This is a genomic window from Sulfuricurvum sp. (assembly GCF_028713855.1).
Taxonomy (GTDB): domain Bacteria; phylum Campylobacterota; class Campylobacteria; order Campylobacterales; family Sulfurimonadaceae; genus Sulfuricurvum.
Window position 1 is genome coordinate 114,506 of sequence record NZ_JAQTNN010000006.1, and the last position, 57,671, is coordinate 172,176.

Annotated in this window: 59 protein-coding genes (2 of these 59 running past the window's edge); 29 read left to right on the forward strand and 30 right to left on the reverse strand. The window is 44.8% G+C overall.

Annotation, left to right across the window (positions count from 1 at the left end; translation table 11 throughout):
• On the forward strand, positions 1-199 hold the end of the coding sequence (locus tag PHI47_RS07415) for a hypothetical protein (RefSeq protein WP_299935626.1). 635 nt of this gene lie to the left of the window's left edge; only the last 199 of its 834 coding nucleotides appear in the window; its start codon lies off the left edge, out of view; its stop codon occupies positions 197-199.
• On the opposite strand, the gene PHI47_RS07420 is transcribed toward PHI47_RS07415, so the two are convergent.
• Complete coding sequence (locus PHI47_RS07420; protein ID WP_299935628.1) at positions 183-1,508, reverse strand: OmpA family protein; 1,326 nt, start codon at positions 1,506-1,508, stop codon at positions 183-185. The two genes, PHI47_RS07415 and PHI47_RS07420, sit on opposite strands and share 17 nt — an antisense overlap.
• A 66-nt stretch (positions 1,509-1,574) precedes the next feature.
• On the opposite strand from PHI47_RS07420, the gene PHI47_RS07425 reads away from it, so the two are divergent.
• From PHI47_RS07425 to PHI47_RS07435, 3 genes are all read left to right on the forward strand, one after another.
• Positions 1,575-2,342, forward strand: coding sequence for an RMD1 family protein (locus tag PHI47_RS07425; protein ID WP_299935630.1), 768 nt, complete (start codon positions 1,575-1,577; stop codon positions 2,340-2,342).
• Positions 2,343-2,381: 39 nt separating this feature from the next.
• Positions 2,382-2,669: a c-type cytochrome gene (locus tag PHI47_RS07430; RefSeq protein WP_299935633.1), complete on the forward strand. Its 288-nt coding sequence runs from the start codon at positions 2,382-2,384 to the stop codon at positions 2,667-2,669.
• Positions 2,670-2,775: 106 nt separating this feature from the next.
• Positions 2,776-4,056 carry a sensor domain-containing diguanylate cyclase gene (locus tag PHI47_RS07435; protein WP_299935635.1) on the forward strand — a complete coding sequence of 427 codons (1,281 nt, stop codon included), beginning with the start codon at positions 2,776-2,778 and terminating at the stop codon, positions 4,054-4,056.
• A gap of 9 nt (positions 4,057-4,065) precedes the next feature.
• Here the strand turns inward: PHI47_RS07435 and PHI47_RS07440 are convergent, their stop codons facing one another.
• On the reverse strand, positions 4,066-6,990 hold the full coding sequence (locus PHI47_RS07440) for an EAL domain-containing protein (protein ID WP_299935637.1): 2,925 nt from the start codon (positions 6,988-6,990) through the stop codon (positions 4,066-4,068).
• Positions 6,990-8,324, reverse strand: a complete 1,335-nt coding sequence (locus PHI47_RS07445; RefSeq protein WP_299935639.1) for a diguanylate cyclase — start codon at positions 8,322-8,324, stop codon at positions 6,990-6,992. Before PHI47_RS07445 ends, PHI47_RS07440 begins: the two co-directional genes overlap by 1 nt.
• 226 nt (positions 8,325-8,550) lie before the next feature.
• Here PHI47_RS07445 and PHI47_RS07450 point away from each other — a divergent pair, with 226 nt between their 5' ends.
• Positions 8,551-9,879: a diguanylate cyclase gene (locus tag PHI47_RS07450; protein WP_299935642.1), complete on the forward strand. Its 1,329-nt coding sequence runs from the start codon at positions 8,551-8,553 to the stop codon at positions 9,877-9,879.
• Here the strand turns inward: PHI47_RS07450 and PHI47_RS07455 are convergent.
• Positions 9,833-10,189, reverse strand: a complete 357-nt coding sequence (locus PHI47_RS07455) for a hypothetical protein (RefSeq protein WP_299935646.1) — start codon at positions 10,187-10,189, stop codon at positions 9,833-9,835. The genes PHI47_RS07450 and PHI47_RS07455 overlap by 47 nt on opposite strands.
• A 122-nt stretch (positions 10,190-10,311) precedes the next feature.
• On the opposite strand from PHI47_RS07455, the gene PHI47_RS07460 reads away from it, so the two are divergent.
• The 3 genes from PHI47_RS07460 to PHI47_RS07470 all read left to right on the forward strand — a co-directional run bounded on the left by PHI47_RS07460 (position 10,312) and on the right by PHI47_RS07470 (position 13,246).
• Complete coding sequence (locus tag PHI47_RS07460; protein WP_299935649.1) at positions 10,312-11,076, forward strand: M15 family metallopeptidase; 765 nt, start codon at positions 10,312-10,314, stop codon at positions 11,074-11,076.
• Positions 11,076-11,534, forward strand: a complete 459-nt coding sequence (locus PHI47_RS07465) for a nucleoside deaminase (RefSeq protein ID WP_299935652.1) — start codon at positions 11,076-11,078, stop codon at positions 11,532-11,534. Before PHI47_RS07460 ends, PHI47_RS07465 begins: the two co-directional genes overlap by 1 nt.
• 68 nt (positions 11,535-11,602) lie before the next feature.
• Positions 11,603-13,246, forward strand: coding sequence for a methyl-accepting chemotaxis protein (locus PHI47_RS07470; protein WP_299935655.1), 1,644 nt, complete (start codon positions 11,603-11,605; stop codon positions 13,244-13,246).
• Here the strand turns inward: PHI47_RS07470 and arsC are convergent.
• Entirely contained in the window at positions 13,243-13,584 is a 342-nt protein-coding gene (arsC, locus tag PHI47_RS07475; protein ID WP_299935658.1) for an arsenate reductase (glutaredoxin), read from the reverse strand. The two genes, PHI47_RS07470 and arsC, sit on opposite strands and share 4 nt — an antisense overlap.
• Before the next feature lie 35 nt (positions 13,585-13,619).
• Between arsC and PHI47_RS07480 the strand changes: the two genes are divergently transcribed.
• From PHI47_RS07480 to PHI47_RS07490, 3 genes are all read left to right on the forward strand, one after another.
• Positions 13,620-14,051, forward strand: a complete 432-nt coding sequence (locus PHI47_RS07480; RefSeq protein ID WP_299935661.1) for a hypothetical protein — start codon at positions 13,620-13,622, stop codon at positions 14,049-14,051.
• 335 nt (positions 14,052-14,386) lie between these two features.
• The gene (locus tag PHI47_RS07485) at positions 14,387-15,727 is read left to right on the forward strand and encodes a cytochrome c (protein ID WP_299935664.1); all 1,341 of its coding nucleotides are present in this window, start codon (positions 14,387-14,389) and stop codon (positions 15,725-15,727) included.
• Between the two features lie 12 nt (positions 15,728-15,739).
• Positions 15,740-16,933 carry a hypothetical protein gene (locus PHI47_RS07490; RefSeq protein WP_299935667.1) on the forward strand — a complete coding sequence of 398 codons (1,194 nt, stop codon included), beginning with the start codon at positions 15,740-15,742 and terminating at the stop codon, positions 16,931-16,933.
• A gap of 122 nt (positions 16,934-17,055) precedes the next feature.
• On the opposite strand, the gene PHI47_RS07495 is transcribed toward PHI47_RS07490, so the two are convergent.
• The 6 genes from PHI47_RS07495 to PHI47_RS07520 are packed head-to-tail and all read right to left on the reverse strand — an operon-like array spanning position 17,056 to position 25,190.
• Positions 17,056-19,131, reverse strand: a complete 2,076-nt coding sequence (locus PHI47_RS07495; protein WP_299935670.1) for a TonB-dependent receptor — start codon at positions 19,129-19,131, stop codon at positions 17,056-17,058.
• 1 nt (position 19,132) lies between these two features.
• Positions 19,133-19,951, reverse strand: a complete 819-nt coding sequence (locus PHI47_RS07500; RefSeq protein ID WP_299935673.1) for an acyl-CoA dehydratase activase — start codon at positions 19,949-19,951, stop codon at positions 19,133-19,135.
• Positions 19,948-21,219 carry a 2-hydroxyacyl-CoA dehydratase family protein gene (locus tag PHI47_RS07505; protein ID WP_299935676.1) on the reverse strand — a complete coding sequence of 424 codons (1,272 nt, stop codon included), beginning with the start codon at positions 21,217-21,219 and terminating at the stop codon, positions 19,948-19,950. Before PHI47_RS07505 ends, PHI47_RS07500 begins: the two co-directional genes overlap by 4 nt.
• A complete protein-coding gene (locus PHI47_RS07510; protein ID WP_299935679.1) occupies positions 21,209-22,222 on the reverse strand; it encodes a 4Fe-4S binding protein in 1,014 nt (337 codons plus the stop codon). The genes PHI47_RS07505 and PHI47_RS07510 overlap by 11 nt, the downstream gene beginning before the upstream one ends.
• A complete protein-coding gene (locus PHI47_RS07515) occupies positions 22,209-23,156 on the reverse strand; it encodes a hypothetical protein (RefSeq protein WP_299935681.1) in 948 nt (315 codons plus the stop codon). Before PHI47_RS07515 ends, PHI47_RS07510 begins: the two co-directional genes overlap by 14 nt.
• Before the next feature lie 24 nt (positions 23,157-23,180).
• Positions 23,181-25,190 (reverse strand): TonB-dependent receptor, encoded by a 2,010-nt coding sequence (locus tag PHI47_RS07520; protein WP_299935683.1) that lies wholly within the window; start codon positions 25,188-25,190, stop codon positions 23,181-23,183.
• A 142-nt stretch (positions 25,191-25,332) separates the two neighbouring features.
• Here PHI47_RS07520 and PHI47_RS07525 point away from each other — a divergent pair, with 142 nt between their 5' ends.
• The 9 genes from PHI47_RS07525 to PHI47_RS07565 all read left to right on the forward strand — a co-directional run bounded on the left by PHI47_RS07525 (position 25,333) and on the right by PHI47_RS07565 (position 33,661).
• Positions 25,333-27,168, forward strand: a complete 1,836-nt coding sequence (locus PHI47_RS07525) for a TonB-dependent receptor (RefSeq protein ID WP_299935685.1) — start codon at positions 25,333-25,335, stop codon at positions 27,166-27,168.
• A 137-nt stretch (positions 27,169-27,305) separates the two neighbouring features.
• Positions 27,306-27,533, forward strand: coding sequence for a TonB-dependent receptor (locus tag PHI47_RS07530; protein ID WP_299935687.1), 228 nt, complete (start codon positions 27,306-27,308; stop codon positions 27,531-27,533).
• Positions 27,534-27,542: 9 nt separating this feature from the next.
• On the forward strand, positions 27,543-28,361 hold the full coding sequence (locus PHI47_RS07535) for a hypothetical protein (RefSeq protein WP_299935689.1): 819 nt from the start codon (positions 27,543-27,545) through the stop codon (positions 28,359-28,361).
• Positions 28,354-29,355, forward strand: coding sequence for a 4Fe-4S binding protein (locus PHI47_RS07540; protein ID WP_299935691.1), 1,002 nt, complete (start codon positions 28,354-28,356; stop codon positions 29,353-29,355). Before PHI47_RS07535 ends, PHI47_RS07540 begins: the two co-directional genes overlap by 8 nt.
• A gap of 4 nt (positions 29,356-29,359) precedes the next feature.
• A complete protein-coding gene (locus PHI47_RS07545; RefSeq protein WP_299935693.1) occupies positions 29,360-30,007 on the forward strand; it encodes a sulfite exporter TauE/SafE family protein in 648 nt (215 codons plus the stop codon).
• Positions 30,004-30,687, forward strand: coding sequence for a TonB family protein (locus PHI47_RS07550; RefSeq protein ID WP_299935696.1), 684 nt, complete (start codon positions 30,004-30,006; stop codon positions 30,685-30,687). The genes PHI47_RS07545 and PHI47_RS07550 overlap by 4 nt, the downstream gene beginning before the upstream one ends.
• A gap of 76 nt (positions 30,688-30,763) precedes the next feature.
• Positions 30,764-31,756, forward strand: a complete 993-nt coding sequence (locus PHI47_RS07555; protein ID WP_299935698.1) for a hypothetical protein — start codon at positions 30,764-30,766, stop codon at positions 31,754-31,756.
• Positions 31,756-32,157: a hypothetical protein gene (locus PHI47_RS07560; protein WP_299935701.1), complete on the forward strand. Its 402-nt coding sequence runs from the start codon at positions 31,756-31,758 to the stop codon at positions 32,155-32,157. Before PHI47_RS07555 ends, PHI47_RS07560 begins: the two co-directional genes overlap by 1 nt.
• Positions 32,147-33,661, forward strand: coding sequence for an HD domain-containing phosphohydrolase (locus PHI47_RS07565; protein ID WP_299935704.1), 1,515 nt, complete (start codon positions 32,147-32,149; stop codon positions 33,659-33,661). Before PHI47_RS07560 ends, PHI47_RS07565 begins: the two co-directional genes overlap by 11 nt.
• Before the next feature lie 7 nt (positions 33,662-33,668).
• Here PHI47_RS07565 and PHI47_RS07570 read toward each other — a convergent pair whose 3' ends face one another.
• Positions 33,669-34,214: a cytochrome b/b6 domain-containing protein gene (locus tag PHI47_RS07570; RefSeq protein WP_299935706.1), complete on the reverse strand. Its 546-nt coding sequence runs from the start codon at positions 34,212-34,214 to the stop codon at positions 33,669-33,671.
• Positions 34,215-34,362: 148 nt separating this feature from the next.
• Between PHI47_RS07570 and PHI47_RS07575 the strand changes: the two genes are divergently transcribed.
• Positions 34,363-35,631, forward strand: coding sequence for a 3-isopropylmalate dehydratase large subunit (locus tag PHI47_RS07575; RefSeq protein WP_299935709.1), 1,269 nt, complete (start codon positions 34,363-34,365; stop codon positions 35,629-35,631).
• 15 nt (positions 35,632-35,646) lie between these two features.
• On the opposite strand, the gene PHI47_RS07580 is transcribed toward PHI47_RS07575, so the two are convergent.
• The 3 genes from PHI47_RS07580 to PHI47_RS07590 form a co-directional block, all read right to left on the reverse strand.
• Positions 35,647-36,009 carry a HepT-like ribonuclease domain-containing protein gene (locus PHI47_RS07580; RefSeq protein WP_299935711.1) on the reverse strand — a complete coding sequence of 121 codons (363 nt, stop codon included), beginning with the start codon at positions 36,007-36,009 and terminating at the stop codon, positions 35,647-35,649.
• Positions 35,999-36,316, reverse strand: a complete 318-nt coding sequence (locus tag PHI47_RS07585) for a nucleotidyltransferase domain-containing protein (RefSeq protein ID WP_299935714.1) — start codon at positions 36,314-36,316, stop codon at positions 35,999-36,001. Before PHI47_RS07585 ends, PHI47_RS07580 begins: the two co-directional genes overlap by 11 nt.
• Positions 36,317-36,429: 113 nt before the next feature.
• Positions 36,430-37,317 carry a neutral zinc metallopeptidase gene (locus PHI47_RS07590; RefSeq protein WP_299935717.1) on the reverse strand — a complete coding sequence of 296 codons (888 nt, stop codon included), beginning with the start codon at positions 37,315-37,317 and terminating at the stop codon, positions 36,430-36,432.
• Positions 37,318-37,509: 192 nt separating this feature from the next.
• Here PHI47_RS07590 and PHI47_RS07595 point away from each other — a divergent pair, with 192 nt between their 5' ends.
• Both PHI47_RS07595 and PHI47_RS07600 read left to right on the forward strand, forming a co-directional pair.
• Positions 37,510-38,739: a YjgN family protein gene (locus tag PHI47_RS07595; protein WP_299935720.1), complete on the forward strand. Its 1,230-nt coding sequence runs from the start codon at positions 37,510-37,512 to the stop codon at positions 38,737-38,739.
• Positions 38,739-39,749 carry a M48 family metallopeptidase gene (locus PHI47_RS07600; protein WP_299935723.1) on the forward strand — a complete coding sequence of 337 codons (1,011 nt, stop codon included), beginning with the start codon at positions 38,739-38,741 and terminating at the stop codon, positions 39,747-39,749. Before PHI47_RS07595 ends, PHI47_RS07600 begins: the two co-directional genes overlap by 1 nt.
• A gap of 21 nt (positions 39,750-39,770) precedes the next feature.
• On the opposite strand, the gene PHI47_RS07605 is transcribed toward PHI47_RS07600, so the two are convergent.
• The 9 genes from PHI47_RS07605 to PHI47_RS07645 are packed head-to-tail and all read right to left on the reverse strand — an operon-like array spanning position 39,771 to position 48,532.
• The gene (locus PHI47_RS07605; protein WP_299935726.1) at positions 39,771-41,243 is read right to left on the reverse strand and encodes a YiiX/YebB-like N1pC/P60 family cysteine hydrolase; all 1,473 of its coding nucleotides are present in this window, start codon (positions 41,241-41,243) and stop codon (positions 39,771-39,773) included.
• A complete protein-coding gene (locus PHI47_RS07610; RefSeq protein WP_299935729.1) occupies positions 41,233-42,507 on the reverse strand; it encodes an MFS transporter in 1,275 nt (424 codons plus the stop codon). The genes PHI47_RS07605 and PHI47_RS07610 overlap by 11 nt, the downstream gene beginning before the upstream one ends.
• Positions 42,504-44,633: a bifunctional acyl-ACP--phospholipid O-acyltransferase/long-chain-fatty-acid--ACP ligase gene (aas, locus tag PHI47_RS07615; RefSeq protein WP_299935731.1), complete on the reverse strand. Its 2,130-nt coding sequence runs from the start codon at positions 44,631-44,633 to the stop codon at positions 42,504-42,506. The genes PHI47_RS07610 and aas overlap by 4 nt, the downstream gene beginning before the upstream one ends.
• Complete coding sequence (locus tag PHI47_RS07620; protein WP_299935734.1) at positions 44,626-44,943, reverse strand: metalloregulator ArsR/SmtB family transcription factor; 318 nt, start codon at positions 44,941-44,943, stop codon at positions 44,626-44,628. The genes aas and PHI47_RS07620 overlap by 8 nt, the downstream gene beginning before the upstream one ends.
• The gene (locus tag PHI47_RS07625; protein ID WP_299935736.1) at positions 44,940-45,929 is read right to left on the reverse strand and encodes an amidohydrolase family protein; all 990 of its coding nucleotides are present in this window, start codon (positions 45,927-45,929) and stop codon (positions 44,940-44,942) included. The genes PHI47_RS07620 and PHI47_RS07625 overlap by 4 nt, the downstream gene beginning before the upstream one ends.
• A 55-nt stretch (positions 45,930-45,984) precedes the next feature.
• On the reverse strand, positions 45,985-46,371 hold the full coding sequence (locus PHI47_RS07630; protein WP_299935738.1) for a hypothetical protein: 387 nt from the start codon (positions 46,369-46,371) through the stop codon (positions 45,985-45,987).
• A complete protein-coding gene (locus PHI47_RS07635) occupies positions 46,368-46,988 on the reverse strand; it encodes a lysophospholipid acyltransferase family protein (protein ID WP_299935740.1) in 621 nt (206 codons plus the stop codon). The genes PHI47_RS07630 and PHI47_RS07635 overlap by 4 nt, the downstream gene beginning before the upstream one ends.
• 9 nt (positions 46,989-46,997) lie before the next feature.
• Positions 46,998-47,936, reverse strand: coding sequence for a phosphatidate cytidylyltransferase (locus tag PHI47_RS07640; RefSeq protein ID WP_299935742.1), 939 nt, complete (start codon positions 47,934-47,936; stop codon positions 46,998-47,000).
• Positions 47,933-48,532, reverse strand: coding sequence for a CDP-alcohol phosphatidyltransferase family protein (locus PHI47_RS07645; protein ID WP_299935745.1), 600 nt, complete (start codon positions 48,530-48,532; stop codon positions 47,933-47,935). The genes PHI47_RS07640 and PHI47_RS07645 overlap by 4 nt, the downstream gene beginning before the upstream one ends.
• 200 nt (positions 48,533-48,732) lie before the next feature.
• Here PHI47_RS07645 and PHI47_RS07650 point away from each other — a divergent pair, with 200 nt between their 5' ends.
• The 3 genes from PHI47_RS07650 to PHI47_RS07660 are packed head-to-tail and all read left to right on the forward strand — an operon-like array spanning position 48,733 to position 50,933.
• Entirely contained in the window at positions 48,733-49,200 is a 468-nt protein-coding gene (locus PHI47_RS07650; RefSeq protein ID WP_299935747.1) for a DUF2780 domain-containing protein, read from the forward strand.
• Positions 49,200-49,784: a molybdenum cofactor guanylyltransferase MobA gene (mobA, locus tag PHI47_RS07655; protein ID WP_299935749.1), complete on the forward strand. Its 585-nt coding sequence runs from the start codon at positions 49,200-49,202 to the stop codon at positions 49,782-49,784. The genes PHI47_RS07650 and mobA overlap by 1 nt, the downstream gene beginning before the upstream one ends.
• A gap of 30 nt (positions 49,785-49,814) precedes the next feature.
• On the forward strand, positions 49,815-50,933 hold the full coding sequence (locus PHI47_RS07660) for a metallophosphoesterase (protein WP_299935752.1): 1,119 nt from the start codon (positions 49,815-49,817) through the stop codon (positions 50,931-50,933).
• Here the strand turns inward: PHI47_RS07660 and PHI47_RS07665 are convergent.
• Positions 50,928-51,818 carry a hypothetical protein gene (locus PHI47_RS07665; protein WP_299935755.1) on the reverse strand — a complete coding sequence of 297 codons (891 nt, stop codon included), beginning with the start codon at positions 51,816-51,818 and terminating at the stop codon, positions 50,928-50,930. The genes PHI47_RS07660 and PHI47_RS07665 overlap by 6 nt on opposite strands.
• Before the next feature lie 263 nt (positions 51,819-52,081).
• On the opposite strand from PHI47_RS07665, the gene moaC reads away from it, so the two are divergent.
• Genes moaC through PHI47_RS07680 form a run of 3 tightly spaced genes read left to right on the forward strand, consistent with a single transcriptional unit; the run spans position 52,082 to position 53,861 of the window.
• Complete coding sequence (moaC, locus tag PHI47_RS07670; RefSeq protein ID WP_299935757.1) at positions 52,082-52,567, forward strand: cyclic pyranopterin monophosphate synthase MoaC; 486 nt, start codon at positions 52,082-52,084, stop codon at positions 52,565-52,567.
• Positions 52,533-52,802 carry a DUF493 domain-containing protein gene (locus PHI47_RS07675; protein WP_299935759.1) on the forward strand — a complete coding sequence of 90 codons (270 nt, stop codon included), beginning with the start codon at positions 52,533-52,535 and terminating at the stop codon, positions 52,800-52,802. Before moaC ends, PHI47_RS07675 begins: the two co-directional genes overlap by 35 nt.
• Before the next feature lie 9 nt (positions 52,803-52,811).
• Positions 52,812-53,861, forward strand: a complete 1,050-nt coding sequence (locus PHI47_RS07680) for a DUF6781 family protein (protein WP_299935760.1) — start codon at positions 52,812-52,814, stop codon at positions 53,859-53,861.
• On the opposite strand, the gene PHI47_RS07685 is transcribed toward PHI47_RS07680, so the two are convergent.
• The 5 genes from PHI47_RS07685 to PHI47_RS07705 form a co-directional block, all read right to left on the reverse strand.
• Entirely contained in the window at positions 53,862-54,947 is a 1,086-nt protein-coding gene (locus PHI47_RS07685) for a 4Fe-4S dicluster domain-containing protein (RefSeq protein WP_299935761.1), read from the reverse strand. It lies immediately after the preceding gene.
• Entirely contained in the window at positions 54,940-55,509 is a 570-nt protein-coding gene (locus tag PHI47_RS07690) for a molecular chaperone TorD family protein (RefSeq protein WP_299935762.1), read from the reverse strand. The genes PHI47_RS07685 and PHI47_RS07690 overlap by 8 nt, the downstream gene beginning before the upstream one ends.
• A 102-nt stretch (positions 55,510-55,611) precedes the next feature.
• Positions 55,612-56,016: a hypothetical protein gene (locus PHI47_RS07695; RefSeq protein WP_299935763.1), complete on the reverse strand. Its 405-nt coding sequence runs from the start codon at positions 56,014-56,016 to the stop codon at positions 55,612-55,614.
• Positions 56,016-57,200 (reverse strand): ethylbenzene dehydrogenase-related protein, encoded by a 1,185-nt coding sequence (locus tag PHI47_RS07700; protein WP_299935764.1) that lies wholly within the window; start codon positions 57,198-57,200, stop codon positions 56,016-56,018. The genes PHI47_RS07695 and PHI47_RS07700 overlap by 1 nt, the downstream gene beginning before the upstream one ends.
• A protein-coding gene (locus PHI47_RS07705; RefSeq protein ID WP_299935766.1) for a 4Fe-4S dicluster domain-containing protein crosses the window boundary here: on the reverse strand, positions 57,200-57,671 show its final stretch. The gene runs 638 nt beyond the window's last position; 472 of the gene's 1,110 nt are visible here — the last part of the coding sequence; its start codon lies off the right edge, out of view; its stop codon occupies positions 57,200-57,202. Before PHI47_RS07705 ends, PHI47_RS07700 begins: the two co-directional genes overlap by 1 nt.

Consider the following 57,671-nt stretch of genomic DNA (forward strand, 5'->3'; position numbering starts at 1 on the left):
ATACACTCTGCTTGATGTCAAGGCGGTTATTGACTGGCTATTCAGTGCCAAAGGGGATTGGTTCCGTCCGAATGTTCCCGATGCCTACCATCTGCGTAAACATTTCAAGCGGCTTATATCCAATACCCGTTCCTTCCGTGACAGCAAACCCCGTCTGCCTGAGGGTGTTAATATCTTCGATATTATCGGGCGAGAATAAACTCTACACGGCGGTTTTTTGATCGTCCCTCTTCGGTCTCGTTCGGAGCAATCGGATCGGCATCTCCCATCCCGTTGACCGTAATAATTTTTGGGTCAATTCCCTGAGTCACCAAGAACTCCGCCACCATTTTACCCCGCGCTTCTGAGAGAATCTCATTTGTTGCATATAGAGCTTTTAACCGTTGCGGCGGAATATTATCGGTATACGAGTTAATAATGATTGTTTTATATCCGCTTGATTTAAAGAGCTTCGCCCATTCGCGCAAACGATCTTTCCCATCCTCGTTCAACGCTACGATACGACTCTGAAAGAGCTGAAAATTTCGGAAATACGGTGCAAGCTCAGGGGTGGAAGGTCTTTCAACCACAGGCTTAGGAGCAACCGCCGATTGAGCCGGTAAATCAATTTTAGGGGCAATCAGTTTTGTCACCGGTGCAGCAGAGGCAATCGGTTTTAAAACAGGAGCTGCCGGTGCTTTCGCTATCGGAGTTGCAAACACTGAAGTCTCGGCTTCAGGGGATTTAACCATTGGAGCAGTTGCTACAACAATATCCGCTGCTGCTGCTTTGACTATCGGAGCCGTTACGGCAGGAACCGGCGCCTCAGCCATTACAACGGTTACAGGTTCCGGTACATTCACGATCGGCGAGGGATCAGGCACTTTTAACACAGCGACCGCAGCAGAGGGCTGAGGAATGATCGGATTGGTAACGGCAACCGGAGTAACAACCTGCCCCGGCTTAAGTTTTTCAAGCTCCATCATCACACACGCCCCTTTGACATCGCGTGCGGTCATAGTGAATACATTCCCTTTAATTTGCCATTTAGAATTTTTAAGCGGCTTGAGATCCTGATCCAGCCCTTCGTATTTGCGGACTCCAAACCCTTTTGGAACATTCACGGTGAGAATATTCTCCGCCGTAACACAATCCGGACTCCCCTTGCAATCACCGCCGCTGAGGAGAATTTTATAGACACCGTTATTTTCGGAAACCAAAAAATCGTCTTTGAATGCCCGTTGGATATACGAATAGCGGTCGGTATTGGCAAAAGAGAGCTTGACCGTTCCATCTTTCAGCTTTTCAATCGTATTATTATCAGGACGGACATAAACGAGCCGTGTAGGATCAAATCCACGGTCAAACATGAATCCGTAATTTTTATTTTTGCTACCTTGATAGTTAAAATGGAGTATGCCTTCCGAAAAATCGGATTGGGGATAAAAAATCATCTCTGATACATCTGCGAAAAGAGAACCCCAGCCTAACACTATACTGATCAATCCTATAACTATTTTTCGTTGCATTATCACCTCTTTGTAATCAACGAATGATACACTATGGGAAACAAAACTTCGGTTAAAAGGAGATATATGAACCTGTTATCCCTCAATCTAAACCGCAATTTGACCAAAACAACCATCGAGTATTCTTTGGATGCTGTAATGAATAAAGGGGTTGAGAACGGCTATTTCGGGCAAAACAATACTCTACATATCGCGTTATCCCCGTTTGGAGTCCTTACCCTTATTGCCGAAGAGAAAAAAACGATTCTAAATGCGCTCTCGGTGCTGGGTATTTCGATGGAAGATGATGAACTCATTACCCAAGATTATCCGATACACATTGACCCATCATCAGCAGAATCTTTTGTTGTCACGAACGAAGCGATCATTTTACGTGAAGTTTCGACCTTAAATCTGAACGTCATTGCACTTGCTGTCTCCCAAAGTGTCGGATTAGAGCGTTATGAAAAACGGCTCGATACCCTCTTTAGCCAAAGTCGCCGAATCGTTGAATCCATCCGCACGTTTTCGATCATGCGCAGAGGTCATCTGATGCAATTTGCCAAACGCCTCGCCCTTACCCGTCATGATATGGTAAGCAACCTGCTGCTTCTCGACAAACCCAATATTCTTTGGGACAATGAAGAAGCCGAATCGCTCTACAACCGTCTGGCTTTTATCCTTGAACTCTATGATCGGCATGAAATCGCCCTCTCTAAACTCGCCCAGATCAAAGAAGACGTCATGCTGGTCATGGATTTGATCAATCATAAAAAAAGCGAGTTTTTAGAGTGGATTATTATTGTTTTGATCGGGGTCGAGATTGTAATGGGGATTATGCAGATGGTAAAGTAAATGTGTTACAATAAACAAATATGACCCGAAGGATATAACATGAAAAAAGCGTTTGTTCTCTTAGTACTCGGTATATCAGCCATTATGGCGGCAGACAGTGCCAAACTTTACGGTGCCAAATGCGCGGAATGTCATGGTATGGACGGCAAAGACACCTCCGTCGCCGGCAAAGCGATCGCAGGCGGCAGCGGAGCATTGGCAAAACTAACCGGTTATAAAAATGGAACCTTCGGCGGCGATCAAAAAGTGATCATGGAAGGCAATGTTGCCACTCTCAGCGATGCGGACATGAAAGCCATTGCCAGCTATGTTGACACGCTAAAATAACCTTTATCCTAGGAGTTTTTAAAACTCCTTTTTCAAACAATTATTAAATTTCATAATTTATTGTTATACTTTCTGCATAACTGTTATATGAGAAGGGTAGATTAAGATGCATATAATCTCTCAGTATTTTCCTGATATTCAAAAATGTGTAGACGATTTTAGTATCAATGTGGAGAGTATACAATTTAACCCCGCAAACGATTTTCTCTACACCCATGTAATCGCCGAACAGAAAAAACTCCTTTTGGCACTCCTCCTTTCGAACTCGAAAGAGGAAATCGATCAAAATACCAAAATACTCGTATATTATACGATCGAAAACGACATCTCTTATCTGTTTCTCTACAGTGAACTTATTACGATCGTCCGTAAGCTCCTCGGTATTCTTGTCGAAAAACAAAAGTTGCAACACATTGATTCAATCAATCGCTATTTTTCGGAGCATGAAGATCGGATTACCTCGTTGTATCTACAGAGATTTTTAAATCAGCTCACCCTTAAAAATACTCTTCGCCTCTCCCATATCGCCCTGATGCCGGAAAAGAAGTTCATGGTTCATTATGAAAGTCACATCCAATGGATACTTAATCTCATTATCTATATACAAAAAAACGAATTTAATAACCCTCCTCCTGAACTCAATCCAAACCTCTGTGAATTCGGACGATGGATGAACAGTTCGACAACCTCATACCTTCTCTCAACCTCCCATTTCAAAGTGATCGAACAGCTCCATGTCAATCTTCATGATTTGGCTGCGAATGTTATCAATTACTGCAAGAATAAATTGGCACGTCCGGCAACCCTTATCCATCTGATGCAGCGGATTGATTATTATTCACTCGAAATAGGAAATGAAATTGCCTTTCTCAATGAAATCGAAGAGAGCGCCAAAGATCCTCTTACCCATTTATTGACCCGTCGGCTATTCAATAAAATCATGCTGAATAAGTTGGATATCTCCAAAGCAACGGGAAGAGAATTTACGCTCATGATGTGTGACTTGGACCATTTCAAAGCGATCAATGATACCTATGGTCATGCGGTAGGGGATATAGTGCTCAAACATTTTTCAGGTATTTTGGAACAAACGCTTCGAAAATCCGACTATATTTTCCGCTTTGGCGGAGAAGAGTTTATGATTTTACTTCCCACAACAAACAAAGAAGATGCTATTGCTCTGGCTAAAAAAGTGTGTGATGCAACGGCGTCTAGCGACCTTATTGTTGAGAATCTATCCCTCCGATATACCGTCAGTATCGGAACAGTTGTGGTTTTAATAGATAATACCATACCCATAAATCAGGCAACAATTGATCAGTATATTGCTCAAGTTGACGAAAAACTCTATCTGGCTAAAGAGAGAGGCCGAAACCGCGTCGAGTAGCACTCCCTTTTATCCAAGGAGTTTCTCAAACTCCTCAGCACGTACCGGCGGGCTTTTGAAATACCCTTGGTACATCGTACACCCTTTCTCTTTGAGAAAGTCAATTTGCTCAATTCGCTCCGTCCCCTCAGCCAATACCTGAAATCCTAACGCCTGTCCCATCGCAATAATTGCCGTAACAATCGCCATATCATCGGTTTCAAACGGGATATCATCCACGAAACTTTTATCAATTTTTAACACATCGATAGGGAACCGCTTCAAATACGCAAGAGAGGAATACCCCGTACCAAAATCATCGATAGCGAGCCGTATTCCGTACGCCCGAAGTGCATGAAGCATTGCCACCGCTTCCTCTTCACGCTGCATCAATGCGCTCTCTGTGAGTTCCAGTTCCAACCGATCGGCTGGATAGCCGCTTTTTTCAAGTGCAGCCTCAACCATTTCCGGAATATTTTGATGACGCACCTGATGAGCCGAAAGATTCACCGCCAATGTCAACCTATGCCCCTCATCGAGCCAGATTTTTCCCTGTCTGCACGTCTCATTCAACACCCATTCGCCTATCTCGCCGATCAGTCCCGTTTCCTCGGCAATCGGGATAAATTCCAACGGAGAAATCAATCCTCTCAACGGATCATTCCACCGTATCAGCGCTTCGGCTCCCACAATCCGCCCGGTTGCAATATGAACCTGAGGCTGATAATAGACTTCAAACTCCTGATTGATGATAGCTCGGCGAAGACGTGTCTCACACTCGATCCGCTTGCGTGCCGAATCGGTTAGCTCATCCGTGTAATACCGGTAAACTCCGCGCCCCTCCGATTTGGCTTTATACAACGCCGCATCCGCATTCTGAAGAAGGCTAGCCGAATCCTTTCCGTTATCCGGGAAAACGGCAATACCGACACTTGAGCCGATATGGATTACTTCCCCTCCTGAAAGCCGATATTCCTGTGCCAATGCACCGATCATCTCCTCAGCCAGCTTTCCGGCATCTTCAGGACGGACGGTATTTTCAATAACTACCGCAAATTCATCTCCGCCTAAACGGGAAATCATATCCCCCTCACGAAGCCTTTCCAAAAAACGTTGTGAGACCATCTGAAGCAACTCGTCTCCCGCACCATGACCATAACTGTCATTGATATCTTTGAATCGGTCCAAATCGAACATCAATAATGAAATCTCACTCTGATGCCGTTTCGCTTTTTCGATCGAATTATGCAGATGAGACTGAAAGAGAGCACGATTTGCAAGACCGGTCAGAGGATCATAATTAGCCAATGTCTCGAGACGCTCTTCATAAAGTTTACGCTCAGTAATATTGCGTGCTATTCCTAGCAACCCGTTTATAGCACCTGAAGCATCTCGTATCGGGGCTTTTGTTACCTCGAACGTCCCCTCATAACTCCCATCGGCAAACTTCAAATACTCTTCATTATTTCGAGGCCTCCCTGCACTGATTGTCGCTTTATCATTGTCACGAAAAAACTCTGCTAATGCCGAATCAACAAAATCAAAATCGGTTTTACCGATAATTTCAGACTCTTTTGCTCCAAAAAATCGCTCAAACGTAGTATTACAGGCCATATAAACACCGTCTAGATCTTTCGAAAAAATAAGATCCGGAATATTGTCTAAAAGGGTACGCAAAAACGTCTTTTGTTGTGATAGTGCAATCTGCTGATCCCGCAGATCCTGTTCCGCTCGCTTTTGATCGGAAATGTCTCGATACACGGCAATCATATGCGGAATATCCGAAAGACTAATCGCAACGACATTCACCCTTACATCATACAAACTTCCATCTTTTCTGCGATGGATGGTCTCAAAGCTGTCTCGTCCATCACGTGCTATGGCCGCAATATGGCTACGTGTTTCTTCCGGTGTTTCAATTGCACAGTAATCAGGTATATACAATTCAGCAAACTCATCAGCCGTATATCCCAATTGGGTGTAAGCCGCTTCATTAAACTCTATCGCCTCCATCGTAACGTTGTCCAAAAGAACGATACCATCTGGAAGTGCTTCCAACAGTTTACGCAGTTTCAATGCATTTTTTTCAATAGACTTTTTTTCATCCTGAAGCTGATGCTTGCGTTCATCCATCTGGCTAATCGTATTATTCTTTTGATCGATCACCCGCATCAAAAATTCAAAATAAGCACCGTGAACGGCATGCAGTACATCATGGCGACTCAACAATCCGACAAGATTTCCCCTCTCATCCTCTACGATCAGTTCATGAACACCGTGTTCTTCCATCAGCGCCGCAGCTTCCGGCAAAGGGATATCTTTTCGTATAATCTGAAAATCACGATGAATGAGTTTTGCAACGGTTACATCGCACGATTCTTTTTCGTGAGCGCACCAATGGGCAATATCACGCTCGGTTATAAGCCCTACCGGATGATTCCCGTCCAATACCACCGCATAATCGCATTTACGTTCTTTCATCGATCCCGCTGCTTCGACAAGTGAAGTATCAAGCCGAACCATAAGCGGCGATTCGCTCATTGCTTCAGAAACCGTTTTAAACTTACTCAGCTGTTCAAATCCAATATGGCGGAGGAAATCCCCCTCACTTACAACCCCGGTAAATCTACCGTTGGAATCAATAACAACCAAATGACGATATTTTTTTTCTTCCATCATCGTATAAGCATCATGCAAATAGAGGCTCTCATCGACGCATAAAGGCTTCGCTGTCATTACCGCAAACAAAGGACTCTGCAAATCGATTGCCTCGGCAACCACACGAAGCGCATCATGTTCGGTAAAAATTCCGATCGGACAGTTTTCATCATTGACGATGACAATGGAGCTGATTGCGTGTTCTGCCATAATCTCGAGCGCTTTGGCAATGGTTTGGGTGGATTGTAACGTAAACGCTGTATCCGATACAATCGATTTTAGAGTAATAAACTTCATTAGCGCGCTTCACACGCTATCGTACAATTTCGTCCCGCATCTTTGGCCGCATACATCGCACTATCCGCCCGTTCAATGGCGCTTTGAATCGTATCGTCTGCAGCCACTTCGGTGATGCCGATACTGCACGTCACCCGCCCGGCGCCATCAAACGCTTGCGTCTCAATAAGTGAGCGAATTTTTTCACCGACGCCGAATGCTTCATCGCACCCTGCATTTCGTAACAACAAAACAAACTCCTCGCCGCCCCAGCGAGCGAACATATCAGCTTCACGTACCGTAGAGCTGACCAAAGCGGCAAAATGCTTAAGGACAAAATCGCCGATATTGTGACCGTAGGTATCATTAACCTGTTTAAAATGATCCAAATCTATCATCACCAATGCGAGTTTTGTCGCATGACGTTTCACCATAGAGATCTCTTTCACAAATAATTCGGTAAACATATGGCGATTATGGACATCGGTAAGAGAATCTTTGGTCGCAAGTTCGGACAAATGACGATTGCGCTGTTGAAGAATCTGAGTAATCTCTTCAAACTGCCGAAAATGGTCCTGCATCAACTGCGACCATCGGAGATAGGTACGTGAGATCAAATCTTGCTGGGTCACAATTCCAACCACATGCTGATCGTCATTGGTGACAACAATCCGTTTAAAAGAGCGCTTGCGCAGGTATTCAAGCCCTTCGTTGATGGAAGATTTATCGCTGAGGGTCTCAACCGGAGAAGACATCACTTCCGATACACGCATCTCTTCATTTTTGGCTTCTCCGATAAATTTCAGAATATCTTTGGAAGTGAGAATTCCGACCGCATTGTTCCCTTCCTGAATAATCACGCAATCGCTGAGAGCGTCTTTCATGTAATCCAATATTTCCGCCATCGATGCATCGGGAGTGAAACTTTTAAACCCATATTTTTTCTCGAATATGGTCGAAAGCTGGAGTGAATCCAAAATAACTTGAGGATCAACACTCGCGACAATATCGCTGTTGGTAACCAGTCCGTAAAGACTCCCGTCTTGGTTGCACACACAAATATGTTCGTCAACATCATCGGTGAGATTAAGGGCGTTGATGATATTACTATCTTTCTCAATCACGGGAAGAGAGCGTAACGGTACTTGAGACAGAGGGGTTGAGAAAGGAGTTCCATCCCGTTTTAACCGAATAATATCTTTCGTTGAAAGGATATAATAAACCGTTTTATTTACCACCACGATACTGCGATGATTATGTTCATGCATTTTATTCAGGGCATCTTGAATGGTGTTTTGAATCGTTACCGTTATGACATTCGTGCTTGCAATTAGCCCAAGTGTGGGGAAAAACATCCTCTCTCCTCTTCTTTAATCTCTTTATTATACCGCTTGATATCTCAAAAGTTAGCGAAAATATCAAAAGTCGCTTAATGTCCAAATAATATACAACGTAATATAATCCATAAAATTAATCAAGGATATCGCCTGTTCCCATGAGTTCCCGCATGTTCTTTGCCCTTTATATCGGTTGCATTGTCCCATTGCCGTACCCCGGTTCTCATTCCAATACCCCTGTTTGATGGAATTTTTAGCAATCCCGTCTCTCGTTTTTGTTTTAGCCCTATGGGTTGCCCACTCACTTATTCTCAATCGCCGTCTCATTCAAAATCAAAAACGGTATCATCAATTTTTCAATGACTCTCCCGTAGCGCTTATCGTCATTGATCAAGAGTATCGTATTATCGAATGGAATCAGACTGCCGAAGCAATTTTCGGTTGGGAAAGCGGCGAAGGATTAGGGGAAGAGATTCTGGAGCTTATCGTCCCCAATTTTGATAAAGCCCATGTTACAAATATCCTCCAAAAAGCTGCTTCCGAGGGGATCAGTTACTCCAAAAATTACAATATTACCAAACACGGCAATGAAATTTTTTGCGAATGGCGCAACCGGCTGCTCGAAGGAGGACAAGGGGAAATTCTATGTATGGCTCAAGATATCACCGTCTCCCAAAAAACCCTTGATGAGCTTAATAAACGCTCCACTGCATTAGAGAGTGCCGGGGATGCGATCTTCTATACCGACGATAAAGGGCTTATTGAATTTGCCAACCGGAGCTTTTTCGCCCTCGCGCTTAACGATCAAAATCAATTATACGGAACCCACATCGGTAAATATCTCTTCAAAGAGCGGCTCGCGTTTAACACTATCCTCTCTTCCTTCGATCCCGACCATACATGGAGAGGTACCCTCTCTAAACCTTCCGGTTCCGACGATAAAATACTAAGTGTCACTATCACCGCGATCTACCATCGCAATCGTCTTGTCAGCTATGTTGCTAACCTCCATGATATTACCAAAATCACTTCTCATCTGGATGTACTGAACCATCGTGTACAACACGATCCCCTTACGGGTGCAGTAAACCGCTCCGCGATGAACGATCGGCTTCACCATGCCATTTCACGTGCCCGACGGACGCAGCAAAAAATAGCCCTCTTTTTTGTCGACATGAATGATTTCAAACGGGTCAATGACTGTTACGGTCACGAAGCAGGAGACCGGTTATTACAAAATGTCTCGAAAAATCTCCTCTCCTGCCTGCGCAACAGTGATACGGTGTGCCGCTATGGAGGGGATGAGTTTATCGTTATGATCGAAGAGATTAAAAGCGAGGAGCATTTGCAAACGATCCGGGACACGATCAATGCAGCTATTAGCGAACCGATTCTTCTGGATGCATCAACAACGCTCCGGGCACGTGCCAGTATCGGAATGGCACTCTATCCGGATCATGCTACTGACAGCGACACACTGATCAAAGCTGCGGATATGGCGATGTATGAAGAAAAAAAGAAGAAAATCAGCGAACAGGCACCAATACTTTGCGCTGACAATCACAATCACTAAAATAGACCCATCGTTCCTCATAAACCGGTTGTGGAGCATAAATTACGGGAGCCGGAGTCGAAACGCTCTGAACATAAGTCACATTCTCTCGGTTTGGCTCAGAAAGCACGTACCCTAACATCCCTCCGATCACGAGGGGGACAACCCAGTTCCCACCGTTGTGATGGTAATTTCCACGATTGTCATGACTATAATGCTGGATTGGAACATACCGTCCTCCTCGGTCATTATCATGACGATCAGCATATGCCGAAACCGATAAAATCATAACCGCACTTAAAACAGCGCTGATAGAACGTAATGCTTTCATAGGATACTCCTATTGTTTAGATAGCGTTATCATGACATATAAGTGTGAATCGATTGTGAAGATACAAAAATAGAGTGATTTGTTTATTATTCGATAAAATATGATCCATAATAGGAGTATATATGCGATCTTTTACTATTCTAACCGCTTCGGCTTTGCTTTTTTCTCTCTCTTGGGCTAATCCGCAATGTTACCTCGAAGGTTACCCCAACCTTGTCGCATCAGCAGATGAGAATGCGATTGTTCTCAAAGACGGAACCCGTTTTTCCTACCATACAAAAGATTCAAAATCATCATGGGATGAAAAAATAAACCATGCTGACCTTGCGACACAAGTAGAGCAACACTACGATGCAGGTGGTTATGATACACCGCCGTCATACCTTTTTGATCCGGGACGTCTGCGCTACCAACCTTTTTTTCAAGCACTCTACGGCAAAGATCAAAAAGCCATTGAAAAGAATCTTGTCCACATTAACTGGCCGACATTAAAAGGAACCCTCAACCTCCCCGTGAACAAAGTGGGCGGAGTGGATAAAAAACTCTATGCAATCGGTCAAGAGATCTCAAAACTCCCTAAAAGTGACCGTATCTGGGCAGAAGGAGCAACAACCTACTGTTATCGGGTGATCCAAGATACCGATCGGCTCTCTATGCACAGCTACGGTATCGCCATCGACCTCGCCCCGACCAAAACCCAATACTGGAAGGACGAAGCTCCATCAGAGACTGCTCACATCGGCTATCGCAACACAATGCCCGTATCTATCGTACGCATTTTTGAAAAATACGGTTTCATCTGGGGCGGACGATGGTATCACTATGATACGATGCATTTCGAGTATCGTCCTGAGCTCCTAGCACCGTCATGTGTAGCCAAAAATTGATGAATCACGGGATGCAAATCGCTTACGATGAAGCGATCAACGGTATGCACAACAATGACGGAGGTCCTTTCGGAGCTGCCATTATCCACAACGGAGAAGTTGTCGCTTCCGCCCACAACGAAGTGCTACGAACCAACGATCCTACTGCCCATGCGGAGATCAATGCTATCCGCAAAGCCTCTCAGATTTTAGGACGCTTTGATCTTTCCGACTGTATCCTCTACACCACCTGCTATCCCTGTCCCATGTGTATGGGCGCAATTCTCTGGGCACGGATTCCCGCTGTATACTATGGAGCTTCGAAGGCCGATGCCGCACGAGGCGGATTCGACGATAATCAGTTTTATACTCTTTTACAGCATCCGGATACCGCTCTCGATCTTCATCCTGTTGATACGGAAAAGACAAAAAAACTCTTCGATCTTTGGCTGGCTAAAAAGGATCGGATTCTCTACTGATCGTTAATGTGACCTTATTGTAACCATAAGGTTTTACACTTCCGCACTTTTTAAAAAAGGTGCACCCTATGGTTGCTAGGACCTCATTATCCTTATTTTCACGTCTCTCCATACGACAAAAAATCACCCTTATTGTCGTTATGGCTCAACTCTTTGCCCTTTTAGCTATTAGTATCGGGGTCATCGGCATATTTTTATCCAACACCTCTTTAAAGACCATTCACACACAAAGTCTCCAACCGCTGCAAAATCTCCGTTCTTGTAAAAATGCCCTCGACAAAGAGATACTGCAAAGTGCGACAAACCTCTCAGAAGGGGTCGGAGATTTCGAATCAACTCTAATCTCTGTTCAAAAATCGCATCAACATTTCAATGAACAATGGAGTGCCTATAGCAAAGGTTCCAAAACTCCCGAAGAAATAAAACAGCTTCCAAAGGCAAAAGAGACCATCGATCGGGCAGATCGTTCGATCGTTTTGCTCGAAAAAGCGATAAAAGCAAAAGAGCTTATGAGTATTCTCGACCTCCTCCAAAGTGATTTTCCCTACAGTATCACTCCCGCGAGTGCAGAGCTTGATGGCCTGATTGAACTCCAAATCACGAATGCAAACAATCTCTATCTTGTTGCACAGGAAGAGTTCAAAAACATCCTGATCCTCATTGCCGTCATTTTTCCGCTCGGAATGGTGATTGTCTATTTTGTACTCCATTTTATCACCAAATATTTGCTCAAGAAAATTGCTAATTTGACTAAAATTGCCCAACATCTTCGATCAGGGGATTTACTGGAACGGATTGATTCTAACGGAGATGATGAACTCTCAACTGCGGCAAAAGATATGAACGATTCAATGGAAGAGCTTCAAAAAATGGTTAACGGGATAAAATCTTCTTCCCAAAATAGCATCTCTTCCTCCGAAGAACTGAATAAAGTATGCACAATTATCAAAGGGCGACTCGAAGCGAGCGCAACGGACATATCTCAGACCCACACACAAATCGTCACCCTGCAAGATATTGTGCAGCGCACTTCAAGTGCATCGGATGACACAAATATCAAAATTGATGAGGCCTCAACTCACCTCTCAAAAGCCAGCGGACAGATTTCACAGATGAATAATGATATTCAAGCCGTTGCCCAAACGCAACAAACCCTCTCTGAGGATCTTAAAACTCTCTCGACACAGGCTCAAGAGGTCAAAGGGGTTCTTGAAATCATAGGTGACATTGCCGATCAAACCAATCTTTTGGCCCTCAATGCCGCGATTGAAGCAGCACGGGCAGGTGAACACGGGCGTGGATTTGCCGTTGTCGCGGATGAAGTGCGTAAACTGGCGGAACGGACTCAAGAGAGTCTATCAAAAATCAATCACACCATCCGTACAATTGTAGAAGCCATTGTTAATACCAGCCAAAAAATGGACAAATCTGCCGAAGCAATTCTCATCGTCTCCAAAGACTCAAGTTCCGTTCAAATCATGATTAAAACCTCATCTTCTTTGATGAATATTGCAACCACAAGCGTTCATACTTCCAACATAGGACTCGCAAATATCAAAGAGGGGATGAATTTAATTTCATCGAAAATAGATTCGATTAATGCAATCGCCTGCTCCAATACCACGAGTATCAGTTCCATAACCACGGTAGCCAACGGTATCGGAGAAAATACGGCGGAACTTAGTCATAAGCTTCAAAAATTTAGAACCTAAGCTAAAAAATCGATCACTTTTTCCACAGGACGACCGATCACAGCTTGGTTTCCATCGATCAGAATCGGACGTTCGATCAGTTTTGGATGCTCTGCCAATGCATCGATCAGTTTTGCTTCATCCGTAATTTTTGCAAGTCCCAACTCTTTGTACAAATCCTCTTTAGTACGCATTAGCTCTCGTGCAGAAATCCCCAATTTTTGCAAAAGATCAACAATCTCTTCCCGTGATGGCGGAGTATCGAGATATTTGAACACTTCGGCACTCCCACCTTTTTCTTCTAATAATTTTAATGCTTCACGCGATTTTGAACATTTCGGGTTATGCCAAATAATCATAGAATCTCTCCGATTTTTTTTGCTATTATACCCTTATGACATACACTAAATGGTTCCACAGCCACGCTGACAAACACAAAAATATAGTCGCTAAACTCTCAGCACGTAACTATACTCCTGAACAAATCATCAACTATTTTGAGTTTGACAACATGGTGCGCACTGAAAACGATTTTTGTCTTCTCTACGCGATGAAGACCAAATGCCACGATATTCCCCATCTCAACTGCTACTGGTGTGCCTGTCCCTATTTCCGCTTTAACGATAATGCCACAGCCGATAATGAGGGGAACACTCTATTTAGCTACTGCGCGATCAATGCACCTCAGGGAAAATCTTTTCAGCATGAAAACAAAGTTCATCATGACTGCTCTGATTGCACGGTTTCTCATGACACCAAAACCATTCTCAAAAACTTTTCGACGGATTGGAAAGAGACGATGAAAGCGTGTAATTTAACCTTCTAATTTTTTTAAAAAAAAATTCTAATTGCTTAACACAAAATTAACACTAACTGTTCATAATCTTATCTACGGAAATTACTATTTAGGAGAAACGAAGGAGAAAAACAGAAAAAAGCCAACCAACGATCCGTCTGCTCTATGAATTGCAGCTCTCAAGCAGACGGAAAAACGTATTGCATTGCAACGCCCAAATTATAGCGTTTTTTTCTGCTATTTCTCCGACGTTGTCGTGCGTACAGACCTATTTAAAAACAGGAAATGTATGTTCGATATTCTCTCGCAACACCTACATCCCCTCTTTTAAATACCTAAACACTTAAATCTCACAGGAGGATTTTATGGATATGTTAGGATTGTATCCCTTATTTTATGTTCCCCATTTTGGCTCGGCATGGCTAATGGGGCTGACAGGTGCTATTCATATTATGGCATCTCACACATCTGTAGGTGCAGCGCTTTTGTTCGCATTTTTGGCTCACAAGGCGCAAAAAGAGAACCGCACCGATTTGTATGATTATATGAAACGCTATGGAATGTTTTTGCTGATCTTCTCATACGTTATCGGCTCCATCACAGGACCGGGTATTTGGTATACGGCAACGGCGGCAAGTCCCAGAGGAATCAGTGCCCTCATCCACAACTTTGTATGGGTATGGGCTACGGAATGGGTATTTTTCGTCTACGAAGTACTTGGTGTTTTTGCTCTCATCTATTTTATGGATAAAGTAGATCGAAAAACCCACCTGAAACTCACCTATACTTTTGCGATTGCTTCGGTCGGAACCCTCGCATTGATCATCGGTATTATCAGCTTTATGATGTGGCCGGGGACAGAAGCGTATTACACGACAGGTTCTGCCAGCGATGCGTTTTTCGGTATTAACACCTTCCCTCATATGTTTTTACGTATCGGATTCATGATTATGATGTCAGGGATCATCGGGATGATTATCTCTTCCGCCATGCGCAAAGAGAATAAAGCTCTTTCTGAAGAATTGACGCAAAAGATGGGATGGGTCAGCTTACTGGGTGGTTTCGTCACCGTCTTTTTCTTTATGTGGTATGTTAATACCCTTCCACTTAATGCGCACACATTGCTCGGAATGCAAAAAGATGCGATCGTTATGAACCGTATTATTCTTGCTGTTTTGTTCTCGATCTATTTCTCTATCGCGATTATCAAACCGCAATGGGTCACTCGCACACTTGCCATCACGATGATGTTTGTGATCGGTATTGTGGGCGTATGGCCGGGTGAAAAATTGCGTGAAAGTATGCGTAAACCATGGGTAGCGGGGCAATACGTCTACAGTGATCAAATCATCGGAAGAGATGTCCCCGGCAAAGGGATCAAAGATGAAACAGGGCGATTGTCCGAAAAAGGGTTGTTAAAACTTGACCTTTGGATTCCTGAACGTCTGCGCACTATTACCCCTGAAAACAAACTCGAAGTGGGAAAACTGCTAACGCGTATTGCCTGTTCAAACTGTCACTCTCTCGAAAAAGATGGTGTTTACCGACCACTTATACCATTAGCAGGGCCTATGGGTGAAGCAGGGATTAAAGACTACATGAAGAATGTCATCGGTACGGGCTCAGTCGCCTATATGCCAAAAATTTCTCTTCCGGACGAAGAGTATGATGCGATGGCCGCCTATATTGCCTCGCAAGCCAAATAAAGGAGAAAAATTATGGATGCAACATTCATAAATACAATGAAGGATGCTGCCGGCGTACCGTTTTACCCGGTAGTATTCCAAGGACTTTATGTCTTAACATGGGCTCTGCACGCGGCTTTTGTATTATTGGCGCTTGGCTCTATGGGACTTTCGATCTATGGAAGTACTCAACAAAAAAGTGATCCCTATTGGAAAATACTGACACCACATCTCATTATGACCGGCAAAATCAGTATCTCGATTCTAATCGTTTTGGGAGTTGCCCCGCTGTTGTTCACTCAGGTCATTTATGATTCGGGTTGGTATGTAGCAAATACCCTCTCAGGAGCATGGGTCTTTATCTTTATTTATGCGCTTGTCATCGGATATACAATGTACTATTGGTATCAATACTCCAATAAAAAGGGCTCATCGAGTAACACCCTGATCGGAATCGTCTCGTTTGCCATCTTGGTATTTTGCGGTGTCTTGATGCACAACTTCGCGGTTGAAGCGATCTCACCGACAAAATGGATGGATTGGTATGCACCTAATGGTGTAGTCGATAACTCCGGATGGAATATGCATCTCGATCCTCTTCGACTTGGATTTATGGTGAGCTTGATGATTCCGGTGACCGGAATTTTTATGCAAAACTACAGCCGATTTTTGAGCACACGAAAAGATTTTGAACCGAAATATCTCGAATTTGTTAAAAAATTGGGCACCAAAATGGCTATTATCGGCTTGCTCATCAGTGCGGCATTGTTCACCGTATGGATGCAAAAAGAGAATCTCCTTTTACATCCGCTTTCATTGACTACGGTTGTTTCGGTCGTTATACTCCTATTATTAGCGATGGGCAATAAAAACAGCTACCTTACTACTGGAGTGCTTGTCATTGTTGCACTGTTGATCTCAGGTGTCAGAGAGCTTATCCGCTATAACATTATGTCCGGTATCGGATACGATTTGTACGGTTATCACATGAATCTAGAGTGGGAAACGATTGCGATGTTCTTGCTGACGTTTGCCATACTCGGATTCACAGGGATTGCCTTCATCCTGACTATGGCATGGAAGGTCGGAAAAACAGAAGGTGTCTATACGGCAACTGAAGGTTCAGCCGTATCTCGGCTCGCTAATGCTTCATTGGCATTGTTTATACTTTGGATCACTGTTTATTTCGGATGGGGAATGGTAGCTCTATTTAAAAATACGCTCTAATTCCCTTTATCAAGAAAGTCCCCTGTGGGACTTCTTGGTGTTTTTACACGAGAGTCTTACTTGCAAAATCGACCTCCTTAAAGATTCATACCATCTAAGGCTCTCATGTCAAAATATCGATCTTACCACTTCCCTTCAACCGATAAAAGAACCTGTGGTTTTGTGTGCTCTTTATCCACTTGAGTTTGGGTGATCGCTCCCCCTGCATCGTACAAACGTGACGTTGTCTCTACGGTTGAAGCAGTGATATTTTTCACGTTAAACTGCAATTTAAACGCTTTATTGAGCCGTTTATTGGCATAGAGATCGAGTGTACCGTACCCTTTTTGCGATTGGGATATGAAATACTCTTGCGGATCATCGTATCCGCCGACGTAGCGATAAGCCGCTCCATAGGTAATTTCTGACGCTTTGAGGGTATGGTCAAAACCGAGGTTACAGGTAAAACTCGGTGTTTGTAAAATCTCTCTTTTGACTCCCGTTAGAGTGTTGGTGAGCGATGAGTCTTGCAAGGTTGCATTGGCGAAAATACCGAAACCTTCCACATACTCTTTGAGCGATTTTTTAAGCTCTAGCTCGAGACCCCACAATGACCCCTCTCCTGCATTTTCAGGGGTTTGCTCATAGCGTCCCGATACGGAGTTAAAACGGATCGCATTTTCGATTTTATCATTGATGGTTCGATAAAACCCGCCGATACTCGCCAAGCCTTTATCCTCAAAAAAGTGTTCATACCGAAGCTCATAACTCAGTGCTTTTTCTTCGTTCAAATTCGGGTTTCCGATCACATCGGGACGATGGATGCTGTTTTCATCGAGGGTGCTGTTGGTACTCGCCGATAGTTGGCTGAGTCTGGGGAGACGGACGGTTTTAGCGACACTCGCACGGATATTGTCTTTTGATGTCACCTGAAACAGTGTGTGCAGAGATGGCGCGAAGTAACCCAGATTTAACGTCGCACCATAGTCTCTATTTAATGTCTCATAGCGGAGTCCTGGGGTAATGACGATCCCCTCATTCAATGTATATTCGTCTTGGATATAGAGCGAGAGTTTGTCCTCTTTCATCTGGATTTTATCGTTCACCGAGGTGACATCTACCCCGTTTAAAATCCTTGTGGTTTCATCGATCTGATCGCTTCTTTTGAGTTCAAATCCGCCTTTCATGAAATGATCATCTCGAAGTGCCGTATAATCCCCCTGAAGACCGTAAAACCGACTCAATACATAATCGTGCTCTTTACGATTGGTAGCAGAAGGGGTCGATAATGACTCTAAATCACCGCGCTCTTCGAACGAGTGGATTTTTGCTTTCCACTCAAAAATATCATCTCCGAATCGGTGCTCTGCCCCCAATGCTGACCAAAGCATCGTGTTGGTCGCATCGTCATGACTTCGGTAACGGCTCGTTGGAGTAGCTGAGCCCTCGGTCATAGTCGTCGAAGTGATCGTGTCACTATCATGATTAAACGTCACCGACCCGTCATAGAGTATTTTAAGGCGTGAGGAGGGGGAGTAGTTGAGCTTTGCACGCACACCCACGGAGCGATTTTTGCTCCTATCATCACGCTCTTCATTGGTATCCAATGCTGTTTTATCGGTAACAATATCCGTCCGATCTTCTTTAATATTATTAGACGCATTCAGATTTACCAAATACGAAACTTTATCGAGTTTCCCTTCTCGTTGCACATACGCGGTTTCGCTCAAATCCTCACCGTAAGCACCGAGTGTCACTTTTGCAGAGGTTCGCCCCTCCGATTTTGGTTTTTTGAGAACAACGTTGACGATCCCCCCCATCGATTCGGCAGTGTACTCCGCCGAACCGTTCGTCATCACCTCGATCCGCTCAATCATATCGGGTGAAATCTGCTCCAGAGGACTAGAGCGTTTACTGGTTCCGGTCGAGGTTGCTTCACCGTCGATCATCACCACCGTATATCCCTTACCCGGAGCACTAGCGGGGCCTTTACCATTTGGGATCGTTACTCCGGGGGTGCGTCGGAGAATCTCTAACGCATTCGAATCACCGTATTGTGTTAATTCCTCTGCGTTGATAATCCGTTTTGCGATGGAATTGTCCCGTCGCTCATCGATAGCGGTATACACCTGGGCAATTTGGATTTTATCGAGGGTAATAATCTCTTGCGCACAAACACTCGAACCTAAAATGATAAAATTTAAAAGATGATGATTCACTCTATTTCCCTTCTTCGCTTTGCATATTACACATAAACGCATCACACGCCAACACTGCCGCACCGTAGGATGTCGTGATTTGCGGATACTCAGGGACAAAAATTTTATGCCCCAGCTCATTTTCGATAGCGTTCACCAACCCATCATTGAGAGCAGGTCCTCCGTCGAAATAGACGTTCTCTTTAACCCCTACCCGTTTCACCAGTTTTACGATCCGTTTGGCGATAGAGTAATGCACTCCCGAGACGATGTCTTCGACGCTGTGGTTATTGCCTAGCAATCCGATAATCTCCGATTCGGCAAATACGGCGCACGTACTACTGATCGAGAGCGGTGTCCCCACTGATTTAAAATGATAATCACTCAGCTCATCCACCCCAATTTCCAGATTCATCGCTACGACATCGAGAAATTTTCCCGTCCCCGCCGCGCAACGGTCATTCATAGCAAAATTGACCACATTCCCCTCGGCATCGAGTGAAATCGCCTTGCTGTCTTGTCCGCCGATGTTGATGATCGTTTTGATATTTCCGTAGCTTTTGGCGGCTTGTTGCGCTCCGATGGCATTGGCAGTAATCTCGCTGATATTTTCATCCGCCTCTTTAAACAGCTTACGACCATATCCGGTGGCTACCGTATAGACCACCTCGCTCTCATCAATACTTAACTCTTTTAGCAGCTCTGCCAACGCCTCTTGGGCGTATTTGTAAAACATACTCCCGCTTGCGCTGATTTTATGCCCGATTAGATTTTTATTCTCATCCGCGACACTGATTTTGATCGCGGTAGAGCCGATATCTATTCCTACAAAATATCTCATTTTTTCATTCTCTTTCGATTTTTTAATGACTCGATAAACGCTTCAACCCGCGTCGTAAGCTGTCCGTGTTGTGAGGGGCTGTAATCGCTCTCGATATAAAGAATCGGGATACCCTCACGCTCCATTGCCGCCAAGACACTGCGTTGTTCCATCTCATACACCTGACACCCCGCAAACGCCTGATAGATCACCCCATCACCGCTGTAACTGCGCACCAGTTGGATGATTCTGCGGATTCGGTCGTCATTTTGAGTGAATATCGGGCAAGTACACGCTTTGAGATATTTATCCGAAACCGAATCGATCATGTCATAGAGATTCCACTCATCCACTGCCACCATATCGTTAAACATACGATTCGAACTGCACGTCTCATCGGCGACGATGATTGCATCGCTCTGTTCGATAATGAGTGGGATTTTATAGTTGGGGAAAATCGGCGGTGAACCGGTATAGACGATACGCGGACTCGCTTTTCCAGCCACGTTGATACTATCACTCGCCCGTTGTTCCAACTCTGAAACCAGTTTTTCGACCGCACTTATCCACTCATCTATTTTGTCAAAGAAAAAAGCGTTCGTGACCAAAAACATATCGACACCCAAAATCGGAACTGCTTTGTTTTTTCGAAACTCGGTGAGCTTATGATAGAGCGATTGTGCATACCCCACCTTTTTAATCGCACTCTCCAGATTGGATCTTGTCAGCTTTTTCCCCTGAAATTTAGAGAGTTTCACGGCGAAACTTTTGACACTCTCGCGCCAATAGTGACGACTCTCTTCACTCTCTTTGGTACGAGGAAATCCGACATCGATTACGGTATGTCCGAAACTCTCGATGATGGCTCCCGCTTTGGTCTTTTGGTCGCATGTCGTCGGAGAAAAAGTGATGTCGGGCTTATCGGAAAAATTATCCGAAGCGAACCACCCCACTGTTGCTTTGACCAGCGGGCACGACTTTTGAGGCAACAGATCACCACCGATCTCATCGTCGGTATAAAACCCGTTACAGAGTCGGATCGGTACAGCGTCCAGTGCATAGATGATTTCCGAGGGGATTTGGATACACATCGTCCCGATTTTCGCTTTCCCCTCGTGGAGCGGATGGTGATGACAATAGACTTTTTCAAACAAATCGTAAAAATAGCCCATGCTCTGGATTGGGGATTTAAAATCCTCCCGAAGTGCATTGAGGACGCTTATCGCCTCCATCGCTTTATGGCGGTTTTGACGCTCTGCCGATGTCTCAATCGTGTGTTCAGTGTGCATGATTCTCCTTGATCTGATCCATCGCCATCCGTACGAGAAAGCCCTCTTTGGTCGATTCGAAAATAGTGGCTCCCATAAAATTAGCCTCCAAACACCCATTCTCAGGACACGCCGCGACACATTTGAGACAGAGGGTACAATCTTCGGTGACTAGATTTTTGCTCGTCACGTCATCGGCGATCTCTAAAATATCCATATCGCACGCGCGGTAACAATCGCCGCATTTGGTACATTTTGAACCGTCTTTATAGAGTTTGAGCAGTGCGGGTTTCGAGAAAATGTACTGCAACGCCGCCATCGGACAAAAATAACAAAAGAACCGCTTTTTAACGAATGATCCGACCAAAAACAGCCCGACGATTATCATCCCCAACGTCGTCATCACCAAATCCGTTTTCGACGAAAAGTCGATATAGAACTGATTAAAATGACCCGTAAATGCCGGAATCATCATCCGTCCGGGACAAATATCACAAAACGGCATCGAGAGACCGTTGGGGAGTTTCGGAAGTCCGAACACCGAGTTGGCGATCATCACAGGAAGAAGTAACAACAAGATCAACAAGATGTATTTAATACTTTTGATCTTCCCGCGATTTGCCCATGAATATTCACTGTAACGAATTTTGGTTTTTTCACGCACCATCGTGAGCCAGTCTTGCATTGTCCCCAGAGGGCAGACGAAACCGCACCACCCTTTATTCAATGCCCAAAACCACACCGCAAACATCCCCAAAGAGATGAGAAACGCATACCCCGCAAACCCGACGAATCCCTCAAGCGGATGTTTTAAATCATGTTGAAGCTCTCCGACATAACATTTGCCTCCTGTCCCCTCTCCGTTAAACACACACGCAAATGTCGGAAGTTTATCGCCTAAATCAAGCCCGATATATCCCCCGTAAACGACCAAAACAAACGCGACAATCTGAAACCAAAACCGAAACCGTACGAGATTCATATTATTCACCGCACGGCGGAGACTAAACTTATTCTTCGTCAAAATAAATCTCCTTGGGCGTTTTGCGTTTGCGCCGTCGGTTGTAATACAGCCCCAGAGAAAAGACCAACATCACCCCGATAGCGGTTGCAAACCCTAATACTTGTGATTCGTATTCAAGCGGCGATGCACCAAACGAGAGGGGTAAACTCATCACATATCGGACACCATGATAGGCTTCGCCCTTGTACACCCCCGATTCGTTCACATCATACGACGCTTCAACAATCATTTTTTCAGAACGTTTTTTCTCTTTTTCGGTAGTCGCATAGGTACTGCGCGGAATTTCGAAGGAGAGCACCCCCTCATCATCGGGTTGGATCGTAGCGTTCCAACCGCTCTCCATACTCACCCGCAATGACACGTCTTTTTGCACTTTCCCTTTGTAATACACCGTGAAAGGGGCAATATCACCTGAGTAAAGACAGCAGTTAATATGGTGTTTACGAATCGGTCTCTCCATCACCAACTCAAAAGGAAGCTGCGCGAGAGGTTTCTGATCATAATGCGAATCGTTCGTTTTCCCTCGAACCTCTTTGAGTAGCGTTTGAGAAATATTCCCCTCTTTGTTGTGAATTCTCATCGATGAAAGGTTGACGTGAAGAACACCCTCTTGAACTGATTTTTGTTCAAAATAGAGACGATAACCCCCTTTGTGTATCGGGGTAAAAGCGATTTTCCCGCCCGTCACATTCAGCTCGCTAACCGCATGATCCATATCACGAACATAGACGACGGCATTTTTAAAATCGTGCTCTTTTTTATTCTCCTGAAGTGTCCCTTTTTTAATGACAAATTCTTTGATATTCGGCGCTTTTTCGCCGCCGCTACAACACGATTTTTTCTTGGATTCATCGAGCCATAGTGAATCTTGTGCAAAAAGAGAGACACACATACACATCGATATAACCGCTATCTTCAATTTAAACGTGAACATTCTCACCTACGTCTCCTTTTTTTTTCAGAATGTCACTTTTAACGTACCGAAAACAATCCGCCCCGGAGAAACATAGTATTCGGTATAGCTTTTATCAAATAGATCATCGACAGAAACGCTCGCTTCAACATTGCTTCCGAATTTGCGAGAAAGTTTTAGATCCAACGTCGTATAACTCTCATATTCAGCCGTATTAGCATCATTGCTGTAGCGATCACCGACATATCGTGCAGAAATTTTGCTATCTACCAGATTCGGGTTTGCGTACAACAGACTGAGTGTCCCTTTATGCTTTGGAACTTCAATCAGATATTTACCCTCCAGCGCTATATTTTCTGTATACTCTTCAATCTTGGAGATGTTATAGGTATAGTTCGCAAGCACATGGAGTTGCTCAGAAATCGGATAAGATGCATCAACTTCAAGTCCCTGTATTTTTACTTTCCCGACATTCGTTTTGGTTTGTGCGGCTGTGTATCCTCCGCTCGGTGCAGTAGTGATGTAATAGAAAAAATCTTTGGCATCATTTTGATACGCTGTTAAACTAATTTTTCCGTCATTTAAAATCGTTTGATCCACCCCTACTTCGTAGGAGACAACACTTTCTGGTTTTAGATCGGGGTTTCCGTACCAAATTTTCGATCCGGATACAAACGTATTGTATAAATCTGATAGGGTAGGGGCTCGATAAGCACTACCCGCAGAAACTCGGAAGGATGTATTATCATTTAAATGGTATACCGCACCGATTTTTGGGCTAAACCCGTTGGTCGATGTCCTGTCATAATACGTATCCGTTGTAGCCAAAGAGCTGTCATACCCATGACCGTCATAATTCGTCCATGAATCGTATCTTCCCCCTAGATTGATGATCCAGTCTTGCCCTAAAAATATCTCATCTTGGAAAAAAAGACCTAGGTACTTTTGCTTTCCTTCAACTTTGATATTTTTTCCGCTCCCGTCAATATAATGGTTAAACCGATCGATACTCCCCTGACGAAAATCAACACCGGTGACAAACGTACTGGTTCCGAATAAAGGATCATCCGTATAGGGTGCCGTCCATTGAATCATCCCTCCTCGATCAATATTGGTACTGGAACTCTCATATTGAACAGCCGTTTTAGCCGTATTGGCAGAGTCATAGTCGCTGTATTCATCTTTGATAAAGGCTTTTACCATTAACTCGGTTTCATTACCGAATGTTTTCGTATAACCGGTCGTATACGTTTTTTGTTCCTGAGTATAAGGGTTAAACTCATTGATAGGAAGTGTCCCCGTTGTCTGATTATCATAATACGATCCCGAAAGAAATACCGAAGATCTCTTATCCAAATCATACGTTACTTTACCGTTGAGATTATTTCGCTCCGTCCCTTTGTCACGTGTATATGATTTAGTATTTACAGAAGTTTCAGGATTATAGCCATCACTGGTTGTTCTATCTCCAGAGAGAACATACCCTACTTTGCCCACTTTTCCCATCGTTGAAAGCGAGGCAATTTTAGTATTCATACTCCCATAACTGAGTGTTACATCACTTTTGGATTCGCTGGTTGGATTTTTTGTAATGATATTAATAACCCCACCCATAGCACCCGAACCATACAATGCCGATGTTGCCCCTTTTACTATTTCAATTCTTTGGATCGTTGAGACAGGGATTCTATTCCATTCAATATCTCCACCATAAAGATCATTCATCGGTACACCGTCTATAAGCAGTAATACGCGTCCCTCAGTCGTCCCCCCGAATCCACGCATAACTACCTTGTTAGACGTTCCGCTCGTCACTGCACCCATGCTGTGCTTTAAATCCAGACCAGACACTTCTTTGAGCAATTCATCCGCACTTTGGGCAACAGAGTTCTTGATCTCTTGTTGTGTAATTACTTCTATACTCGCAGGGACATCGATAACTTTACGTTCCGTACGCGTTGCTGTAACCGACACATCTCCTAAATCAACAACTTCACTCGCATAGGCACTACTGCAAATTATAATCGCTGCCATTGATAACTTAATTGGATTCATTAATATCCTTGTATTAAAAAAATTCAAGAATTATTTCAAAGAAGTGTTACATTAGTGTTAACTTAAATTAACTACTTAACACTAATGTAACACTTTTATTTCATAATCGCACTCTTAATAGCACAAAACTTAAGGAAATGCGATGTCCAAACCCCGCCGAATCTCTCACAGTATCCTACTGTCAACACTCCTTGCAACAACGTGTTTTGCAAGTGAAGACCTCGGAATCATCGGTATTGATTCCACCACAATCGATGATCGGTTTCACTCTTCTCGAACCGAAGTATCACCTACTGCTACCATTGACGGTCAAAAGGTAGATGATGCCCACGTTGAAAATATTCAACAGGTTTTGCAAAGTATTCCGGGGATGACAACCGAGGTAACCTCGGGAGACAGTATCAAAATCCATATTCGAGGAGTTGAAAATCAACGCTATATGGGAGAAAAACCTGGGGTTGCCGTTGTCATTGACGGAGTTCCGGTATTTGAGCGAACCGGATCAGTCAACATAGATCTCGATGATATCGCCTCTATCAAAGTAATCAAAGGGGGAGCTTCGTATCTCTTCGGGGATGACGCGCTTGCCGGAGCCGTCATCATCACGACTAAAAAGGGGACGGCAAACAAATCGACAATTTCTACCGAGATAGGGAGTTTTGGATATCACAAACTCTTAGCCGAAACTTCCCTTTCCAAAGATTCCTACAATGCACGCATTCAGGCAAGTGAGAGAAAAAGCGACGGATATTGGGCTAATTCAGGATATACGGCGCAATACGTAGACGGTAAAATACAATATTACATTGACGACTCCAGTGACCTTACCTTCGGCGCTGAAGCTTCAAAGCGCAAAAAAGACTCCCACGGAACGGTTGGCGGTGTTATCCAAGCACTTAACGATCCCAAAAGTATCTCGACAGGAACCGATGGCGGGGGTCGTGATTATGCTAGGATGTTCGATGTCGATCTACTGAAACTCTATTTAACGTACAGCAAAGATTTTGGTAACAACTCCAATCTTCTCATTAATGCATACCAATACGGTGACGATACGACCTTTGATTCAGGGCCCCAAAAATACAGTTCGACCGGAGCGGTTGTTATCGCAGATGATGCTTACACCACACTCAATGATTACCACCAGATTCAACGGGGATTAAAAAGCGAATACCGCAGTTCAGGAGACTATCTCGCTTATCTTCTCGGTGCGGATCTGCGCAACAATACTTATAAAAACAAAACGTCGTATTTGGTCGATTTCAAAACCAGTGCATTCTCTCCTACCATCTACCATGCAGGTACTATTACAGGGGATAACAAAACAACAGAAGCGGTTTATGCTCCCTATGCAGAGATCAAAGTCCCTCTAGGCGAGGCAACTACGCTGACCCTTAACGGACGTTATGACAACATCCAGCTCGACTATACCAATTACTTAAACCCTGGTGACCTCCAAAAAGATTTTAATGTCTACTCTCACCGTATCGGTGTGTCACATAACCTTACCCCGAATACGACCCTCTTTATGAGCCGTTCGACCGGATTTCGCGCCCCATCCATCGATCAGCTCTTCAACGGAACCATCACCCCGTCTTCTAAAGTGCAAAGCAACCCTGATTTGAAACCCGAGCAATCGGTCGATTACGATTTGGGAATAAGAGGAACTATTCCAACTGTCGATAATACATTAACCTACGAAGCCACCCTCTTTTGGCTCGATCGTAAAAACTATATCATGTCCTCTATCGGACAATATGCTGCAGCTACGACAACCCATCCTGAACAGTACGAAAATATCGGCGGAATGCGTAGCAAAGGGGTAGAACTCTCTCTCTCAAAAGCGATGCCAAAAAAACTTTCTCCTTTGATCTCGCCTATACCTATCTCGATTCCTACTTTACACAGTATGAAAATTTTTACCTCGGGCTTGGGAGTCCGTATGCTCCGGGCTTTACGCAGGTACATTACAACCTGACCGGAAATGAAATTCCACGTACCTCACGCCATACTTTAAACCTGACCGGCAATATCAATGTTTCACCTCAAACACTTATCTCTACCGAACTGACCGCGAGATCAAACTACTACGCCGATGAGCTCAATCAGCTCAAAATGCCGGGTTATAGCGTCGTTAATCTTTTGGTAAATCACACTGAAAAGTACAACGGTTACAAAGTCGATATGTTTGCCCGTGTCAATAACTTTTTTGACAAATACTATTACAACACCGTCCGAAGCAGCGGCGATCGTGACTACAACCACATCTACGATCAAGAAGACCTCTCTATCACCGTCAATCAAGGTCGTGAATTTACTGTGGGCTTGTCCGTCAAATTTTAAAGGGATCTCATGAAAAAAATACTATTGCCACTCCTGTTCACCGCTACCCTTTGGGGATACGGGGACGGAGTTATTTATTGGGCTCCACATGTTTCTCATGGAGGTGAGCATTCTCATGGTAAACACGGGGGACACGGTATGGGCGAAGCCACTATGCTTCATGCCATGAATTGTGATGGGAATAGCTCTGTTATTCTGATCAAACCAGATTTGTCCAAAGAAGATCTGAACCTCAGCGACACGACGCTCAATCTCCCTAAAACCTCTGTTGGCGGTTATTATGCCCTCGTCCTCAATCGCCACACCGATAACCAAGTCGATAGTGCTATCCGTTACCTATCCCAACAAGGGCGTCCGAGCAAAGTCTCTCCGACAAAACTGACCGCACTCCCTAAAACAGATTTGGAGATTGTCCCTAATCCATTGCACCGCGAACATGATCGCTATACCGCATCCAAAAAATATCGATTTCTCTTAACGTTTCAGGGCAAACCGCTCTCCAATACACCGATCACTCTGGAAACGAAAAATGCCTCTGTTGTGAACTATACCACCGATGAAACAGGCGCAGTGACGATCACTTTTCCGAACGATTTTAAAGAGGTATCAAGTGTTAAAGAAGAAAACAAGCCTTCCGAATTTCTCCTCAAAACCCGCTACCAAGATGGAGAGTTAGTCTATGTTACTACCCTCTCAATGCCCTATTCGCTCAACCCGAATGATTACTGGCAATCCCAAAAGTACGGTGCAGGTGCCGTATTTATCGGTTTCCTAGGGGGATTGCTCCTCTATCGCCGCAGCAAAAAAACAGGAGTATCCCGTGGATAAACTATTGACCGTGACCGCCCTTCGACGGATTGTTCAACTTACCGCATTTGTTTTTTTCGTCTACGGTGCGATGATTTTTACCACGTTCTATACCGGAGACAAACTGACCCAAAGTCTCCCTGCTCTCTCATGTGCGTATGACATGAAAGGGGGAGACTTCTGTACTCTCATCCCATTACAGCATCAGATGGATCACCGCGTATCAAGCATTTTCACCCAAGGCGAAAAAGTGTTGCCGGCACTCATGGGAACCCTCATCACCCTCGGAACCGTCGCCGTTCTCATCCTCATCCTCAACAAAGCGTTTTGCGGTTGGCTCTGTCCGCTCGGATTTTTTCAGGACGTTTTCACGATGATCGGAACCAAGCTGGGACTTATCCAACTCGGAAGCCTTTCACGTGAAACAGTGAATAAAATCCGCCCGATCAAATGGTTTGTCTTCCTCTTTTTAGTGTTGATTCTCCCTCTTTTAACGGGGATCGGCTTTCTAGGGCACGAATGGGGCAATCCTTACTGCTCTATCTGCCCTAGCCGTATTATGACGACAACCATAACCGGAGACATGTCACAGGTTTATATCTCTCAGGCTAACTGGGGATATTTTGCCCTCTCCCTCATCGCCGATCTGATGTTCGGTTTGATGGTTGCCCTTGCCCTCTTCGTCCGTCAACCGTTTTGCCGTATCTGTCCTATGCTGCCGATGCAAACCTTGTTTAAAAAAATCGGCTTGTTACGCCTCGTCAAAAATGGCGATTCACACTGCGAATCGTGCGGTAACTGCGTCAAAGCATGCCCTATGGATATTTATGAGATTCAAGACCAAGCCGAAAACAAAAATATCACCCACGCGGATTGTACCCTCTGCGGACGATGTGTCGAATTTTGTCCGCATGATGGAATAATGAATTTCAAATACGGTCCGTTTACCATCCTCTCTTCTTCCAAAGAAGGGTTTAAAAAACGAACTAAAATAGACAAATGGTGGAAAGCATAAATCGATGGAAATGATGACTCTCCTTTCCCTTTTTATTGTCGCCCTCTCCTATGGGGCAACCGCTTGTATGCTCACCTGCATGCCGTTGCTCTCACCGATTCTTTTGGCAAACAGCGCAACACGGCAGCAAAGCTTGAAAGTTCTCCTCCCGATCAGTCTGGGACGGATCAGCGGCTATATTTTCCTCTCCCTCATCGCCTATCTCGGTGCAAGCATGATTAAAACACTCATAAGCGACACGACGTTGATGGGGTATCTCCTCGGCAGTGTTACCCTTATCCTCGCCTGGCGCTTGTGGTTTTCGCTGAGAGATTCGGCGTCTTGTTGCAACACTTCACCCGATGCACCGCAAGGCAACATAGCCCTATTTATGGCGGGAATGTTCCTCTCTATGTCGATATGCGCACCGGTTGTCACCATGATGACGCTCAGCGCCACAACTACTTCTATCGGATGGGCGATTGCTTATGGATTAGCCTTTGGGTTGGGTGCGACACTGTTGTGGTTTCTCTTTTTTTCAGTGGTTCTTACTCAGGTACTCAAAGAGAGTCTGAAACATCTCTCACACTATCGAAATGTTTTACAACACTTAGCTCCCCTTCTCCTCGCAGGGGTCGGCATTGCAATTTTTAAAGGATGGATACACTTATGATGACAACAGCACGCAAATCGTTTCTCCTCTCACTCATGTTTCATTCCCTAATGGGATCATTGGCTTTTATGGTCTTGGTACAGATGCGTACTCCCCCACCCATGCTGAAAATTCAGCTTCAACATATGACGCTTGTCTCCCTATCCGATTCAAAACCTATTCCGAAGCGAGCGGAAATTTCCGAACCGACACCCGCAATCACACCGCCACAACCAACCCCGATAAAACCGTTGGTTACACAGCCGATTGTTCCCACAAAAGCCATCAATCCACAACCGATTGCCCCATCCGTTCAAGCCGCACCGACTACTCTAGCGACTCCGACACCTATCGTCACAACCGCTCCAGTAGCAGACGTTACCCCTCCCCCTAAAGCAAAAATCAATACCGCCTCTGAACTGCAATCGTTTAAGGCCTCTTTACGAACCAAGATCAAACAAAATCTCCGTTATCCCTCAGCCGCACGACGCAGAGGGATGGAAGGGGAAGTATCGGTTCGGTTTACCGTATTTGCGGATGGTTCGATTCGTGAGATAGCAGTTCGACAGGGAGAAGATATTTTTCACAATGCGGCAAAAGCGGCAGTCGCTTCAAGCTCAGGGATTGATGTTCCTAAAAGTCTCACAGAATCTTTACCGATGGAGATGGATCTAATCTTGGAATTTAAACTAAACAGCTGAAGTTCAAAGCAAATCTTATTTGAGATTATGATACGATAAAAGCAATTTAAAAAGATTCAGTCATTGAGGATTGTATGTGTATCTTAGATTTTTAGCCCTCTATCTCGTAGTTTTAACCTCATCGGTCCATGCAGCCCCATACGAATTCGGTCATGGATTTAATCTCCATGATTCTTTGACGGCAGGCGGCTATATCTCCACTGAGTTTGCATCCGATCAACAAGTTGACACCGTTACTATTGATGATGTCGCCGTTATGGCATACGGTAATATCGGGTCCAATTTTTCATATTTGGCTGAACTCGAAGCGATCGGTTTTTATCATAAAAATATTACCGACGGTGATGAAGGAGGGAGTCAAAAATTTCATATTGAACGTTTATACGGGGATATCTGGTTATCCGACACCTTTAATTTTCGTTTGGGAAAACAAATAGCTCCGATAGGATATTGGAATCTTGAACCGATTAATGTCTTACGAGACACCACATCCAATCCTCTTTACAGTACTATTTTATTCCCAAAATTTTTGACCGGTATCGACATGAACGGCTACCTGCCTCAAAGCGGTACAACCCGTTATCATCTCTTCGGCCAAGCAACCCACGATATGGATGAGGAGTATATTAATATTCCCAACACCCATTTTTACGGATTATCACTCGAGCATGAGCTCTCCATGGAGACGAGTTTCGGGGGAAGCATCGGGGAATTTATCGCATTAAAATCGGATGAAAAAACGCAGTTTTTGCAAGGAAATGCAAAATACGATAACGGTTCTCTCCTGCTAAGCGCCGAAGCCATCGCAGCTAAAACCAACTATCAAAATTCAAAAAGCGACGTTACCCTCAGCGGATATCTTCAAAGCGTCTACCATTTTTCAAACGAGCACGCTATCGTAGGGCGTTACGAGTATTACGATGATCAGCATCGCGACTATCGAGACCACATTGGCATTTTCGGCTACAGCTACCGTCCCATCTATCCTATCTCTATCAAAGGGGAATATCAGTGGCATTCTCAAGAGAATGAAAACCGCACTTTACTCTCCTTTTCGGTCTTGTTTTGATGAAAAAATTTATACTGATTTGCTTGCTTTTCGAAAGTTTCAACGCATCTGAATTCAGTATCGTGGTCTCTAAAAAAGTCACCCTTTCGGAAATCACACCCCAGCAAATACGGGATATTTTTTTGATGAAACGCCATGCCATCGGAAATCAAAAAATCATTCCCGTTAATCTGCTCGGGCAAGATATCTCCCGTGTCACCTTTGAAAATGAAATTTTAAAAATGGATCGCGACCATTTAAATACCTATTGGGTAAAACAACATTTCCAAGGGATCACCCCTCCGATTACCCAACCTTCTCACGAGTCCATCAAAGCATTTGTTCAAAATGTCGAAGGAGCCATCAGCTATATCCCTTCAGCCATGGTTGATTCGAATGTAAAGGTTATTTATGAGTTTTAAACTCAAAACCATTCTTCTTTTTTTAGCTGTTAGTCTGATCCCCTACGCGCTCACCATGTTTCTCGTCGGAAATTCGTTTCGTCAGGAACTCTACGATGCCGTTACGCAGGAGATGAACACACAGCTTCACTTGAGTGTTGAGCGAATCGATCAGCATCTGCTAACGTTGCACAACGATATGACATTCCTGGCAAAATCGGACATCATGAACGATGTTTACACCCAAGATTTAGATCGGCGTATCAGCAATACCCTGCTCTCGAAAAAAAACGATCTCAAAATGGAGGGGGATTTTTATCTTACCGACACTCAAGGAAAGATTATTGCCTCCAGCGATTTTAGTACGATTGGAAAGACAAACCGTTTCAAAGCTTTTTTGAGGGTTAACGTCTATTCCACATTCTCGACCCAACCGATCGGAACACTCCAAGTACGTTATCCGGTAGAAAACTTTCAACGCTTTTTTGCCAATACCCAACAAAGACATTATTATATTCGCCATGCCGATGGAACGACATCACTACGCCCTTCTCTTTTTCAGGATTCGCTCAAAGTCTCCAAAGCACTTAAAAATGCTCCTCAACTCACCGTCATATTGGAAGAGCAAAAAGAATTTGCGTATCGTCTCTTATACAAATACGAACTATGGTTTATCCTCTTCTTGCTCGGCGGTGCGGTTTTTATTGCACTGGCCGCTTATTTCATTGCGACGCATTTGATCAAACCGATCATTACCCTCTCCAACACGGCTAAGAAAATTACCCGTACGCGCGACTACACCCAGCAAGTACACATCAAACGAGACGATGAAATCGGAGAGCTTTCACGATCGTTCAATACTATGATCAGCGGGATGGATCACGCCTTAAACGAAATCACCGGGCTTAACCAAGAGATTGAAGAAACCCAAAGGGAAGTTGTCTTTACGATGGGTTCTATCGGGGAAAGCCGCTCAAAAGAGACAGGAAATCACGTCAAAAGGGTTGCCGAATATTCGAAACTCCTAGCCCTCTATTATGGGCTCAGCGACGAAGAAGCGGAAATGCTCAAACAAGCTTCTCCGATGCATGATATTGGAAAAGTGGCTATCCCGGATGCCGTTTTAAATAAGCCGGGACGCTTCGATGAAGAAGAACGGCGTATCATGGATACGCATGCCTCTCTCGGATACGAGATGCTCAAACACTCAAACAGAACATTGCTCCAAGCTGCAGCGATCGTCGCGTATGAACATCATGAGAAATGGAACGGAAGCGGCTATCCACGAAGACTAAGCGGTGAAGAGATCCATATTTACGGACGAATCACAGCGTTAGCCGATGTGTTCGATGCACTCGGAAGCGACCGTGTTTACAAAAAAGCGTGGGATGATGAGCGTATTTTCACCCTCTTCAAAGAGGAACGGGCACAACACTTCGATCCCAAACTTATCGATATCTTTTTTGAGCATTTGGATGAATTTATCGCGATTCGTGAAACATTTAAAGATATTCACGAATCCTAAAGCGATTTTACTTTCCGTTGATCATCCGCGAAACCAAACCGCTTTGATCTGTCTTTTCAGCCAATACAACGCCGATAATATGAACGGCTATAAATGCAAAAAGCCCCCATCCAACATATTGATGCACCATCTCGATGTTCTCTTTGGCCCCCCCTGCAAGCTTGAGGTACAAGATTAAACCGCTAATCGACATCCCCGCCAAGAGTACATAAACAGCCTTATAAAGGCGATATACCTTTTGCATCTGCGGATTATCATCAAATCCGAATCCGTTTTTAAAGACCATGGCCAACCGTACCAGCAACAAAACTGCCACTGCAATTCCCAGATAAATATGCCAATCCCACATCGGTGAACGCACCGCTTTTCCAATCATAACCGCCTGTTCATCCGTAATAACGGTTCCTAGTTCAGCTACTTTGGTTTGAACAATCACCCCGATATTGTTTTTGTGCATCACACTTTCTCGTAACACAACCGTGATCAGTAATCCGAACATAGCGATTGCATTGAGCCAATGCCAAATTCTAAAAGATGGCGAAAAATTACGCATAACTACTCCTTTTATTTTAATACACCCATCTTACAGAAATATACTATATATTTCAAACCCCCCAATCAAAGATCAACTATATCCGAAAACGATAAGACTCACTATGGTATAATCGCGCCATTATTTAGACCCTTAAAAGGTAACTCTTATGCGCCAAACCATTACTGAAAAAATCTTCTCCGAGCACGTCGGACGTACTGTTTATGCCGGTGAAATCGTCCGTTCACCGATTGACATGGTCATCGGAAACGACATCACCACCCCGATCTCAATCAAAGCATTCGAAGACTCGGGCGCGACCTGCCTTGCCAATCCCGATGGGTTCTCGATCGTTTTGGATCACTTCATCCCTGCCAAAGATATCGCATCCGCGAACCAAGCGCGCATCAGCCGTGATTTTGCTAAAAAATATCAGATGAAAAACTTTTTTGATGAAAAAGACATGGGGATCGAACACGCATTGCTCCCTGAAAAAGGGTTGGTCGTTCCGGGAGATGTCATCATCGGTGCTGATTCGCACACCTGTACCCATGGAGCGCTCGGAGCATTTTCTACAGGGATGGGTTCAACTGACCTCGCATTCGCGATGGTAACAGGAGGAAACTGGTTCAAAGTCCCTGAATCTATCAAAGTAGTATTGAGCGGAAAACCGGGAACTTACACCACAGGAAAAGATATTATCCTCGAAGTTATCCGTATGATCGGGGTTGACGGAGCACTTTACCGCACTCTCGAATTCGTCGGAAGCACGATCCCCTACCTCACAATGGATGATCGTTTCAGTATGTGCAACATGGCGATCGAAGCGGGAGCAAAAAGCGGTATCGTCGCGTATGATGAGATCACGGCAGAGTTCCTAGCCGATAAACCTCTCGCACGTGAGCCGAAAATCCACTATTCCGACGAGGATGCAACCTATGTCCAAGTATTGGAAATCGATGTAGCTAACCTCGAACCGGTCATTGCTTATCCATTCTTGCCATCCAACGGGCACAGCCTAACCCAAGCGGTCAGCGATAACATCAAAATCGATCAGGCATTCATCGGAAGCTGTACAAATGGTCGTTTGAGTGATCTTAAAATCGCCGCTGAAATCCTAGAGGGCAAACGTGTCCATCCGGACGTCCGTTTGATCGTCACTCCGGGAACACAGCGTATCGCACGTGAAGCCACCAAACTCGGATATATGGATATTATCATCGATGCGGGCGGCGTTGTCTCTAACCCGACCTGCGGTGCCTGTTTGGGCGGCTATATGGGAATATTGGGTGATAACGAAGTGGCAGTCGCGACAACCAACCGTAACTTCGTCGGACGCATGGGTTCACGCTCATCAAAAGTCTATCTCGCCAACTCTGCCGTTGCCGCAGCTTCGGCGATTACGGGATATATTACCGATCCTGCTACGATCAAATAACCTCTTTCTTCGGGGTTATACTCCCGTATTGCATTCATCCAACATACGGTTGATTTTTTCATGTAAAACCGGAAGGTGATTTCGTGTAATCATTTCAACAAGTCCGAGATCAACCCCCATATAATCATGCGCGATAAAGTTACGTACGTCATAGCTCCCTTTTGCGTCTGTTTCCAAACCAAACTGCGCTAAAACATCGGTGTCTATTTTGTTGAGGGTTTCTCCGATTTGCAGCCATGCCATCAACATAGCGGGTCGTGCTTCGATTTCATCGGATAATGCGGCGACGATTCCATTATGACGAACGATAATCGTTTGAATATTAGCGAGCATTTTGAGGATAAACTCCGCCTTTGCGCGAATCGAATCAACTGACACGTTTCATATCTCTCAAAATATATTTTTGACCTATCTCATTTAGAGAAGTGAGTGAGATCAAATCGACGGGGAGGGCAATCTCTTTTTCAATTTCACATTTTATCTCTAAGATTTTACTAAAAGAACCGAAACCGCCGTTACGTTCGGCAAACTCGGCAGGATTTGGGATCTCATAGAGCAAATCCAAATCGCTTTTAGCTGTCTCTTCACCTCGTGCATAACTGCCGCTTACACCGATAATGACAAACCCATCTGCACTAAAACGGGATCGAAGCTGTTGGAGTTTTGATTCTAAATCAGCGGTCATTTTTTCCTCATTTCAGATTGCATTGATGGATAATTATAACACAAGAGACGCTTTAGTGATAATTCTAGGTTTTTATAAAGTTTTACTTCTCCAAAATATATATCTTTTTTTGGTTATACCCCCGTATTACACGCTTCCAATGTCCCTTTATCGAATCCCCGTTTAAACCACTCCATCCGCATCGCCGATGTTCCGTGAGTAAATGCATCCGGAACGACATACCCCTGCGCCTGCTTTTGGAGAGTGTCATCGCCGATCTGACTGGCGGCGTTGAGAGCCTCTTCGATGTCTCCCTCTTCGAGTACCGCTCTCTCTTTTTGGGTGTGGTATGCCCACACTCCGGCGTAGCAATCGGCTTGAAGTTCCACTTTTACCTGTAGGGCATTCCCTTTGGTCTTGTTTGATCTTTCTTGGGCGCTGTGTGCCTTATCGAGTATCCCGAGCTGATTTTGGATATGGTGTCCGATCTCATGGGCGATTACGTACGCTTGAGCGAAATCTCCGGGGGCATTGTGACGTTGGGCTAGCTCATCGAAAAAGCTCAGATCCAGATACACTTTTTGATCCACAGGACAGTAAAACGGTCCCACCTGAGCATCGGCATATCCGCAGCCGCTCTTTACACTTCCGCGAAACAGTACTAACTTCGGTTTGGGATACGTTAGCCCTTTTTGTTCAAACATCTTTGTCCAAACCTCTTCCGTTTGCCCTAAAACAGCGGCTACAAACTGTGCACTGCGATCATCATCCGATTGACTAACAACCGTGTTAGTCCGAGTATGGCTTTGCGTATCGAGCAAAGCGAGAGGATTGTATCCCATAAAATACGCCACAATCCCTATAACCAAAACAATCCGCCCGATAGTGGTTCCCATCAAAAAACGGATAATCGGAATGAGCAAATTCGCCCCTCTTCCGCTGCCGAGATTCATCCGTCCTCCAGACCCCTGAGAACGTAAATCTTCGACATTCGTACTTCGTTTTAAATCTTCCCATTTCATAATTGTGTCTCTGTCTTCTTCTTTCTTATTCCAAAATTTTACATCAGGTGCCTATTATTTTACCCGTAATGTCACCAATAACCTATAGAAAATCATACTAAATATTGCTAATTATTAAATGTTATGCAATAATATAAACTATTATATTGAACATCGAAACCCCTATCCCCAGTATAAGTAAGGCAGAACAGAGTGAGTATAGAAACGGGCAATACAACTATCGCAGCAGCACTTCCAAAGGGGCATCAGATAAAACAGCCCATCATTTTTACAGGAACGGGGACGGAATATGCCAAAATATATTTTGTCAATCTAGCACTGAGTATCCTAACGCTGGGTATCTACTCGGCGTGGGCAAAAGTACGCAACAAACGGTACTTTTACGGCAATACAATCTTGGCGCAAAGCAGTTTCGACTACCACGCATCACCGATGCAGATCCTAAAGGGACGGCTGCTTGTTGTAGGGCTGTTTGTTCTTTACAATGTACTCTCCGGCGCTGCTCCGGCAGTAGCCGGAATACTGTTTTTGGGTATTTTTGCTGCCTTGCCTTGGCTGATTTTAAAAGCGACGCAGTTTAATATGCGAAACTCCAGTTATCGCCAGATCCGTTTCGATTTCAAAGGGGACGTTGGCGAAATGTTCGGACTGTATGTGATACTTCCCATAGCATCGATATTTACGCTTTGGCTCGCCTATCCTTATGCGGCATACAAACAAAAGCACTATTTTGCCAACCGTACCCGCTTCGGAAAGAGCGCTTTCTCGTTTGACGGCGGCAGCAAAGAGTTCTTTTTTACCTACTATAAGGCATTACTCGGAGTCATCCTCTTTTTCATTCTGATAGGGTTTCTCATCGGTTCACAACATACCCGGAATTTTGTAGATGGGTTTAAAAAAGGGTTTACGGAAAAATTCGAACAACAGACACACAAACTTCACTATATCGAACCCCAGCCGCAATCGATTCAGATAGAAAATCTGCCGCAACAAGCACAGCAGCCGACACCGACGCAGCCTAAAAGCGATGTCAAAAAAGACCCTAAAACAATAGCATTCGCGCTGGCTTTTATCGCCATAGTTTATGGTGTTATTATTCTTTTCTCACTGGTGGTTATGACCTATATCAACACCCGTTTGACCAATTACATATTTAATAACCTCAAACTCAACTATATGCGCTTTTCATCGCAGATCAGTTATTGGAAACTGATGTGGATCTATCTCACCAATACGATTTTTATATTCCTCACCCTCGGCATTTTCATCCCTTGGGCAAAAGTGCGAGCCGTCAAATACAAACTCAGCTGTATAAGTGTCTATGCCCTCAATCTTGACACTCATATCGCCGCACAGAGTGAGCAAGTCAAAGCCGTCGGCGAAGAGTTCAGCGACTTTTTAGATGTAGATGTCGGATTTTGATGCACGCTTGGATTTACGATTCTCGCAGCTCCTCTAGATTAGAGGCGACGCTTCGCTTTGATGAGACGACGCTTTTTATCGAAAGTGAACACGGCAGTAATACATACGATCTCGCAGCCATCACTTTTTCGCCGCGTCTTGGAAATATGCCGCGATCGATCTACCTGCCCGACAGCCGTGTATGCGAAACGCAAGAGAATGACACAATCGATAATCTCTTAAAACGTATGGGACGAGACCGTTCAAGTAGTCTGCTCCATTTTTTGGAGTCGAAAATACGTTATCTGTTAGCCGCCATTGCTATCACGGCACTCTTTTCCTATCTCTTTATCGTATTCGCTTTGCCTCTCCTCGCAAAAGAAACGGCACAAAAACTTCCGGCTGCTATGGTCTATCGACTCGATGCAAGTACCTTAGCCACTCTCGACAAGACCCTGCTTAAACCCTCTGCCCTTCCTCTAGCGCGGCAAAATGCCCTGCGAGATTATTTTTTACACTACGTCGATGCCACGCAGGAGTGGCCGAAGGTACATATACTCTTTCGTTCAGGTGGAAAAATAGGGGCTAACGCTTTCGCCCTTCCCGATGGTTCTATCGTTTTTACGGACGATCTGATCGCAATGGCAAAAGACGACAAAGAGCTATTGGGCATTTTCTTCCATGAACTCGGCCATGTTCAAAAGCGCCATGCCCTGCAAACCGTATTACAAGACACCGCTTTTTATCTTTTGCTCAGTTCGATTACCGGTGACGTGACGGCGGCAAGCTCCGCCTTTGCACTGTTGCCGACCATGCTGGTAGAGAGCAGTTATTCCCGAAATATGGAACTTGAAGCGGATGATTACTCCTATGAGATGATGCAGCGCAACCATATTGAGCATAAATACTTTGCCACTATCATGACCCGTCTGATGCAAGATACAAACGAAAGCAATACAAGCGTTATGCGCTATCTCGCCGATCACCCTTTGGCTCAATATCGAATCGATCGGTTTCAAAAAGAGCACTGACAGAAGAAGCAACCGATTATTTTAACGATATTTATTATCAATCCCTACAAGGGTTTGATAGAGCTTTTCCCCTTCATCATTCTCCCCTTTGGCGTACACCTTTTTACCATCATGCGCAAAAAACGTCAATTCCAAAGGGGCATTGGCACTTCCCGAAGCCATTTTGGCGATATCGTCCGGCGATATCGTAAAGCTCGTCAATACCTTCTTCGTCATAAAATCGATTTGCGGATAGGCGACATAGACGAGTTCAGAGCAAACGATTGTCTCGGTAGTGTTGACATTGAAATCAAAGTCGTATTTTTTACCGTAATTGCTCAGTGCGAGATCGAGAGAACCGCGTATCTCATCGGGAGACAAATGACTCGGACGCAGTACTGCAACGTCATCGATATTCATAAAATGCTCAACGCTGTTAAGCACTACCCCTTCGCGAAGCGCTTCGAGGATCACTTTACCCTCTTTGATCTCATCGAGATGACGTTTAATAAACGGCTCGTTCAATGCTCCCAGATCGCGAAGCTGTTCATACGTTCCGATGTAGAGTGCCGCATGACCGAAATGTCCCGGGATCGTCTTATCCGTCAGAGCAAACGGTGTCTTCTCCAGTAATACGTCTCCGGGTTTGAGCTGTGCCGAAAAATCGTCGAGAAACCCTTTGTCTTCACGTAATTTTCCGTTACGCCATCGTACCATCCCCATCGTATTTCCCACTACTTTCGAAAACGTGAATTTGAGTTTTTCAACGGTTGAAAGTGGCAGTTCAGCGGTACGGGAGACGAGTACGCCAACCTGATCGGCAATCTCTTTAAACGCATTGTCTCCGCCCAATGTCGCGCGCATCGGTGAATGGTCAATATAATCATACAGATAGCGGATCGACGGATCGCCTTGCGCGATGTAGAGTGCAATCGTTTTACGATTTTCCTCAAAAAAGCGGATGGCATCAAGCATAGTAGAGCGATAAGTGAGTGCATTTGCTCTCATTAAAGAGTCTTTATAAAAATTCTCGTTCACTCCGTATTCGGGATAGGCTTCATTGAGTTTAGCACGGAGCTCGCTTTTATCGTGAAAATGATCCTCCATAAATCGGGCATTATCATAGAGAGTGAGAGCTGCCGCCATCGAAATCACAATCGATTCGATACGGTCACGATCACCCAATGTTTCATCCGTACGGTACAGTGCATTACGGTAGCGCAAAGCATAAGGGAACAAGCTGGTTCGCACAGCATCGGCTTCGTGGATTGATTTAGCAATTTTCACCGAAAGAGTCGAAGGAAGAGCTCCCTGATGTGCATTAATCGATGTGTCGGCTTCGTCCATAAACGGGAGAATCTTTTCACGTAAATCGAGGGAACGGTGGATAAGATTTTCTACCTCAACGGCATCGTTTTGACGTGCGGTATTGACCAGTTGTTCCAAATCTGTTTCGGCGTGTACGAGGCTAAAAGCAGTTAGGATGATTGAGAGGATGAGGATTCTATACTTCATTTTTTGCCTTTGTGTGGATTATACGTGCGATGATCCCTGCGACAAGTAAGGTTGCAACAGCAATGAGAAGAAAAATATCGGGGATTTTCCAACCATCCCCCAACAATACCATTGTCACAACCGCCCCTGCTACCATAAAAATGGCATTGAGAACATTGTTAGCGGCGATGATACGGGAGCGTGAATAGGGGTCACTTCGTCCTTGCATCAGAGCATAGAGCGGAACACTGTAGAGTCCGCCGAACACCCCAACAAGGGTTAAATCAAAAAGGATATGAAAGAACTGAGGGTTTGTGTAAAGTGTTCCTACCGAGCTGAAGTGTTGTGCAGTGAGGGCAAAATCGATTCCAGACAGCCCCATTCCAATAGCCCCGACCACAATCAAGGAAGGGCGAATAGCGTGGTGACTTAGCCGTTCACAAAGGATAGACCCTGCCCCGATACCGACGGTAAAAAGACTCAGTAACACGGTCACCGTCGTCTCATCTCCCATCAATACCGATTGAACGAATGAGGGAAACTGCGAGAGGAGCAACGCGCCATAAAGCCAAAACCATGATATCGCGAGGATCGCGAGGAATACCATCCGATTTTGGTACGCCAAGCGAAGGGTATTGAGCGTTTGAGAAAAGATATTGATTGAAAAAGCCATCTCAGGAGAAAGAGAGGGAGCCGCGGGGATATAGCGGCTGAAACCGTACCCGATGATGGCTACCGCGATGGAGGCAACTCCGGCAATCACACCGCCGTTTTCTATTCCCGACAGTACCCCTCCGATTAGCGTCCCCAGTAAAATCGCGGCAAATGTCCCCGATTCGACGAGAGCGTTGGCGCTGACCAGCTCATTTTCCCCCATGTGCTGAGGAATGATCGAGTATTTGATAGGACCAAACAGCGTCGAGTGCATCCCCATCCCAAACACGACGATCATGAGGGTGATAAACGAATGGGTTGCAAATCCCGCCGTAGCAATCACCATCAAAAATATTTCCCACACTTTGACGATACGCGCAAGGCGTGCTTTGTCGAATTTATCGGCCAACTCCCCTGCCAATCCCGAAAAGAGGAAAAACGGGAGGATAAATACCGCCCCGATCAACGGAGCGAGAAGTGCTGACGAAATCGATGTCCACTCGGCGGCTTGAAAGGTCAGTAATACTGCGAGGGTATTTTTAAAGAGGTTGTCGTTAAACGCCCCTAAAAATTGCGTTCCGAACAGGGGCGCAAAGCGGTGTGTTTTAAGGAGATAGAGTGGACTGCTCATGCCTCTGCCGCCATCGATTTTAAGGTAACATAGTCGGTTTTACCGGTACCGAGCACGGGAATCACTTCAATATAAACAATTTTTTTAGGTACGGCGATTTCGGGATACCCGCCGGAACGGGCACTTTGTTGGAGGTTATCGCGTTTAAGCTCTTTATCAGTGGTAAAGAGGACGATCGCTTCCCCTCGACTCTCATCACTCACAGATGAAACTGCATGAAAGTGTGCGGGAGAGGTCGTAAATGCGAGCTTTTCGACCGATTCGAGCGAGATCATCTCCCCTGCAATTTTGGCAAATCGTTTTACCCGCCCCGCAATACGGACAAACCCTTGCTCATCGATCGTGACGATATCTCCCGTATCGTACCACCCCGCTCCGGCATCAGAGACAGGTTTTTCTAAGTATCCGGGACGCTCCGAGCGCAAATAGCCGCTCATGACGTTGGCACCTTTGACGTGCAAAATTCCCCCTGCATCAATACCCGGCACAGGAATGAGTTTCGTCTCAATCCCCGGTAAAATCTGCCCCACACTGCCGCTGCGGTACGCCATCGGAGTATTGACAGCAATAACGGGAGCCGTTTCCGTCGCCCCGTACCCCTCGAAAATCCGTATCCCGAATTTCTCAAACCACAACTCTTTGACACTCTCGGAGAGTTTCTCCGCCCCTGCAACAACGTAACGTAAACGATAGAAATCGTACGGATGGGCATGTTTGGCGTAGTTATTTAAAAAGGTACTGGTTCCGAAGAGTATCGTACATGATCGGTCATACGCGATCTCAGGGATAACCCGATAGTGCAGAGGTGAAGGGTATAAAAAGAGTCGTATCCCGCCCAAAATCGGCAAAAGTGTTCCTGCCGTAAGTCCGAAGGAGTGGAAAATCGGGAGAGCGTTAAGCACCTTATCCTCGGTCGAAAAATCGACGATGGCGCGGATTTGAGCGACGTTTGCCAAGATCGCCTCATGCGAGAGTACCACCCCTTTGGGTTTTCCCTCCGAGCCTGAGGTAAAAAGAATAACACACGGTGATGCAGGATCAGATTTTACCCGTACACAATTGGGAAAATAGCGTGCGTACCCCATCAACCAGAACTTATCCATGAATCCCATCTCCTCTTTGAGATCTTCGAGATAGAGGATACGGACATTTTTCAATGCACCCAATTTTAGTTCGAGTTTCGCTTGCTCCACAAACGCTTTAGAGGTGATGATTGTTTTGATCATGGCTCCCTCACACGCGCTTTGCAATCCATCTACTCCGGCGGTAAAGTTGAGCATCGCGGGGGTTCGCCCTTGGGCACTAAGTCCTAAAATCAGGGCCAACGTCGGTACGGCAGTCGGCATCAACACTCCAATCGCCTCACCTGTAATACTGTGACGTGAGATCAATCGTCCCATCCCTAAAGTCATCGTGAGGAGCTGACGATAGGTGTATTCAATCTGTTTCGTGTCTTCGATAATTTGACGTGAAGCACCGTACACCGATACAGCATCGAGAAATGCTCCATACAGATCGTTAGGTCGGCGTGACTCGAAAAGACATTTTTGCAGCAACGACCGCATCGCTTCACCCGCTTTAGTCCGTCTCTCATGGCTACTCCCCCCTTCGCTGATACTCAAACGTGTCGGAGTGCAATAGGTGAGGGTGATTTGCGGGAACCAGCGGGTCGGATGATCACTTCCCATACGCGATAGAGTACTGAACGTCGCTCCCTCGATAATCACGGGGTGAATCGTCGCTTCGGTTTTGACCGTCACGAATGCCGAACCCTCATAAATCTTCATCAGGCTTCCCGTCGTGGTAATCCGCCCCTCAGGGAAAATGACGACAGGCCGACCGCTCTCGACGAGACGGATAATCTGTTTGATCGCCATCGGATTGGCAGGATCGACGACGAGATACTCGCCCAGAGAGAGGAACATCCGTACAAGCGGACGTTTAGCGATTGCGGTATTAACCACAAATACGGGAGATATCGGGAGAAATAGCCCTAAAATCAGCCCGTCTAAAAACGACTGATGGTTGGCGATGATAACCGTATGGTTCTCTTCGCGCCGGAACGCTCCGACCACCTTCACCCGAAATAAAAAGCGGACGATCACATATAAAATCGCTTTAATCATTAGTTTTCCCTTGCAAATAAGTGAGTACATTCCCGAACGTCTTTTCGAGTAACGGTTTATTAATCCAAAACCACACCTCTTTCCCTTTTTTCTCACTCAACAGCACCTCAGCCTGACGTAAAATTTTTAGGTGGTGAGATACGGTTGTACGTGCGAGCGTCGAAGCATCTGAAATCTGTCCGGCAGTAAGCCGCTCATCAGGCTCAAACAACATCAACATCCGCTGGCGGTGTTCATCCCCCAACGCGGTAAAAATATCGGACATCGGTTTCCATTCGGGTGGAAGTACATCGGTATAATTGGTTTTCATGCGGCTGTTCCTAAAATCTTGGTGTAATTGGTATAAATTGGATTGCTTGCGGGGAAATACTCTAAAATCGCTTTGGCATAGCGATCAAACGGGTTCGCTTCGCGGGAGAGGATAAAACGTTTACGATAGGGGAGATCGTAGCTGTTGAACATCGTGCTAAAGGGTACGGGGAAATCGGTTCCAAAGAGGAGTTTATGATGGATGTCGCTCTGTCTGCTCAGATGGCGCAATACTTTTGCCCTCACGGGGGTGAGGAGGGCGCTGATGTCGGCATAGAGATTCGGATAACGCTTGAGCATATCGATGAGGATGTAATACTCGTCGTTAAAATGTTTCGGATTTTTGGAGAGGGCTTTGAATATTTGGCGCGGCTCATACGTGAGTGCCATGTGGGCGCAGATCACCTGAACCCCCGCTTCGAGCGGTTGATCCAGCATCTCGATACTCTCGCACGATTTAAAAGAGTGAACACTGCTCTCACTCCCCACATGGACGATCAGCGGCAGACCGCGCTGTGCGAGTTTGTCGAAATAGGGACGGTAACGCGCTTCGCGGGTATCGACCCCCCAGTAGTTTTGCAAAAACTTTGCTCCCGCAAATCCCGCATCGGCGTAGCGGTCGATGAGATCGAGGGCATCGGGGCGTTTGGGGTTTATGGAGAAAAAGGGGATGATGACATCCTCGTTCCCTCGGTACAACGCCGCTACGTCCTCGTTAGTCGCACACACGGTGATGTCTTTGTGAAGAATTGCTCCCTCTTCATCAACTCGTGCATCGACACCGAAGAGGACGATTTTCTCAATATGCTGTGAACCTCTGACCGATTCGACCAGCGCGCGGGTGTATTCGCCGTAGGGATCGTTCACGAGCGCTTTTGGGTTCATTCCGAACTTTTTGGCGAAAAAACGCAATGCCAATTTGTCGTAAAAACGATCAAACGCAACATCACTGCTGAGGAGGTGGGTATGGATATCGATGGTTTTCATAACTATAATCCTAAAAACTTAAACATATAGACATATTACGGATGATTTGCTGAAATTATTCTGAAATGTTTACAGGTATTTCACCATTAACTAAAAAATCTGCAACTAATGAATAATGATCATTTTCATCTATATACACAGTAATTTGCACAACACACTTTTTAGTATCTTGAACTGTTACCATTTCCAACGGAAACGCGAACTTAGTATTTTTTGGGTATATTTTTGAAAATTCCTTAAAAATATCACTTTTCACAAGAGTGGAAATAGCCTTTTCTTTTATGATATTTACATCATAACTTGATGTGTGCGCGCATTCCATCTCTTGTCCAGGCTTTGCTTGTTCCGCCTGTATAGGCAATGGACTGATAAGTAGAAACAAAATTTTTACTATTCGGAAGTACCACAAAAAATTTCTATTTCGTGTTTTTACTGTTATCATACATCCCTCTCCCCCGCCTTTTTAATAACCTCTTCCAACCGCTCCGTAAACGCTTGGGTATCTTCCTCGCCGATCATCATCGGCTCATTGATATAAACATCGATGATAAAGGGGACGAGTAACGCTTCCCCTTTGGGGAGTACTTTTCCCGCACCGCCGAGATAGATCGGGACAACGCTGATATGGGGAACCATTTTAGCCAAATGGGCGACCCCCGATTTGAATTTGCTCATCTGCTCCGCTTCACCGCGACTCCCCTCGGGGAAGAGGATGATGCTATCTCCCGCTTCGAGGGCTTGACGCACTGATTCGAGGGGATGGGTGTGCGATTTCTCTACCTTTCGGCTAAGCGGGATAATCCCGATGAACTGGGTCGAGAACCACGCGATGAGGCGGTTTTTCATAAAATAATCCGCCGCCGCGACGGGGCGGATGCGGTGGATTTTGCGTAGGGGAAAGAGGCTCATGAGGACAAGAGTATCGAGATGGCTGTTGTGGTTGGCGACGATAATGCAGGGTTTATCGTGACTGAGGTGTTCGCGTCCCCGCACGTGCACTCCAAAGATCAGCAATACCGTAGGACGGACGATGAGGGCGAAAAAGAGCCATTTTAGCATCTCATCATCCTAATAGTAGAGATAGTAGGTGAAATGGAAAAAGAGCGGTGCAGTATAAGTGAGACTATCGACACGATCAAGTATCCCCCCATGCCCCGGCAATAGATGCCCCGAATCTTTTACCCCGATGTCCCGTTTGACCATCGAGATGACGACATCGCCGACGAACCCCGCGCCGCTGATGAGCATCCCCGCCGCGAGCGCTTGAAGCGTCGTAAATGGGGTGAGAAACGAAAATGCCACCGCGAGAGCGCTGAGGGTGATAAATGCCCCCACGAACCCCTCGACGGTTTTGTTGGGGCTTACTTTCGGGACGATTTTATGTTTGCCCAGAGCCTTGCCCCATAGATATTGTAATACATCATTGAGTTCGGTGAGTACGACGAGATAGAGCACCAGCTCTTTTCCCCCGACATCATGTCCCGCCACGGCAGGGAGCGTCATCATATAGGCGAGGTGGCTGAGACCAAAGACGAACATCATCAGCCCCCACTGCACACGGCTCGTGTTCTCTAAAAATCCCTGCGTCTCTCCGATGAGCACCTGACGAAACGGGAGGAGCAAAAAGAGGTAAACGGGTATCCAAATGATAAACATTCCATACCATTGCGCCCCCGCGAACCAGTACTGAAACACGATGGAGAGGTAGGCGTAAAAGATAATCCGACGATCCGTCCGACGGGTCGGGATGAGGGTGAAATACTCTTTGAGGGCGAGATAGCTGATGAGGGCGAAAAAGAACATCGCCACGGTGGTGTTGAGCATCGCGCCGAGTATAAATGCGCCGATAATGATCCACCAAGAGTAGACGCGGTCTTTGAGCTCTTGGGACGTTTTGGTACGAAATATGACCGATACGACGAGGGTAGCAAACGCCAATATCCCTAAAATAATCAGTAAAACGATCCCGCTTTTATCCGAAAAGAGTGTTGTAATCGTCTCTATCATGATTTTAATCCCCGTACAGAGCGTCGAAGCACCGTCCACGCTCCCATTAGGGTCGCGACGATCATAATGAGATCAAACCACCCATCGGGCAAAACTCCCAGCCCAAGAGCCAGAGAGAGGGCACCGATCACAAATGCCCGATCGCTTTTTCCCATCGGTCCATCATAGCGTCTCACTCCGCCGATGAGTGCCCCCAGTACCCCCGCCATCTCGGTGAGGATAGCTATAATGACGAACAGTACAACCCATGTGGCAGAGACTCCCGTAATCAGGGCAAAAGGGAGATAAAGCGCCGCATCCGAGAGGACATCGCTCATTTCATTCAGCATCGCCCCCCCGTCGCTTTTCATATCGTGCTCTTTGGCGAGCATCCCGTCGATCGCGTTGAGCGCCATTCTCACAAACATCACCGCAGGGATGGAGAGCAGTGTCCAAAGTGCACCGTGGGTGAGAGCAACAGCACTTCCCGCGATAAAAGAGAGGAAGAGTGCCGCATAAGTGATTTGATTCGGAATTGCCCCTGCGTTTGCCAGAGCTCCGACTATCGGACGGAGAAAGTTTTGAAATGCGGGTTTGAGATCGTAGATAGTCGCCATTCATGTTCCACTGAGAAGATAGCAGCATTTTAGTATAAAAAACTAAAATTAAGTTATTTTTGTTATTTAATAACTGTCGACATTTCTCAAATTACTACGATTCGCCAACATTCTTATCGTAAAATAACCTAGCCTCAAAATATAATAACCGTTATATTTTGGATTAGCTATACTCTAACATACACTATTCGGAGATAAATATGCGTTCAATCACTCTCACAACTTTACTTTTATTCGGCTCTTTACAAACAGTAAGCGCTTTTGATTTCGGATCGGCAATGCAAACGGTGGCTCCGGTAACACAAGCCCTCACCCCGATCGTCGATGCTAAACTCACCTCAAATCCACTCATCAAAAACATCACGACAACCCTCGGTGTCACTCCGACACAAGCGGTCGGCGGAACAGCGGCGATCATCAATGATGCCAAAGCCAATATGAAACCGAGCGATTTCACAGCGCTCACCAAACAAGTACCGCAAGCCAAAACTCTTCTCGGTGCCGCACCGGCTGGATTACTCGCTACCGGTACCGTCGGATCTCAATTTTCCGCGTTAGGGATGGATGCGTCTATGGTCGATAAATTCTCTCCGCTTGTTTTGCAATACCTCCAAAACGGGGCAACTCCGAGTATGGATAAAATTCTTACAGCAGCGTTTGCTCAATAATGTTCTCACTTCCGTGCATTATTTTTGCAGGTGGCAAAAGCTCTCGCATGGGAGAGGATAAATCACTCCTCCCATTCGGTGGATTCTCATCACTGAGCGAGTTTCAATACGAACGCCTTATGCCTCTTTTTCAAAGTGTCCATATCTCGACGAAATCTGCCGATAAGTTTGATTTTAATGCCAACTTCATCCTCGATCCGGCAGAGGTAGACTATGCCCCTACGGCGGGATTTGTAAGTGCGCTAAGAATGCTGGACGAGGATCGGATTATGGTTTTGAGTGTCGATACTCCGTTTATAGATGAACGTGTATTTCAAACATTAATCGATGCAGACAGTGGAGAGTTAGATGCAGTCATCGCCAAAACACAAACAGGAAGCCATCCGTTATGCGGAATCTATCACCGATCTCTTTTGAAAGAATTTGAGCGGATGCTGGCTGAGGGGGATCACCGACTAGGGAAACTCCTCTCTAATGCAAAGACACTTTACGTCGAATTTAGTGATGAAGAGCCGTTTGCCAATCTCAACCATCCGCACGAGTATAAAGATGCATATGAGCGCTTCGATTCAAAAAATCGATAAAACGTAACCTTCTTTAGTTACAATCACTTTATGAGTATACAAATTTTATTTCCGCTGATCGCAACACTCTTTTTTGCGATGATTCATTATCTCACCTACACTCGAGTCGTCTGCCATTTACATATTAAACTACAAACCCGTATCGCCTTAAAATATTTCTTAATCATTAATATAATCAGCATTATCGGCTATCTCTCGAGCCGTTATCTGCTCAGTCCCCCAAAATACATCTATTTTGTCCTTTCACTCAGTATTGGTGTCGGATTTATCTTGTTTATGAGTACGATTCTTTACGAGCTACTCCGTCTTATGCAAAGAGTTGTCCCTTTTAATCCTGAAAAGCGGGCTTTTTTTAAACGTTCCAGTGATCTTGGTTTTTTGAGTCTCGGAAGTGCCTATTTAGGAGCGGCCGTTTTGGAAGGGTCTAAAGATCCTATTGTCAATTTCGTGGATGTGAAACAAAATCGTTTCGGCGGAAAATCCTATACGATTGTTCAGATCAGCGATATGCATATCGGCGGTCTCATCGACAAAAAATTTGTTGCCGCAAGCGTTGCAGCGATCAATCATCTAAACCCTGACCTCATCGCGATAACAGGAGACTTATCCGACGCGCATATTTCCATTATCCAAGACTCTGTCGATGAATTACGCCATCTTAAAAGCCGATTTGGAACCTATTACGTTGTCGGAAATCATGAATATTTTCATGCTATCGACGCCACGGTTGAACATGTAAAAACACTCGGCATCCATGTATTGGAAAACAGCGCTGTTTCTATTAATAACGATTTTTACATTGCCGGAGTGAATGATCTATTTGGATTTCGTGCCGACACGTATCTCCCGGACATTACAAAAGCGATGGGAAACATTCCCCCAGAAATACCAACGCTTCTCTTGGCACATCAACCCAAATTCGTAGAATATCTGGAAGGATTTACCCCCTCTTTAATCTTGAGCGGTCACACCCATGGAGGACAAATTTGGCCGTTTCACTATCTCGTCAGCCTCACGCAGCCTTATCTCAAAGGACTTTATCCGCTAGGCTCAAATCGCCATATTTATGTCAACAGCGGTATCGGATTTTGGGGACCGCCGATGAGACTCGCAGCCCAGGCAGAAATCACCTGCATTACATGGTCATGATACGGATTCTTCCGCACATTTTTTGCACGGGTCTTTCTCACTTTTGCGGACCAAATAAATAAAGACGGCAAACACCAATAACAAAAATGCCAATGCCGCAATGAGTGTCGATGCATACGGTAAATCTTTGTAGTTATGGATCGAAATTTTAAAGACGACTAACAATGCCTCAATCAATAGTGCGATAATAATCGATACCGAAAAGTTGAGCAGTGTTTTGGCATTAAACGCATCGCTTACATGCTGAGTTCGCGGTAATACTTCCTGCTCGAAAATCGTTTTCCCCAGATCGTAAACGGCAAGTCCAAGCGTCAACGCGATAATAGGCTTGAAAACAGCATCAATGTTAAGCGGCTCTTTCGCGACTAAATACCCGCCAAAAGTATAAAAACCATACAGCACAACAAAAATGCCAAAAAAGAGTAATCCTCCGCCGATAACCGCATACGATGAGCGATTGATCCGTTTAAATACATCATTTTTCTCAATCAGATCAAATCTCTCTAACAGACTCCTTACCCGAAAATCCAAAAATAGATAGCCATCCGAAACTGCATAAACAACCGTGATACACAAATGCCCGGTTGCAGTTGAGATATAGGGTTCACTGACATGGTACCCTTTTTGGATAGCCACTTCATCGACCAAATAGGCACGATCGATTCCGGCGTGGTGTCCCTCTTCTCGCTCAGCATAAATATTGGGTGAATTTTGGACAAATCCCTCATCGCATTTATAGATGAGTTCCAAACTCGGAAATGTTTTATAAAGACGCTCAGCCAGCTGTACGTTAAATGTTTTTAAACTGACTCGACCTAAAGATGTAAGGATGAATTTTTCGATCAACGGGGCATTTGCGGCGTAACTTCGTACTAAATTTTGCATCTTTGTCCCCTTTCGTACTATTTAATTTGATTTTATATTTAAAAGTCTTGCCCTGCACTGTACTCATCAGCGCAGAGCAATCCTCAGGAATCTTGAAGGAGGTTTTATGAGCATTCAGGAATTACATACTATCCTTTAGTACCACCAAAATCTCATGACAAAACTATAACCCATTTTTTATCCGTAATATGATTATTTTTTAATCAACCCCCGATTTACAACTCTAAGCTATAATAATAAAAAGAATAACAAAAGAGAACCTAATGAATTTAACCCATCTCGATGAGCGTGACCGCCCGAAAATGGTTGATGTCTCAGACAAAACAAGTACTTCACGCGTTGCCGTTGCCAGCGGGCTTATTACTATGAGCCAAAGTGCATTTGATGCGGTTATCACTCAAACAGCAAAAAAAGGACCCGTCCTCCAAACGGCCGTAATTGCAGCAATTATGGGAACCAAAAAAACCTCTGATTTGATCCCGATGTGCCATCCGCTGAACCTCAGCGGAGTACACTGTGATATCGAAGAACTCCCTGATCTTCCGGGATTTAAACTGATCGTTACGGCAAAGCTCAGCGGACAAACGGGTGTGGAGATGGAAGCATTAACAGGTACCAGTATTGGCTTACTCACTATTTACGATATGCTAAAAGCGATTGATAAAAGCATGGTGATCGGTCCCATCCAGCTTGAAACCAAATCAGGAGGCAAAAGTGGAAATTATCAACGAACTACCCCAGAAGCTTGAACTGGAATATCCATGTAAATGGTGCTATAAAATAGTCGCCTATGAGCGAGCCGGAATTGAAATCGCAGCGATGGAAATTTTTATGGAACGCAACTATGCTCTCAATCCGTCCAATACCAGTAAAAGTGGAAAATACATCAGCATGAACTTAGAGTTATTAGTTCATAATGAAGATGAGCGCACCTATTTTTACGAAACACTCAAAGCGCACCCGCACATTAAAATGGTGTTATAAAGGATATTTATGAATTTAGAGACTCTTAAACGTGATATCAAAACCCGTTACCGTACCCTCACAAGCACCGATATTGAATCCAAAGTCGCCTCCGTAGTGGATGCGCTCAATACCGAATGGTCTATGACCACACAAGGGCTCTCCCTTCAAGAACTTAAAACACTTGCCAGTGCTATGCTAGAAGAAGAGGGGTATGGCCTGCATGATGAACTCGAAAACCTCATCGCCCAAAAGGAGCGCATAGAGCGACAAATCGTACGTAAAAGCGAAGAGTTGCAACAGCTGAAATACTCTCTCTTTAATGCCCTTGAAAAACATATCGGAAACTCTGATGAAATGCTCGAAAAACTGCATCAAGTCAAACTTCAATCGGTCGACCTCCTTGATATTCTCGAAGAGATCACAGAAAGTGCCATAATTACAACTCTCGAAAAAGGCTCGGACATTGAAGATACCCTGCATGAGATCATCAAAGAGATCACCTTTGAGACACTCAATGCCAATGTCCTTAATGCTGTCCGTATCCGCCGCATTTTGGCGAGTATCTTACAAAGTGCGATCAATATCGCAGAAGCAACACCTAATCAAGCAGAGAGTATTTTCAAAGGAACACTGATGGGTATCCGCAGTGCTCTGATCAAATCAATCGAAAAATTCCATCAATACCTTCTGTATGTCCCCGAAGAGGTTAAGGCTCTCTACCGCGAAGAGTACAAAACCATTGAAACCGAACTTGATCGTATCGATACCCTCTTTACTCAGGTACTACATTCATTAAAAGGGAAGAATTCCCCTTTAATAATTGAACGTTTAGAACGAATCAGTAACGATATTCACTTCGAATCCGATGAACTCACCAACCTCTCCAAAGAGACGGTAGAGCTATTACGCACCCGACTCTCAAAAATTAAACGGGGCGTTACGATGCAGGGTAGTAAACTGTTAAATTCCAAATCGGCTCAAGAAGCAAAAGCAATGGGTGTACGGGCATGGAGTGTTGCCAAATCGGCAATGAACGGCGCCATCAAAGGCGCTAAAGAAGCGATGGATAAGAAATAATTACAGATCTTTCGCCATCGTAAACATATTACTATATTGCTTAGTATAGCTCTCACAACGATCGCAAATCGGCTCTCCCCCTTTATAAGGGAAAGGGCATCGGCATTCATGACACGTTACCATATCATAATGAACCAGTTGCTCCGCCCTCTCGAACGCAATGCTCACAAAATCAAATTCCTCTTTTTTACTAATCGCTTTAGGTTTACAGATATCTTCACAAATTCCGCATCCGATGCATTTGCCCTGAGCAAAATAGATCCCTTGCTTGTCCGAAGTGGGAAATAACGCATCGGTTGGGCAGAACTGCGTACAATCACCGCAGTTGGTACAGCTTTGAAAATCAATTTGTTTATTAAAAAATAGAGAACTTGGCCCTTCAAACGTTGTTTCTACCATCGCTCCTATCCGCTCTTTAAGCGAATTTTTTAGCAGTATACGTTTCAACGGCATCTTCATGTCGGGAAGTTTGTGGTGTGCAGTTGTCATCGCGATATGAGCCTGTGATTCGGTAACAATCGACTCTTTGATTTTATCAAATCCTTTGCGGAAAAGTGCCCGTCGATCGGCTTCTTCTTCTTTAACATCAATCACTTCTATACGGTGTTCAACCCCGACTTGTTCTAATAACCGGTTTGATTCTTCGATCTTAGCGCGAATGGATCCTCCTAAAATACCGTTTTCATTCAGGACACACCCTTCGCAATGGCTCACATCACATTGAACACTTTTATTCGCTCGCAATGCCATAACGGCATAATGTTCAACATCAAATACGCCCAAGCACGGGGTAGAAATTTTGCAAGAGAGGACCGGTTCGTTAACATGTTGATACGCGGCTGCAAAACCGTTCGGATCGAAACTTTCGATCTCAAATGCTTCAGTAGGACAGCTTCCGATACATCCTGCACATCCGACACATTCATTCTCAAACAAGGTCAGCTTGTTACGAACGAGATGAAAAGCGCCCTTCGGACAGAGATCGATACAAATTTTGCAATCGTTATGAAAATATTCATTACGAAGGCATCGCGTCGCTGTATAGCTGAAGAGATTACTTTTCTGGACGAAATTCATATTACCCATTCGTCCCTCCTTGGGATAAATACTCGATATCAGCACTCAAAAATTCAACGATAAAATCACAAATATCACGATAGAACGGAGTATCCGCCATACTTTTCATCCCCATCATATACGGAATAACCCACGGAATAAGATGTTGATCCAAAAACTCCAATTGCCCTTTTACCTCTTCACGATAAACCAACGTCTGCATAAAAGCCAGCTCTATCGAAAGATGGTCAGGCGCCATAATTTCGGTCTGATCCATATTCACTTCAAACCCGTGGTTAAAATAAAATGCCATTACCGGATTTTGCAATCCAACCAATGTCTCATTTTTTGCATCCAGAATAAAGGATTCCATCGGCTGGGTATTCAGGATGAACATCGAGCTGAAATCGGTATTGAGTTCATCGTAGAGCACTTCAATATCCGTTGAGCCGATCCAGGCTTTGGTCTCTTCACCGATAATCTCTAAGAGCGATTCATTACTTTTAAGATCATGGATAAAACGACGATCAGGGATATTGCTCATTACACGGGATAAAAAGGCATAAATATAAAGACGATATTCATTATTCATCAGTAGTTCCTAAAAAAGTTACAGGATTGTGTCATACGAGGGCTTTGAGACAGCAAAGTTTAGGTTATTAAGAGTCTAACCCCGAATAGGGCTAGGCTGGTGTTATAAACACCCTTTGAAAAATGATTTTTTCGGAGGTGGCGGAGCTTTAAACTCAGTCGCATGAATCGTATTGGTTTTCTCATCAAGAATACCGACGATTACAACACCGTTTTTATTCATCCCTTCACCTAACTCAGATACTTTGAGTTTAGTGGTATCGACATTATAGACTTTACCGGTTCCGTGTTGAAAGATAGCCAAAGCAGGGTGAGTACTTTCACCCGGCTCAATCTTTTTAAAACATCCGTCCGAACCGCATGCATAGTTTTCCAAATAACAATCGGCAAAGGCTCCCTCAGCAGCACACGCCGGAGTTGTCAAAAGACCTTCAAATTCTTGTGCTTCGGGCTCAGCTGCAAACGCACTGAAAACAAGTGCAGCGCATAACAATGCTACCTTTTTCATTATTCTACCTCCGCTTTGAGAGTTTCAAGATACGCTACGATATCATCAACGCTCTTTTTATCCAAGAAGCTATAATCCGTCATCGTTGAGACACGTTTCCCTTTTTCAATATTGTACCACGGTGTATTACTGTGTGCATTACGATTGTAACCTGGAACAATAACCGCAGACGGTTTTAAGATTGATTCACGCAAATAGGCCACAGTTGAGTAACCACCCACATTTTTAAGGGAAGGAGCCATAACCGATTTAGGATCAGTAGCTTCGACTTGGTGACAACCGGCACAGCCGTTTGCTGCCATAGCCTCTTTACCTTTAGCCGCATTTCCTTTTGAACCTACAGTAAGATCATTTACCAATGCGGCATTTGGTTTTTGTCCATCAAGATTTACAGCAATCCAAGAACTAAGATTTTTCAATCCGTTTCGCCCCAGTTTTGTCCCATCCCAAACAGCGATAGCGACAGGAACTGTTCCGTTTAGATTTACATATGCGTCTTTTAGAGGACGGATAAGAGTACCACTCCAACCATTGCTTCCATATGTCATCGAAGCATTTGATTTTACTGAACCGTCTTTGACTTCCGTGAGCGATCTAAATCCTTCGGCAACAAAAGTGCGTTCATAGTCTTTGTTCGCTAATGAAGCTACTTTTGCATCGTAATCAGCCAATTCTTGACCGAATACACCCGTTTGTTGACGGTTGATCTGAGTAGAAACATCTTTATTTCCATTCGGCTCATATACTTTTTCATTTGCTTTTTGTAAATGAACGACGACCGGACGGCCGGTAGAACCCATGCCGATATAAGGAAGTTCAGCGCTTTTTGAAGCACCGGCGAACTGAATCGCAAATCCGTCGCCGTAAGTTGTAGACGTATATCCTGCTTGGGTATCTTTTGTCCCATCAGCCCATTTCACCATCAAAGCGATATTGGTGCCGTCATACAACGCACCTACTTCCGCTTTTTTACCTTTTACATTTTCATTGATCTCATTTGCTTTTTTATCATTCATCTCGATCGCAGTTTGCGGATAGAGGGTTACGCTTGAAAATTTCGCTTTAGACCATGCTGCAGCATCTGAAACATTATCAACTTTTACTGCTGTAACGGCAGAATTTGCAGCCAGAGCCGCAGATGCGGCAAACCCCAATGAAAGGATAGAAGTAAGAATCTTTTTCATTAGTGGTGTCCTCCAGCTTTAGTAAACTTACCGGCAATATATCGTGTGTCTACCGGTGCCAACGGATTACGTTTGTTCTCTTTCGCTACTTGTTGATAGTAGTTGTTATCCAAACGGAACATATCCGAATGTTGGTACGCGATAAGAAGATCCATGAGTTCACTTATACCGGTCTCTTTACGTTTTTTCATCTCTGCTTTCAATGTTTTGATTGAATCATGTACGGCTGGACCGAACAATTTTTCAAGCTCTTCAATCGGAAGACGGGTTGAACCTTCGATGATTTTACCTTCAGCATCAAACTTCGCCGGAGACTCGGTCGGAGGGATATAATATACGTTCGGTTGAGTACCGTAATCACTGCGTAACCCAAGTGCTACTTTATATTTGTGTACCAATTTATACACTTGTGATTCTTCATCATCCAAGAACCCTACGAAACGGATACGACCGACACATTGTTGTGCACAC

Excerpts from the sequence above, each read along its gene's own strand:
- PHI47_RS07420 (WP_299935628.1), bottom strand. The coding sequence starts at position 1,508 with ATGCAACGAAAAATAGTTATAGGATTGATCAGTATAGTGTTAGGCTGG.
- PHI47_RS07425 (WP_299935630.1), top strand. The coding sequence starts at position 1,575 with ATGAACCTGTTATCCCTCAATCTAAACCGCAATTTGACCAAAACAACC.
- PHI47_RS07430 (WP_299935633.1), top strand. The coding sequence starts at position 2,382 with ATGAAAAAAGCGTTTGTTCTCTTAGTACTCGGTATATCAGCCATTATG.
- PHI47_RS07435 (WP_299935635.1), top strand. The coding sequence starts at position 2,776 with ATGCATATAATCTCTCAGTATTTTCCTGATATTCAAAAATGTGTAGAC.
- PHI47_RS07440 (WP_299935637.1), bottom strand. The coding sequence starts at position 6,990 with ATGAAGTTTATTACTCTAAAATCGATTGTATCGGATACAGCGTTTACG.
- PHI47_RS07445 (WP_299935639.1), bottom strand. The coding sequence starts at position 8,324 with ATGTTTTTCCCCACACTTGGGCTAATTGCAAGCACGAATGTCATAACG.
- PHI47_RS07450 (WP_299935642.1), top strand. The coding sequence starts at position 8,551 with ATGGAATTTTTAGCAATCCCGTCTCTCGTTTTTGTTTTAGCCCTATGG.
- PHI47_RS07455 (WP_299935646.1), bottom strand. The coding sequence starts at position 10,189 with ATGAAAGCATTACGTTCTATCAGCGCTGTTTTAAGTGCGGTTATGATT.
- PHI47_RS07460 (WP_299935649.1), top strand. The coding sequence starts at position 10,312 with ATGCGATCTTTTACTATTCTAACCGCTTCGGCTTTGCTTTTTTCTCTC.
- PHI47_RS07465 (WP_299935652.1), top strand. The coding sequence starts at position 11,076 with ATGAATCACGGGATGCAAATCGCTTACGATGAAGCGATCAACGGTATG.
- PHI47_RS07470 (WP_299935655.1), top strand. The coding sequence starts at position 11,603 with ATGGTTGCTAGGACCTCATTATCCTTATTTTCACGTCTCTCCATACGA.
- arsC (WP_299935658.1), bottom strand. The coding sequence starts at position 13,584 with ATGATTATTTGGCATAACCCGAAATGTTCAAAATCGCGTGAAGCATTA.
- PHI47_RS07480 (WP_299935661.1), top strand. The coding sequence starts at position 13,620 with ATGACATACACTAAATGGTTCCACAGCCACGCTGACAAACACAAAAAT.
- PHI47_RS07485 (WP_299935664.1), top strand. The coding sequence starts at position 14,387 with ATGGATATGTTAGGATTGTATCCCTTATTTTATGTTCCCCATTTTGGC.
- PHI47_RS07490 (WP_299935667.1), top strand. The coding sequence starts at position 15,740 with ATGGATGCAACATTCATAAATACAATGAAGGATGCTGCCGGCGTACCG.
- PHI47_RS07500 (WP_299935673.1), bottom strand. The coding sequence starts at position 19,951 with ATGAGATATTTTGTAGGAATAGATATCGGCTCTACCGCGATCAAAATC.
- PHI47_RS07505 (WP_299935676.1), bottom strand. The coding sequence starts at position 21,219 with ATGCACACTGAACACACGATTGAGACATCGGCAGAGCGTCAAAACCGC.
- PHI47_RS07515 (WP_299935681.1), bottom strand. The coding sequence starts at position 23,156 with ATGTTCACGTTTAAATTGAAGATAGCGGTTATATCGATGTGTATGTGT.
- PHI47_RS07520 (WP_299935683.1), bottom strand. The coding sequence starts at position 25,190 with ATGAATCCAATTAAGTTATCAATGGCAGCGATTATAATTTGCAGTAGT.
- PHI47_RS07525 (WP_299935685.1), top strand. The coding sequence starts at position 25,333 with ATGTCCAAACCCCGCCGAATCTCTCACAGTATCCTACTGTCAACACTC.
- PHI47_RS07530 (WP_299935687.1), top strand. The coding sequence starts at position 27,306 with ATGCCGGGTTATAGCGTCGTTAATCTTTTGGTAAATCACACTGAAAAG.
- PHI47_RS07535 (WP_299935689.1), top strand. The coding sequence starts at position 27,543 with ATGAAAAAAATACTATTGCCACTCCTGTTCACCGCTACCCTTTGGGGA.
- PHI47_RS07545 (WP_299935693.1), top strand. The coding sequence starts at position 29,360 with ATGGAAATGATGACTCTCCTTTCCCTTTTTATTGTCGCCCTCTCCTAT.
- PHI47_RS07550 (WP_299935696.1), top strand. The coding sequence starts at position 30,004 with ATGATGACAACAGCACGCAAATCGTTTCTCCTCTCACTCATGTTTCAT.
- PHI47_RS07560 (WP_299935701.1), top strand. The coding sequence starts at position 31,756 with ATGAAAAAATTTATACTGATTTGCTTGCTTTTCGAAAGTTTCAACGCA.
- PHI47_RS07565 (WP_299935704.1), top strand. The coding sequence starts at position 32,147 with ATGAGTTTTAAACTCAAAACCATTCTTCTTTTTTTAGCTGTTAGTCTG.
- PHI47_RS07570 (WP_299935706.1), bottom strand. The coding sequence starts at position 34,214 with ATGCGTAATTTTTCGCCATCTTTTAGAATTTGGCATTGGCTCAATGCA.
- PHI47_RS07575 (WP_299935709.1), top strand. The coding sequence starts at position 34,363 with ATGCGCCAAACCATTACTGAAAAAATCTTCTCCGAGCACGTCGGACGT.
- PHI47_RS07585 (WP_299935714.1), bottom strand. The coding sequence starts at position 36,316 with ATGACCGCTGATTTAGAATCAAAACTCCAACAGCTTCGATCCCGTTTT.
- PHI47_RS07590 (WP_299935717.1), bottom strand. The coding sequence starts at position 37,317 with ATGAAATGGGAAGATTTAAAACGAAGTACGAATGTCGAAGATTTACGT.
- PHI47_RS07600 (WP_299935723.1), top strand. The coding sequence starts at position 38,739 with ATGCACGCTTGGATTTACGATTCTCGCAGCTCCTCTAGATTAGAGGCG.
- PHI47_RS07605 (WP_299935726.1), bottom strand. The coding sequence starts at position 41,243 with ATGAAGTATAGAATCCTCATCCTCTCAATCATCCTAACTGCTTTTAGC.
- PHI47_RS07610 (WP_299935729.1), bottom strand. The coding sequence starts at position 42,507 with ATGAGCAGTCCACTCTATCTCCTTAAAACACACCGCTTTGCGCCCCTG.
- aas (WP_299935731.1), bottom strand. The coding sequence starts at position 44,633 with ATGATTAAAGCGATTTTATATGTGATCGTCCGCTTTTTATTTCGGGTG.
- PHI47_RS07620 (WP_299935734.1), bottom strand. The coding sequence starts at position 44,943 with ATGAAAACCAATTATACCGATGTACTTCCACCCGAATGGAAACCGATG.
- PHI47_RS07625 (WP_299935736.1), bottom strand. The coding sequence starts at position 45,929 with ATGAAAACCATCGATATCCATACCCACCTCCTCAGCAGTGATGTTGCG.
- PHI47_RS07630 (WP_299935738.1), bottom strand. The coding sequence starts at position 46,371 with ATGATAACAGTAAAAACACGAAATAGAAATTTTTTGTGGTACTTCCGA.
- PHI47_RS07635 (WP_299935740.1), bottom strand. The coding sequence starts at position 46,988 with ATGCTAAAATGGCTCTTTTTCGCCCTCATCGTCCGTCCTACGGTATTG.
- PHI47_RS07640 (WP_299935742.1), bottom strand. The coding sequence starts at position 47,936 with ATGATAGAGACGATTACAACACTCTTTTCGGATAAAAGCGGGATCGTT.
- PHI47_RS07645 (WP_299935745.1), bottom strand. The coding sequence starts at position 48,532 with ATGGCGACTATCTACGATCTCAAACCCGCATTTCAAAACTTTCTCCGT.
- PHI47_RS07650 (WP_299935747.1), top strand. The coding sequence starts at position 48,733 with ATGCGTTCAATCACTCTCACAACTTTACTTTTATTCGGCTCTTTACAA.
- mobA (WP_299935749.1), top strand. The coding sequence starts at position 49,200 with ATGTTCTCACTTCCGTGCATTATTTTTGCAGGTGGCAAAAGCTCTCGC.
- PHI47_RS07660 (WP_299935752.1), top strand. The coding sequence starts at position 49,815 with ATGAGTATACAAATTTTATTTCCGCTGATCGCAACACTCTTTTTTGCG.
- PHI47_RS07665 (WP_299935755.1), bottom strand. The coding sequence starts at position 51,818 with ATGCAAAATTTAGTACGAAGTTACGCCGCAAATGCCCCGTTGATCGAA.
- moaC (WP_299935757.1), top strand. The coding sequence starts at position 52,082 with ATGAATTTAACCCATCTCGATGAGCGTGACCGCCCGAAAATGGTTGAT.
- PHI47_RS07680 (WP_299935760.1), top strand. The coding sequence starts at position 52,812 with ATGAATTTAGAGACTCTTAAACGTGATATCAAAACCCGTTACCGTACC.
- PHI47_RS07685 (WP_299935761.1), bottom strand. The coding sequence starts at position 54,947 with ATGGGTAATATGAATTTCGTCCAGAAAAGTAATCTCTTCAGCTATACA.
- PHI47_RS07690 (WP_299935762.1), bottom strand. The coding sequence starts at position 55,509 with ATGAATAATGAATATCGTCTTTATATTTATGCCTTTTTATCCCGTGTA.
- PHI47_RS07695 (WP_299935763.1), bottom strand. The coding sequence starts at position 56,016 with ATGAAAAAGGTAGCATTGTTATGCGCTGCACTTGTTTTCAGTGCGTTT.
- PHI47_RS07700 (WP_299935764.1), bottom strand. The coding sequence starts at position 57,200 with ATGAAAAAGATTCTTACTTCTATCCTTTCATTGGGGTTTGCCGCATCT.